This is a genomic window from Nitrospira sp. Vd2 (assembly GCF_979581665.1).
Window position 1 is genome coordinate 1 of sequence record NZ_CEFZSK010000001.1, and the last position, 56,372, is coordinate 56,372.

At 61.8% G+C, this 56,372-nt stretch carries 53 protein-coding genes, 3 tRNA genes and 1 other RNA gene (1 of these 57 running past the window's edge); 26 read left to right on the forward strand and 31 right to left on the reverse strand.

Annotated features, from left to right (window positions below):
* Positions 1–139: 139 nt before the first annotated feature.
* The 5 genes from recR to AC1U7K_RS00025 all read right to left on the reverse strand — a co-directional run bounded on the left by recR (position 140) and on the right by AC1U7K_RS00025 (position 3,451).
* On the reverse strand, positions 140–742 hold the full coding sequence (recR, locus tag AC1U7K_RS00005) for a recombination mediator RecR (protein ID WP_480248761.1): 603 nt from the start codon (positions 740–742) through the stop codon (positions 140–142).
* A 29-nt stretch (positions 743–771) separates the two neighbouring features.
* Positions 772–1,098 (reverse strand): YbaB/EbfC family nucleoid-associated protein, encoded by a 327-nt coding sequence (locus tag AC1U7K_RS00010; RefSeq protein ID WP_480248762.1) that lies wholly within the window; start codon positions 1,096–1,098, stop codon positions 772–774.
* A 15-nt stretch (positions 1,099–1,113) separates the two neighbouring features.
* Complete coding sequence (gene dnaX / locus AC1U7K_RS00015) at positions 1,114–2,916, reverse strand: DNA polymerase III subunit gamma/tau (protein ID WP_480248763.1); 1,803 nt, start codon at positions 2,914–2,916, stop codon at positions 1,114–1,116.
* A gap of 114 nt (positions 2,917–3,030) precedes the next feature.
* Positions 3,031–3,130, reverse strand: an RNA gene (ffs, locus tag AC1U7K_RS00020) — signal recognition particle sRNA small type.
* A gap of 231 nt (positions 3,131–3,361) precedes the next feature.
* Positions 3,362–3,451 (reverse strand) — tRNA-Ser (locus AC1U7K_RS00025).
* Between the two features lie 181 nt (positions 3,452–3,632).
* On the opposite strand from AC1U7K_RS00025, the gene AC1U7K_RS00030 reads away from it, so the two are divergent.
* The 3 genes from AC1U7K_RS00030 to AC1U7K_RS00040 all read left to right on the forward strand — a co-directional run bounded on the left by AC1U7K_RS00030 (position 3,633) and on the right by AC1U7K_RS00040 (position 5,524).
* Positions 3,633–4,313: a response regulator transcription factor gene (locus AC1U7K_RS00030; protein ID WP_480248764.1), complete on the forward strand. Its 681-nt coding sequence runs from the start codon at positions 3,633–3,635 to the stop codon at positions 4,311–4,313.
* A gap of 35 nt (positions 4,314–4,348) precedes the next feature.
* A complete protein-coding gene (locus AC1U7K_RS00035) occupies positions 4,349–4,786 on the forward strand; it encodes a response regulator (RefSeq protein ID WP_480248765.1) in 438 nt (145 codons plus the stop codon).
* Positions 4,787–5,056: 270 nt separating this feature from the next.
* The gene (locus AC1U7K_RS00040) at positions 5,057–5,524 is read left to right on the forward strand and encodes a response regulator (protein ID WP_480248766.1); all 468 of its coding nucleotides are present in this window, start codon (positions 5,057–5,059) and stop codon (positions 5,522–5,524) included.
* Positions 5,525–5,891: 367 nt separating this feature from the next.
* Here AC1U7K_RS00040 and AC1U7K_RS00045 read toward each other — a convergent pair whose 3' ends face one another.
* A complete protein-coding gene (locus tag AC1U7K_RS00045; protein ID WP_480248767.1) occupies positions 5,892–7,133 on the reverse strand; it encodes an ABC transporter substrate-binding protein in 1,242 nt (413 codons plus the stop codon).
* Between the two features lie 135 nt (positions 7,134–7,268).
* The gene (locus AC1U7K_RS00050; protein ID WP_480248768.1) at positions 7,269–8,345 is read right to left on the reverse strand and encodes a HEAT repeat domain-containing protein; all 1,077 of its coding nucleotides are present in this window, start codon (positions 8,343–8,345) and stop codon (positions 7,269–7,271) included.
* Between the two features lie 220 nt (positions 8,346–8,565).
* Here AC1U7K_RS00050 and AC1U7K_RS00055 point away from each other — a divergent pair.
* The 6 genes from AC1U7K_RS00055 (at position 8,566) to AC1U7K_RS00080 (ending at position 13,351) form a co-directional block, all read left to right on the forward strand.
* Positions 8,566–8,648, forward strand: a tRNA-Leu gene (locus AC1U7K_RS00055).
* Positions 8,649–8,739: 91 nt separating this feature from the next.
* Positions 8,740–10,056: a trigger factor gene (gene tig, locus AC1U7K_RS00060; protein WP_480248769.1), complete on the forward strand. Its 1,317-nt coding sequence runs from the start codon at positions 8,740–8,742 to the stop codon at positions 10,054–10,056.
* Between the two features lie 107 nt (positions 10,057–10,163).
* Positions 10,164–10,865 carry an ATP-dependent Clp endopeptidase proteolytic subunit ClpP gene (clpP, locus tag AC1U7K_RS00065; RefSeq protein WP_480248907.1) on the forward strand — a complete coding sequence of 234 codons (702 nt, stop codon included), beginning with the start codon at positions 10,164–10,166 and terminating at the stop codon, positions 10,863–10,865.
* A gap of 5 nt (positions 10,866–10,870) precedes the next feature.
* The gene (clpX, locus tag AC1U7K_RS00070; RefSeq protein ID WP_480248770.1) at positions 10,871–12,121 is read left to right on the forward strand and encodes an ATP-dependent Clp protease ATP-binding subunit ClpX; all 1,251 of its coding nucleotides are present in this window, start codon (positions 10,871–10,873) and stop codon (positions 12,119–12,121) included.
* 112 nt (positions 12,122–12,233) lie between these two features.
* Positions 12,234–12,740, forward strand: a complete 507-nt coding sequence (locus tag AC1U7K_RS00075; protein WP_480248771.1) for a TIGR02266 family protein — start codon at positions 12,234–12,236, stop codon at positions 12,738–12,740.
* 80 nt (positions 12,741–12,820) lie between these two features.
* Positions 12,821–13,351: a PilZ domain-containing protein gene (locus AC1U7K_RS00080; protein WP_480248772.1), complete on the forward strand. Its 531-nt coding sequence runs from the start codon at positions 12,821–12,823 to the stop codon at positions 13,349–13,351.
* Here AC1U7K_RS00080 and AC1U7K_RS00085 read toward each other — a convergent pair.
* The 3 genes from AC1U7K_RS00085 to AC1U7K_RS00095 all read right to left on the reverse strand — a co-directional run bounded on the left by AC1U7K_RS00085 (position 13,314) and on the right by AC1U7K_RS00095 (position 16,241).
* The gene (locus AC1U7K_RS00085; protein WP_480248773.1) at positions 13,314–13,967 is read right to left on the reverse strand and encodes a HEAT repeat domain-containing protein; all 654 of its coding nucleotides are present in this window, start codon (positions 13,965–13,967) and stop codon (positions 13,314–13,316) included. The two genes, AC1U7K_RS00080 and AC1U7K_RS00085, sit on opposite strands and share 38 nt — an antisense overlap.
* 131 nt (positions 13,968–14,098) lie before the next feature.
* The gene (locus AC1U7K_RS00090) at positions 14,099–14,938 is read right to left on the reverse strand and encodes a twin-arginine translocase TatA/TatE family subunit (RefSeq protein ID WP_480248774.1); all 840 of its coding nucleotides are present in this window, start codon (positions 14,936–14,938) and stop codon (positions 14,099–14,101) included.
* Between the two features lie 103 nt (positions 14,939–15,041).
* Positions 15,042–16,241 (reverse strand): M24 family metallopeptidase, encoded by a 1,200-nt coding sequence (locus tag AC1U7K_RS00095; protein WP_480248775.1) that lies wholly within the window; start codon positions 16,239–16,241, stop codon positions 15,042–15,044.
* 106 nt (positions 16,242–16,347) lie between these two features.
* On the opposite strand from AC1U7K_RS00095, the gene AC1U7K_RS00100 reads away from it, so the two are divergent.
* From AC1U7K_RS00100 to AC1U7K_RS00115, 4 genes are all read left to right on the forward strand, one after another.
* Positions 16,348–16,797 carry a hypothetical protein gene (locus AC1U7K_RS00100; protein ID WP_480248776.1) on the forward strand — a complete coding sequence of 150 codons (450 nt, stop codon included), beginning with the start codon at positions 16,348–16,350 and terminating at the stop codon, positions 16,795–16,797.
* Positions 16,798–16,923: 126 nt separating this feature from the next.
* On the forward strand, positions 16,924–17,361 hold the full coding sequence (locus tag AC1U7K_RS00105; protein ID WP_480248777.1) for a hypothetical protein: 438 nt from the start codon (positions 16,924–16,926) through the stop codon (positions 17,359–17,361).
* A gap of 5 nt (positions 17,362–17,366) precedes the next feature.
* Positions 17,367–18,122 (forward strand): gamma-glutamyl-gamma-aminobutyrate hydrolase family protein, encoded by a 756-nt coding sequence (locus AC1U7K_RS00110; protein ID WP_480248778.1) that lies wholly within the window; start codon positions 17,367–17,369, stop codon positions 18,120–18,122.
* A gap of 80 nt (positions 18,123–18,202) precedes the next feature.
* Entirely contained in the window at positions 18,203–19,651 is a 1,449-nt protein-coding gene (locus AC1U7K_RS00115) for an amino acid permease (RefSeq protein ID WP_480248779.1), read from the forward strand.
* Here the strand turns inward: AC1U7K_RS00115 and AC1U7K_RS00120 are convergent.
* From AC1U7K_RS00120 to AC1U7K_RS00160, 9 genes are all read right to left on the reverse strand, one after another.
* A complete protein-coding gene (locus tag AC1U7K_RS00120; RefSeq protein WP_480248780.1) occupies positions 19,648–20,166 on the reverse strand; it encodes a hypothetical protein in 519 nt (172 codons plus the stop codon). The genes AC1U7K_RS00115 and AC1U7K_RS00120 overlap by 4 nt on opposite strands.
* Positions 20,167–20,557: 391 nt before the next feature.
* Positions 20,558–22,018 (reverse strand): SLC13 family permease, encoded by a 1,461-nt coding sequence (locus AC1U7K_RS00125; RefSeq protein WP_480248781.1) that lies wholly within the window; start codon positions 22,016–22,018, stop codon positions 20,558–20,560.
* 214 nt (positions 22,019–22,232) lie between these two features.
* Positions 22,233–22,733 (reverse strand): phosphate-starvation-inducible PsiE family protein, encoded by a 501-nt coding sequence (locus tag AC1U7K_RS00130; RefSeq protein ID WP_480248782.1) that lies wholly within the window; start codon positions 22,731–22,733, stop codon positions 22,233–22,235.
* Positions 22,734–22,737: 4 nt separating this feature from the next.
* Complete coding sequence (locus tag AC1U7K_RS00135; RefSeq protein WP_480248783.1) at positions 22,738–23,127, reverse strand: hypothetical protein; 390 nt, start codon at positions 23,125–23,127, stop codon at positions 22,738–22,740.
* A gap of 28 nt (positions 23,128–23,155) precedes the next feature.
* Entirely contained in the window at positions 23,156–24,457 is a 1,302-nt protein-coding gene (locus AC1U7K_RS00140) for an MFS transporter (RefSeq protein ID WP_480248784.1), read from the reverse strand.
* Positions 24,454–25,563 (reverse strand): beta-N-acetylhexosaminidase, encoded by a 1,110-nt coding sequence (nagZ, locus tag AC1U7K_RS00145; protein ID WP_480248785.1) that lies wholly within the window; start codon positions 25,561–25,563, stop codon positions 24,454–24,456. The genes AC1U7K_RS00140 and nagZ overlap by 4 nt, the downstream gene beginning before the upstream one ends.
* A complete protein-coding gene (locus AC1U7K_RS00150; protein WP_480248786.1) occupies positions 25,560–27,113 on the reverse strand; it encodes a leucyl aminopeptidase in 1,554 nt (517 codons plus the stop codon). The genes nagZ and AC1U7K_RS00150 overlap by 4 nt, the downstream gene beginning before the upstream one ends.
* Positions 27,114–27,397: 284 nt before the next feature.
* Complete coding sequence (gene queE / locus AC1U7K_RS00155) at positions 27,398–28,033, reverse strand: 7-carboxy-7-deazaguanine synthase QueE (RefSeq protein ID WP_480248787.1); 636 nt, start codon at positions 28,031–28,033, stop codon at positions 27,398–27,400.
* A 74-nt stretch (positions 28,034–28,107) separates the two neighbouring features.
* Positions 28,108–28,779 (reverse strand): HAD family hydrolase, encoded by a 672-nt coding sequence (locus tag AC1U7K_RS00160; protein ID WP_480248788.1) that lies wholly within the window; start codon positions 28,777–28,779, stop codon positions 28,108–28,110.
* Between the two features lie 150 nt (positions 28,780–28,929).
* Here AC1U7K_RS00160 and AC1U7K_RS00165 point away from each other — a divergent pair.
* Positions 28,930–29,014 (forward strand) — tRNA-Leu (locus tag AC1U7K_RS00165).
* A 311-nt stretch (positions 29,015–29,325) separates the two neighbouring features.
* Here AC1U7K_RS00165 and AC1U7K_RS00170 read toward each other — a convergent pair.
* Both AC1U7K_RS00170 and AC1U7K_RS00175 read right to left on the reverse strand, forming a co-directional pair.
* Positions 29,326–29,463 (reverse strand): hypothetical protein, encoded by a 138-nt coding sequence (locus AC1U7K_RS00170; protein ID WP_480248789.1) that lies wholly within the window; start codon positions 29,461–29,463, stop codon positions 29,326–29,328.
* A gap of 794 nt (positions 29,464–30,257) precedes the next feature.
* A complete protein-coding gene (locus AC1U7K_RS00175; protein WP_480248790.1) occupies positions 30,258–30,695 on the reverse strand; it encodes a PilZ domain-containing protein in 438 nt (145 codons plus the stop codon).
* Positions 30,696–31,439: 744 nt separating this feature from the next.
* On the opposite strand from AC1U7K_RS00175, the gene AC1U7K_RS00180 reads away from it, so the two are divergent.
* Both AC1U7K_RS00180 and AC1U7K_RS00185 read left to right on the forward strand, forming a co-directional pair.
* The gene (locus AC1U7K_RS00180) at positions 31,440–31,658 is read left to right on the forward strand and encodes a hypothetical protein (protein ID WP_480248791.1); all 219 of its coding nucleotides are present in this window, start codon (positions 31,440–31,442) and stop codon (positions 31,656–31,658) included.
* Positions 31,659–31,949: 291 nt separating this feature from the next.
* A complete protein-coding gene (locus tag AC1U7K_RS00185) occupies positions 31,950–32,132 on the forward strand; it encodes a hypothetical protein (RefSeq protein ID WP_480248792.1) in 183 nt (60 codons plus the stop codon).
* Positions 32,133–32,164: 32 nt separating this feature from the next.
* Here AC1U7K_RS00185 and hpnR read toward each other — a convergent pair whose 3' ends face one another.
* The 3 genes from hpnR to AC1U7K_RS00200 all read right to left on the reverse strand — a co-directional run bounded on the left by hpnR (position 32,165) and on the right by AC1U7K_RS00200 (position 35,210).
* Positions 32,165–33,709, reverse strand: a complete 1,545-nt coding sequence (gene hpnR / locus AC1U7K_RS00190) for a hopanoid C-3 methylase HpnR (protein WP_480248793.1) — start codon at positions 33,707–33,709, stop codon at positions 32,165–32,167.
* Between the two features lie 75 nt (positions 33,710–33,784).
* A complete protein-coding gene (locus AC1U7K_RS00195; RefSeq protein WP_480248794.1) occupies positions 33,785–34,312 on the reverse strand; it encodes a gluconokinase in 528 nt (175 codons plus the stop codon).
* A 64-nt stretch (positions 34,313–34,376) separates the two neighbouring features.
* Positions 34,377–35,210, reverse strand: a complete 834-nt coding sequence (locus tag AC1U7K_RS00200) for a hypothetical protein (RefSeq protein ID WP_480248795.1) — start codon at positions 35,208–35,210, stop codon at positions 34,377–34,379.
* Between the two features lie 160 nt (positions 35,211–35,370).
* Between AC1U7K_RS00200 and AC1U7K_RS00205 the strand changes: the two genes are divergently transcribed.
* The gene (locus AC1U7K_RS00205; protein ID WP_480248796.1) at positions 35,371–36,789 is read left to right on the forward strand and encodes a tetratricopeptide repeat protein; all 1,419 of its coding nucleotides are present in this window, start codon (positions 35,371–35,373) and stop codon (positions 36,787–36,789) included.
* A 116-nt stretch (positions 36,790–36,905) separates the two neighbouring features.
* On the opposite strand, the gene AC1U7K_RS00210 is transcribed toward AC1U7K_RS00205, so the two are convergent.
* The 7 genes from AC1U7K_RS00210 to AC1U7K_RS00240 form a co-directional block, all read right to left on the reverse strand.
* A complete protein-coding gene (locus AC1U7K_RS00210; RefSeq protein WP_480248908.1) occupies positions 36,906–37,187 on the reverse strand; it encodes a PepSY domain-containing protein in 282 nt (93 codons plus the stop codon).
* Between the two features lie 177 nt (positions 37,188–37,364).
* Positions 37,365–38,681, reverse strand: coding sequence for an MFS transporter (locus tag AC1U7K_RS00215; RefSeq protein WP_480248797.1), 1,317 nt, complete (start codon positions 38,679–38,681; stop codon positions 37,365–37,367).
* 27 nt (positions 38,682–38,708) lie between these two features.
* Entirely contained in the window at positions 38,709–39,512 is an 804-nt protein-coding gene (locus tag AC1U7K_RS00220; protein WP_480248798.1) for a BON domain-containing protein, read from the reverse strand.
* A gap of 42 nt (positions 39,513–39,554) precedes the next feature.
* Positions 39,555–40,880, reverse strand: coding sequence for an MFS transporter (locus AC1U7K_RS00225; RefSeq protein WP_480248799.1), 1,326 nt, complete (start codon positions 40,878–40,880; stop codon positions 39,555–39,557).
* Positions 40,881–40,886: 6 nt separating this feature from the next.
* Positions 40,887–41,978 (reverse strand): glycosyltransferase family 4 protein, encoded by a 1,092-nt coding sequence (locus AC1U7K_RS00230; RefSeq protein WP_480248800.1) that lies wholly within the window; start codon positions 41,976–41,978, stop codon positions 40,887–40,889.
* A 517-nt stretch (positions 41,979–42,495) separates the two neighbouring features.
* The gene (locus tag AC1U7K_RS00235; protein ID WP_480248801.1) at positions 42,496–43,851 is read right to left on the reverse strand and encodes a sigma-54-dependent transcriptional regulator; all 1,356 of its coding nucleotides are present in this window, start codon (positions 43,849–43,851) and stop codon (positions 42,496–42,498) included.
* A gap of 3 nt (positions 43,852–43,854) precedes the next feature.
* Positions 43,855–45,579, reverse strand: coding sequence for a sensor histidine kinase (locus tag AC1U7K_RS00240; protein ID WP_480248802.1), 1,725 nt, complete (start codon positions 45,577–45,579; stop codon positions 43,855–43,857).
* Positions 45,580–45,669: 90 nt separating this feature from the next.
* Between AC1U7K_RS00240 and AC1U7K_RS00245 the strand changes: the two genes are divergently transcribed.
* The 9 genes from AC1U7K_RS00245 to AC1U7K_RS00285 all read left to right on the forward strand — a co-directional run.
* Positions 45,670–47,178, forward strand: coding sequence for a glycosyltransferase (locus AC1U7K_RS00245; protein WP_480248803.1), 1,509 nt, complete (start codon positions 45,670–45,672; stop codon positions 47,176–47,178).
* 77 nt (positions 47,179–47,255) lie between these two features.
* Entirely contained in the window at positions 47,256–47,963 is a 708-nt protein-coding gene (locus AC1U7K_RS00250; RefSeq protein ID WP_480248804.1) for a mechanosensitive ion channel family protein, read from the forward strand.
* A 79-nt stretch (positions 47,964–48,042) separates the two neighbouring features.
* Positions 48,043–49,323: an ABC transporter substrate-binding protein gene (locus AC1U7K_RS00255; RefSeq protein ID WP_480248805.1), complete on the forward strand. Its 1,281-nt coding sequence runs from the start codon at positions 48,043–48,045 to the stop codon at positions 49,321–49,323.
* A 19-nt stretch (positions 49,324–49,342) separates the two neighbouring features.
* Positions 49,343–50,239: a carbohydrate ABC transporter permease gene (locus tag AC1U7K_RS00260; protein WP_480248806.1), complete on the forward strand. Its 897-nt coding sequence runs from the start codon at positions 49,343–49,345 to the stop codon at positions 50,237–50,239.
* Complete coding sequence (locus AC1U7K_RS00265) at positions 50,236–51,066, forward strand: carbohydrate ABC transporter permease (RefSeq protein ID WP_480248807.1); 831 nt, start codon at positions 50,236–50,238, stop codon at positions 51,064–51,066. Before AC1U7K_RS00260 ends, AC1U7K_RS00265 begins: the two co-directional genes overlap by 4 nt.
* Positions 51,067–51,155: 89 nt before the next feature.
* Positions 51,156–52,316: an ABC transporter ATP-binding protein gene (locus AC1U7K_RS00270; protein WP_480248808.1), complete on the forward strand. Its 1,161-nt coding sequence runs from the start codon at positions 51,156–51,158 to the stop codon at positions 52,314–52,316.
* Positions 52,313–53,824, forward strand: coding sequence for an alpha,alpha-trehalose-phosphate synthase (UDP-forming) (locus tag AC1U7K_RS00275; RefSeq protein ID WP_480248809.1), 1,512 nt, complete (start codon positions 52,313–52,315; stop codon positions 53,822–53,824). The genes AC1U7K_RS00270 and AC1U7K_RS00275 overlap by 4 nt, the downstream gene beginning before the upstream one ends.
* A complete protein-coding gene (locus AC1U7K_RS00280; protein ID WP_480248810.1) occupies positions 53,821–55,095 on the forward strand; it encodes a TolC family protein in 1,275 nt (424 codons plus the stop codon). Before AC1U7K_RS00275 ends, AC1U7K_RS00280 begins: the two co-directional genes overlap by 4 nt.
* Before the next feature lie 144 nt (positions 55,096–55,239).
* Positions 55,240–56,372: the 5' portion of an efflux RND transporter periplasmic adaptor subunit gene (locus AC1U7K_RS00285; RefSeq protein ID WP_480248811.1), read on the forward strand. Its footprint extends 121 nt past the window's final position; only the first 1,133 of its 1,254 coding nucleotides appear in the window; its start codon is at positions 55,240–55,242; its stop codon lies off the right edge, out of view.

Genomic DNA, 56,372 nt, shown 5'->3' on the forward strand with positions numbered 1-56,372 from the left:
GGTTGGGCGGGCTTCTTCGAGACGCGCTTAGCCTTGGCACTTTTTGCAGGGCTCTTAGCCATAGGGCCACCTTCCAGGGAAAAAAGTGGCCAACTATACACAAGGCCTTGCGCCGGCGTCAATGCTGGCTGTCGGGCCTTTACAGATCGCGCCGGCCCTCGATGGATTTCAACAGGGTCACCTCGTCGGCATATTCGATGTCCATGCCGACGGGAATGCCGTAGGCGATGCGGGAGACTGTGACCCCGAGCGGCTTGATGAGTTTGGTGAGGTAGATTGCGGTCGCTTCTCCTTCGATCGTCGGATTCGTCGCAATGATCACCTCCTGCACGCCGCCCTCCTTGAGTCGATCGATGAGCTCTTGGGCGCGAATGTCGTTCGGGCCCACGCCGTCGAGCGGCGAGAGCGACCCCAGGAGGACGTGGTAGAGGCCGCGATACGCGCCGGCTCGTTCGATCGCGTAGAGCGTGCTCGGCTCCTCGACGACGAGAATCTTCGTCTGATCCCGCTTCGGATCCTGACAAAACTCACACAGCTCTCCCTCGGCAATGTTCCGGCACCGCTGGCAGAACGATAGCCCTTCCTTGACGGCTTTGATCGCGTCGGCGAGACGGAGCGCTTCCTCCTTGTCGGCCTTGAGCAGATGGAATGCCAACCGTTGGGCGCTCTTCTGGCCGACACCGGGAAGCCGGATGAGTTCTCGAACGAGGCGGTTGAGCAACCCCTGATTATCGACTGCCATGCGTCTGGTGGTGATCGAAGAGAAATGTTTTAGAACAGCCCGGGGATTCGGAGCCCGCCGGTGATCGATTTCATTTCATTCGCCATCATCTCTTTCGCCTTGCGTAACGCCTCCCCGGTGGCCGCAACGATGAGATCTTGCAGCATCTCCACGTCGCCCGATTTCATGACCTCGGGATCGATTTTCACCGCGACGATGTCCATGGCGCCGTTGGCCGTCACCATCACCATCCCGCCGCCGGCCGTCCCCTCGACCGTCTTTGCAGCTGCCTGCTCCTGAATTTTGGCGAGCTGCTCCTGCATGGCCTGCGCCTGCTTCATCATGTTGCCGAAATTCCCGAAGGGGTTCTTAGACATCGCGGCACTCCTTCATTATCTCAGAACCGGCCGAATCTCACTGACCTCGCCGCCGAAGATCGCGAGGGCTTGCCTGACCAGAGGGTGGGCCCGCGTCTGATCCAAGAGCGCGCTCTTCTGATCTCGCTCTTTGGCCGCCCGCAGTTCCGACACGCTGGGGGCGGCGGCCTGTACGTCGTCGGTTTGAATGACACGGAGCTGAACTGGAACGCCGGCGACTTCTGAGCAGATCGCAGAAATCATCTGAATCGAGTCATCCTTTTGCACGCGATCCAAGGCGACCGACGCGCTGGGAGGGTAGCCGATCGTGACGGTATTGGCTTCCATCCCAATGAACCTGGCCATAGCGAGAAACGGACCGATGCTGGGGTGCCGATGCTCGACGCGTTCGACCACTCGCTCCCATACGAGGACAGTGGAAGATGTGGGTGGCGTCGGGGCGACGGGCGGTCTTGCAGATGCCCGGCTCACGTGATCCGGCGCGCCCGATTCACGATGCGGGGCAGGGGGCGGTGGAACACGAGCCGGGACCGGCGTCTCCGCGTCTCGGCTTTGCCGAGCCGCAGGAGCGGCTGGCGTTGTCTGACGTCCCGCAGGTATTGCTGTACCGACTGGCGGTGGCTGAGTCCCCTTATTCTGGCGCTCATCCTGCGCTGCTGATCCCGCGCGCGGAGAGACGGGGGGATGTGTGCCGGCTCGAACAGGATCAGTCGTCCCGAGATGGGTCGCGCGCACCGCGGCGATCTCCAGGACAAACCGTGGATGCGCGCTCACGCGCAAGCCATCCTCGGCTTCAGAAAAGATGCGAAAGAGCTCGTTGAGATGTGCGGTCGTGAGGGACTGCGCATCACGGAGTAATTGGCGAAGTTCATCGTCGGAGAGATCGATCAGCTGGCGGAGTCCGGCGAGATCCTGCCCAGCCGGCACGACGGATGCCACAAGAAGATTGCGGACGTGTTCGACGAGATCATTGGTGAACGCGCGAAGATCATGGCCTTGATCCAGCAATCTGGCAATCACGTTCAGCGCCCGAGGACCGTCGTGCCGGACAACGGCCGTCATGAACTCGCGGACGGACTCCTGAGGAACGGAGCCCAACAGCGAGGCAATATCATCGTGCTTGATGGTCTTTCCCCCGAAGGACACCGCTTGATCGAGAAGGCTCAGCGCGTCCCGCATGCTGCCCTCACTGGCCCGTGCGATGGAGGCCAGGCTCCGGTCCTCGACCGTCAGGCCGTCCTGATCGGCGACATATCGGAGGCGATGAACGATTTCGGTCCGCGGGATACGGCGAAAGTTGTAGTGTTGGCAGCGGGAGAGAATCGTCGCGGGGATCTTATGGATCTCGGTCGTGGCAAAGACGAACACGACATGGGCCGGCGGCTCTTCCAGCGTCTTCAACAGCGCATTGAAGGCCGAATTCGACAGCATGTGGACTTCGTCGATGATATAGACGCGGTACTGACCCCGGAACGGCGTAAACTTGATGTTCTCGCGAATCTCCCGGACGTCGTCCACGCTGGTGTTCGAGGCGCCGTCGATTTCGATAACATCTACTGACGTCCCGTTTGCGATCTCCGTACAATTCGCGCACCCGCCGCACGGATGACTCGTCGGCCCCTGTTCGCAGTTGAGGGCCTTGGCAAGAATCCGCGCGATCGTCGTCTTGCCCACTCCGCGGCTTCCCGAGAACAAAAAGGCATGAGCGATGCGGTTGGTTGCGATTGCGTTCGTCAACGTTTGCACGACGTGCGGCTGCCCAATCACGTCGTCGAACACCGCGGGCCGGTATTTTCTCGCCGAAACTTGATATTCCATGATTCGCTTGGTCGTGATCCTGTGAGATCTATGTGAAATCTAGTTGTGCAGTTGCGGATGGTCTTCGATTACGTGTTCCACAATGCCGGGTGGCGATGCTTTGGCTAATGAAAACGGGGCCAGGTGATCCTGCGGCACACAGAGTGACCTACTTACCGTTGCTTCCTTCCGGACCTGGCGGGGTTCGCAAGCTTCTGTTGCACAGGGCCCGGCCCCTACTTTCTTGGCGCGATATCCGCCGGTTTTACCAGTTCAGGCAATGGCGCGCCAGAATTACCGACCGGCAACTCCCACGGACGCCATAACAGGGCGTCGCCGGAGCGACATTTAAAATAGAAGGTCACTAAGCGACGCCGCTTCCGGTGCTTGCTCGCCGCGAGAGGGTGGTACCTGGCGCGTCACTGCCTGATCGTTATCGTCTGTCGGTTCCTATCGCGCCAAAACATGGCGGAGAGGGTGGGATTTGAACCCACGGTGCCGTTTCCAGCACACGTGCTCTCCAGGCACGCCGATTCGGCCGCTCTCGCACCTCTCCGGAAAATTTTTAGCTATACTTGTTCGGAGGAACGGCATCTTAACACGCACCCGATATGGCGGCAAGGCGCGGGCGGGAGCCTAGATGGCGGCCTTCCTTTACCTTGAAGAGATTTTTTCCGACAAAGCTGATACAGTGACGATGGTCAATACGGGTATCACCTTAGCAACATTATCGTCTCATGGTAAGTGACCCCTCCGGAGCGAGTGGCAAGCTGCTTGCTGCCAGTGCTATTGCTGCCCGCCGTGTCCAGTGGATCGAGGCGCTTCACCGTCTCGCAACAATTCACGAAGCCGATCATTGGGAAGCGCTAGAACAGAAGATGTCGGCGGTGAAACCGGCGATTCTGCTCCTGGACCTGGCGCTTCCCGACCTGCGCGGCCGTCAGGGCCTCCAAGAACTACAGCGACTCAGCCCCGCCACGAAAATTATTCTCTTCACCAAAGCCCCAACCGAGACCGAGGGGACGGCCATGCTCGAAGCCGGTGCAAAGGGGTATTGCAGTACCGAGATCGATGCGGTCTTGTTGGTGAAAGCTGTGCGGATGGTGCAAAGAGGTGAGGTGTGGGTTGGGCGAAAGGTGATCTCTCATCTGCTGGACACCCTCGTGTCTCTGACCGAACAACAACGCAATCGGGCTCTGCCGAAGGGCGATCCGGCTCTGGAAGGGCTGACTCCACGCGAGCGCGAAATCGTCGAGCAGATCGGCAACGGTGCGAGTAACAAGGAAATTGCGCATTCATTGCATGTCTCCGAGAAAACGGTCAAGGCCCACCTTACGTCGATCTTTCGCAAGCTCGGCGTCGCAGACCGACTCCATTTGGCCTTGTACGTGAACGGGCATCGGCAGGCTCCTCGGTAAGGACAGAACGGCCGAGGGGCGGCTGTGAAAGGAGGATGGTGGGGTCCATAACGGTAGTGATCGCGGATCGGGAACGACGCCGAAGCGCGACCTGCCTGGAGCTCTTGAAGCGAGCGCGTACCGTTCGTGTGCTTGGCTCCGCAGCGAACGTGCAGGAGGCGGTGGCGTTCGCCGAGCGACGACCCGACATCATCCTGCTGGACCTCAAGCTGACGCAGGCAAGCGACCACGCGGTCGTTGCGTTGATTCGCGCAAAGAGTCCGCGCACCCAGATCATTCTCTTGTCAGGTCGCGCCCGAGACGCCGAAATTCTCGATGCGATCGCTCAGGGCGCGCGTGGGTATTTAGGGACCGTTCTCCTGCGCCGATTTCTGGTGAAGGCCGTGAAAGTCGTGGCCGCCGGAGAGTCGTGGGTTTCGCGGGCGATGGTCTCAAAACTGATCGATCGCCTCGCGCGCATCGGTCATCACTAACCGTACCTGGCGCGCCAGAGGCCGCTCGATGGCGGATCCACCGGGCAGGGGCGCGCCAGAGTTTCCTGTCGGCCATGGCCATGCTCACCGAAAGTGGTGTCGCGCGGCGCGACTCTCTTTCATTGACGTCGCTCAAGGCGAGATGCTTCTTGGCTCAACATAACGGTACGAGCCCTGTCAGTCCGTCGGTTGCTCCCGCCGTTTAGAACCCGTCGTTCCCCGCCTTGTGATCCTCTTGCCTGGACTTAAGTCCAATTGATTGAAAAGACGATGACCCTTTACTGTCGCGCGAGCAGCGAGGGGGATGTGGATTCGATCAGTGTCGTAGTGGCTGACCAGAAGAAAACTCACCGGACGTCTTATATGCGGCGACTCCGGCCGGAGCCCGGGATCTCGGTCGTCGCCGAGGCTGGCACTCCGTATGAAGTCATGAGAGCGCTACGGCTCAAACCCCAAGTGCTCCTTCTGGATTGGAAGATGTCCGTCATGCACGGCTTTTCGGTGCTCCCGCTGGTGCGGCGTCAAAGCCCTGCAACGCGGGTCATTTTGATCGGTGACCGCCTATCACGCGCTCGGATGCTTCGCGACCTGGCGCTCGGGGCGCGCGGCTATATGCGGCGTGCGCGTGCTCGCGTGCATCTCGCCAAGGCGGTGAGAGTCGTTGAGGACGGAGAGGCTTGGGTCCCGCGAACGATCGTCCCTCCGATCGTGGCCGCGGTTGCTCAAGCGAGCGAATAAAGACATCACATGGTCTGCACGCGTTGCCTGCGATCCAATCGCGCGGTCTTCACGCGCATCCTGCCCGGTCGGGCCTATGCCGTGCTGTGCGGCGGATGCTTGAATGAGGTCAACGGCACGATCGCAGACCAATTGCGAGCAGAACAGACGATTGGAGGCTCACCTCAGCGAAGGCTTGCGGGCGCGGCACCTGTCGTCGCATCTTCGATTCGCCTGCCATTTCCGCTCCTGCTGTTTCGGAACCCAGTGCGTCTCCCGACGTAGCGCGGTTGACCTGCAACGAGATCAGCTCAAACGGACACGGATGAGCACTGCGAACCCCACGGCCCATCGTATGGGCCGGGCCGTCGTGGGCGTGGCGTGATGGTCAGAGAACGCAGGTCGTCGTTTGGCGCTCGCCGGCGACGCCGTCTCCCGACACCGTGGCGAGAATTTGGTAATGACCCAGTCCCAATTCTTTTCCGTACGCCTGACCGACAAGGATGTCTTGGACGTGCTGATGATCCCAGGTGCGGAAGTATGAGCGGCCTTCCTTCAGGCCGTCGAAGTCGTGCCCTTCCAGTGCTTTGATGACGGCTGCGGTATCGGTCGTCCCTGCCCGACGCACCGCTTCGAGGATCTGGATCATCGCCGCATAGCCGAGATAACAGCGAGAGGTCGGCGTGTGGTTGTATTTCTCGATGACACCTTGGATGAAGCGTCGCGAGCTCTCGGTGTTGACTTTGGGATCCCAGATTAACCCCCAAATGCCCGCATTGTTCGCATAGCCGAGCGGCCGGCCGATCTGCTCGCCGGCAATCAGGCCGCCCACGCCGATCTTCTCCTTCGCCAGGTCCAGTTTCGTATACGCCTTCAACGCGTTCACCAGATCCCAGCCGTAGAGATTGAGGATCACCGCCTGTGGTCTAGCGGCATGTGCCTCATGCCATGCGGCAGTAAAGTCGGTGGCGCCGAAGGCGGTGATCGTCTCACCAATAACTTCGCCCCCCTGCCCGGTAAGTGCCTCCACCATTGCCTGCTTTGCCGATTTTCCGTCCATGGTGTCGGCGGTGATGAAGTACCATTTACCCCCGTATGCCTTGACGATGTGCGGCGCAACGGCCTTGGCCAGCATCTTTGCGTTGGGCATGAAGACGAACGTGTGTGAGTTGCAACGGGAGCCGGTCAGCTCGGGGATGTGGGCTCCCGTCACCATGAACAACTTGTTTTCCTGCTGCGCAAGCGCAGCGACCGCCAACGCGACGTCGCCATTGAACGTGCCCATGAGAAAATCCACCCGGTCTTCGCGAATGAGTTTCGTCGCGGCTTTGACGGCGGTCTGCGGGTTCGACGCATCGTCCATTTCAATCAACGTGCCTTGTCGTCCTAAGACGCCGCCCCGCTTGTTGTAGAGATCGAGCGCAACCGTTGCGCCGTGTACGTCATGGATGGACGAGGTTTTGTATGGGCTGGACAAAGGATCAATGATGCCGATCTTGATCGAGTCGGTCTTACCCGAATCACCATTCAGTGCGAGTGAGCGATCCAGCATGGCCCAATCGCCGAGAGCCAGCCCGCCTCCTACCACCGCCGACCACTTCAAAAATTCCCGTCGGGACAACGTCGCCATGCGTTCCTCCTCGTAGGACCGCTAAGCGGAAAGACCGCATAAGTATAACACGGATGAGAAGAATTACGGGATGGCTGCGTGAGGAGGTCGACGGGCACGCGCGGGCTTACGCCCGCACGTGCATTGTTGGCATGCTTACGGATTCTCGGAGGACAGCTCCGTATCGGTCATCTTCAAGGACCAAAATGCGGCTTCCTTCAGCTTCTTGATGCCGGGGTCGTCTCCGCGCTTGGCTTGAAGCTCACGATCCAGCTGATGCAGCGGCTCAATGGCCCGTTTGTCCGGCACCTTGCCGATGGCCCAGACGACCTCGGTCCGCACGCCGATGTCGAGATTGGGTCGGAAGAGCATATCTAATAAAGGAGGGATCACGCTCGCGTCCCCGAACGTTCCGCCCACCTGGCCGAGCCCTTTGGCCGCGGCTGCTTGCAACTCCGGATCGTTGGAGTTCTTCAACATATCGACGAGGATCGGGATCGCCTCCCTCCCGGTGTTGCCCAAGGCAACCGCCGCTTGTTTCGCAAGGTCCTTGTCCTTAAGCGCATCCTTGAGTTTCGGGAACGCCTCGTCGGCCTGCATCTCCCCAAGCAGCGAAATGATCTTGAGCTTGCGCATCTGCGAGGTGCCTGGCGCGTCGAGAAGCGTCAGCAGGCGATCCGCCTGACCCCACTCGGCCGTGAGGAGCAGGGGAAAGTCATATTGCTCAAGTCGCTGCGTGAGTTTCTCCATCGCATAGGCACCGGGGTCGGCCGCGCCGGCTTTCTGCGCGGCCTCCACCGCATCCGGGAAGTCGGTGCGGACTTCCTTTTGCCACTTGATTTTGGTCGAGCCGAGGAAATAATTGAGTTGGCATGCCGGCCCCTTCCAAATCCGTGACGGAGAGTCAGGCAAGTCGGCATCTCCGCCTGTCGGCGTCGTCCCTTCCCAGGTCTTGCGCTGCTCGCATTTCACGCGAAGCAGCACGTCATGCGGTTGTGCGGGCGGCACCACCTTGTAGCCGACTTCCTCCAAGCGTCGCGTGACGGTCGCCGCAATGGAATCGGCCGGGACGGTGCCCTTATCGGTAATTGCAATGGCGTCGACTGCGACGGTCTGGGCTTTGGCCAAATGTTCCTTCTGCTCGGGAGTGAAGTATTCACGATAGGCCCAACTCGTGGTACTGACGAGACCGATCGTCAAGGTGAGCAGGGCCGTTAGCGCGAAGTGCGTCATGGCTGCTCCTCTCTGTGAATGATTTAGGATGATGGCGGGATTCGAGCAACCCCACTCGGCGATCTCTTGTCACAGTATACGACGCGCGGAGGGCTACTGCTACAGCGATCAAGGGTGATTTGGCCGTCTTGACACGGGCCCGCTGGTCGGACTACAACGTAGCCGTGGCGACTACAGCCATCTCGTTCGAGAAGTTCCGAAGCTCCTCGATAGTCGGTGCGCGAGAGTGGCGGAACTGGCAGACGCGCGAGACTTAGGATCTCGTGGGCAACCGTGGGGGTTCAAGTCCCCCCTCTCGCACCAACCCGCGGCGTCGTCGACCCGCCCTTCCTTGATCGTTGAATCGCCCGCATCACTCCACATTCCATGACGTCGGTGAAGAGGTGGGAATCACATGAAACTGGAAGTCACTGAACTAGGCCCCAGCAAGCGAGCCCTTCGCATTGAAGTGCCCGAGGACGAAGTCAACCGGCAGTTCGATCAAGCCTACTTGGATTTGAACCGGCAGGTTCGTATTCCGGGGTTCAGGCCCGGCAAGGCGCCGCTCGCCCTGCTTGAAAAGCGCTATGCCAAAGCCGTGGAAGAAGAGCTGGTCCGCAAACTGATCCCTGATTACTATGACCGGGCGGTGCGGCAGGCGGGGATCGTGCCCGTTGTGGTTGATGTCCCACCGCTGGAGCGGGTGAAGATCAAGAAGAATGCGCCGTTCGCCTTTACCGCCACGGTCGAAATCAAGCCAAAAATCGAATTAAGGGACTACAAGGCTCCGAATCCCATTTCGCTCAAACCCGATAAGCGGACGGTCACTGATGAGCAAGTCACGCAGGCCTTGGAGGCACTTCGTGAGCAACAGGCGCAGCTGACCGCCGCTCCTCCCGGCACGGCGCTGGCGGAGGGTGACTACGCGGTGCTGGATGTTGAAGGATTCGTCGATGGCGTCCCGCTGGAAGGCGCGAAGAAGGAAGGGCAGCTCCACAAGGTTGGATCGAAGACGCCGGTCTTAGGGCTTGAGATCGATACGCACATCACCGGGAAGCGGGAAGGCGAGAGCGTCGAGCTCTCGCAACCATATCCCGCCTCGCATCCCGATGCGCGCTTGGCCGGCAAGACCGCCGTCTTTCGCGTTACCGTCAAAGGCGTGAAGCGAAAGCAACTGCCTGCACTGGATGATGAGTTTGCAAAGGACTGCGGTGCGTATACGAGCCTCGAGGAGTTGAAAGGGAAGCTCCGCAGCGAGATGGAAGCGGCATTGAAGCGCTCGATCGAGGAGTCGTACAAAGATCAGGTGCTCACCCGCCTGGTCGAGATGCATCATTTCGACATCCCGGAAACGTTGGTGGAGCGTGAGTTGACCGCCATGGTCCGGCAGCGTCTGGAAGCCCGAGCGCGGCAGGCCAAGCGCGGTGATGAAGCGGCGATCCGGCAAGAGGACGTCGCACGATTGCGCGACGAGTTGAAGCCGGACGCGATGCGGCGCGTCAAGGTTGGTTTGATCCTCGAAGCCATCGCGGAGAAGGAAGGGCTACGCGTCGAGGAGGCCGACGTGGCCGCGGAACTCGAGCGGCTTGCCCGGCGGCTCAAGCTCTCCGCTGAGGACGTGAAGCGGATGGTGGAGGCCGGAGGGCCGGACCTGCGCGATGAATTGCTCGGGCGCGTCCTTGCCGACAAGTCGTTGGACTTCGTCTATCGACACGCCGTCATTCAAGGGTGACGCGGCCCGCGGTCGCGCCCGACCGCCGCGTCGCCGCACGGTCGTTCATCGAAGGAGAAGGAGTGACGCTGTGAAAAGTGTGGTAAGATTAGCGTCGACTTGAGGAGATTCTCGTCGTCAGAAATGGGGCGGGGCGAAAGGAAAGAGAAAAGAGAAAGGACACTCAGCAGATGTTAGTGCCGATTGTCATCGAACAGACCAACCGCGGTGAACGCGCCTATGACATTTACTCGCGCTTGCTCAAAGACCGGATCATTTTCTTGGGTGCCCCGATCGACGATGTGTTCGCCAATCTCGTGATTGCCCAACTGTTGTTCCTCGAGGCCGAAGATCCGGAAAAAGACATCAATCTCTACGTGAACTCGCCGGGCGGGAGCGTGACGGCAGGGCTGGGCATCTATGACACGATGCAGTACATCAAGCCGCCGATCAACACGATCTGTCTCGGACAGGCCGCGAGCATGGGCGCCGTGCTGCTGGCGGCCGGGACGAAAGGCAAGCGATATGCGCTCCCCAACGCGCGGATCATGATTCACCAGCCCATGGGTGGATTTCAGGGGCAAGCGACCGAGATCGACATCCATGCACGCGAAATTTTGAAAATTCGTGAACGGTTGAACGAAATCCTCGCGAAGCACACCGGACAGCCGCTCGACAAGATTGCACAAGACACCGAGCGCGACTATTTTATGTCGGGGGACGAAGCAAAGCGGTACGGACTGATCGATGAGGTGATTACGCGGCCGCCCAAAGCGGCCAAGGAGTTGGTGAAGGACGGCGGGCGGGAGAAGGACGGCAAGGAGAAATAGGACCTATGCCCAAACAGGAAAAAATGGACCGCCATCTTCGATGCTCGTTTTGCGGAAAGAGCCGAGATGAGGTTCGGAAGCTGATCGCGGGCCCTACCGTCTATATCTGCGATGAGTGCGTGAACCTCTGCAACGACATCATCGCGGAGGATTGGGAAGAGACCAAAGAAGAGATCTCGTCGAAGCTCCGAAAACCGTCGGAGATCAAGCATCATCTGGATCAGTATGTGATCGGGCAGGAGCGGGCCAAGAAAATTCTGTCGGTCGCCGTCCACAACCATTATAAGCGGATCTCCGCCAACGAAGTCGACGATGTCGAGTTGCAGAAGGGCAATATTCTCGTCATCGGACCGACCGGAACCGGCAAAACTCTGCTGGCGCAGACCCTCGCCCGCTATCTCGATGTCCCGTTCACGCTCGCGGACGCGACGACCTTGACCGAAGCCGGCTACGTCGGCGAGGACGTGGAAAATATCATCCTCAAGCTGCTGCAAGCCTCCGATTACGACGTCGAGCGCGCCGAGCGTGGCATCGTGTACATCGACGAGATCGACAAGATCAGCCGAAAGAGCGATAGCCCGTCGATTACTCGTGATGTGTCGGGTGAAGGAGTCCAGCAGGCGCTGTTGAAGCTGATCGAGGGGACGGTCGCGAATGTGCCGCCCCAAGGCGGACGAAAGCATCCGCACCAGGAGTTCATCCAAGTCGACACGAGCAATATTCTCTTCATTTGCGGCGGCGCGTTTGTCGGGCTGGAAGCCATCGTCGAGCAGCGGCTCAATAAGAAGTCGATCGGCTTCGGAGCCGATGTCAGGGGCAAGAGTGAGCATCGGCTCGGCGAGTTGCTCGCCCAGGTGCAACCGGAGGACCTGCTGAAATACGGATTGATCCCGGAGTTCGTCGGGCGGCTTCCGGTCATTGCCACGCTCGAAGAGTTGGACGAGAAGGCCCTGATCCGGATCCTCACGGAGCCGCGCAATGCCTTGACCAAGCAGTATGAGAAGCTGATGTCCTTCGAAAAGGTGAAATTGAAATTCACCGACGGCGCGCTTGGCGCAATTGCCCGCAAGGCCTACACGCAGAAAACCGGCGCCCGCGGTTTGCGCGCGATTTTGGAAGAAGTGATGCTCGATGTGATGTATGAAATTCCATCACAGAAGCAGATCAAGGAAGTCATCGTCACGGAAGAAGTGATTCAAGGCAAGAGCCAACCGATCCGCCTCTTCGATCACGACAAGGAAATGAAGAGCGCGTAAGCGTCCTCGCCTTCACCGCCATCAGCCTGGCCGCGACGTGTGGGTCGCGGCCTTCCGTCTTCTCGACATTCCGTAGTCCTTCGCTATACTTGTCAAGTCACGGGTGGAGGCCATGAGACTGCCGGTTATCCTTACGTCCGGTCATAAGGGCAAGGCGCTCGAGCTCGACTGCGAACGGGAACTCATTACCGTGCGCGGCCCCAAAGGGGAGAAGCTCGGGTCAGTGTCCTGGGCGTTCATTATTGAACAAGCGTGGACCGCAAGCGAGCCCGAACGTCCTCAGGACCTCCGCCACCAACCGAGGTTGTCGCTGGTCCTGAAGGTTCGGTACACGACGGCGGGTGGGAAAACGGTCGAAAGCCGAGCCGGTGGGATCGGCGGCGGCGGTTTGTTCATCGAAAGTGATAGCCCCCTGCCCGTGGGGACGGATATCGAGCTGGCCTTCACGTTGCCTGATCAGCCCAATGAATGGCTCCATGCCAAAGGCACGATCGCGTGGGTCTGCCCCAAGGCCGACCACTATACGTTTTCGCCGGGCATGGGCGTGCGATTCAATGACATCGCGGCGGACGCCCGTGTCCGGATCGTCCAGCTCGTCAATTCGCTCAAGCGGTTATGATGCGGTCGGGAGCCGTTGCCGGTCAGGCCAGGATGGCACCTGGCTCCGGCCGGATCCTATAGGGAGAAGAAGGAGAGATCATGAGGTTGACGGTCACGGCGTCGGAGATCCACCAGGGCAAAGTCCTCGAGCTCGACTGCGATCAGGAAATCGTGAGCGTGTTGGATACCAACGGTCAGCTGCTGGGCAGTGTGAGCTGGGATTCGGTGATCGATTGGGTCCGCTCGACGGCTCAACAGGACGGGTGTCGGCATGTCCGCGCCCATCCCCGGGCGCCCTTAGCCGTCAAGGTGCGGTACAGTACGCCGGAAGGTAAGAATTATGACGGGCTCACCGGCGGCATCGGTGGCGGAGGCCTCTTCATCGAGAGCAGCATGCCGCTGCCCGTCGGCTCTGATCTCAGTATTGAATTCGCCTTGCCGGATCGGCCGCTCGAGCAGATCAAGGCGAAAGGGAAGGTCTGCTGGGTGCGGAGTAAGCCGGACCGGTTCACGCTCTATCCCGGGATGGGTATCCAGTTCACCGACATCGAGCCGGCCGCCCGAGACCACGTGATGGATTTGGTCAAGTCGCTCATCGAGGTTCGGCAGGTTTCGTCAGTTCCGCGATAGCCCAGTGTACCCATCGCTGCACGCTCGGATTGGCATCCTGCGTCGCGGCCTGCAGCATCCGCACCGTCGTCTCGTCTCCTAGCTTCCCCAAACGGTAGGCGGCCTCACTGCGTACCCCTGCGTCATCGTCCTCCCGAAGGCGTTCGGCAAGGACCGAAATGGCCCGACGGTCGCCGAGCTCACCAAGCGCGGCCACTGCCGCATGCCTGACCTTTGGATCATGATCCCGCAACGTCTCAACCAGATTCGGAAAAGCCTCTGCTGCTTCCATCTCACCGAACGCGAGGAGGACGGCCTGCTTTTCCTGTGGCGTACCGTGACGAAGGATCTCTCCCAACGTTGCGATGCTGTCGCCATCGGGGCCTAGCCGTCCGAGTGCAATGGCCGCTGCGTGAGCGACTGAGGGCACGGGATCACGAAGCAGCGACGCCAGACGAGGGCGCGCACGACTTGCGACCTGGGGTTCGACATTGCCGAGCCCCCACGCGCTGTATTCGCGCACGAGCGGATCAGCATCCGCAAGCCCTGTGATGAGGCTGTCGACCGCTTCGGGCACGGCGATCTTCGCAAGGGACAGCGCCGTCGTTCGGCGCGCGTCTGGGTCAGGCGCCGACATCAAGGCAACGAGACGCGCGGCGACGACGTCAGGAGACTCGGGAGTGGGACTCCTTGTGCACCCGGGCGACGTTAGCAAGAAGAGAACGGTTGCAAGAAATAATAGAAAGAGCGGGGAGAGAGGAGGCCACCTCACGCTTTTGGCGGCTCGTCCGCGACCGACTGTTGCTTCGCGGCTTCGATCGACTGCTCGATTTCCTTTTGCGCCGCATCCATCTCCGCCCGGATCGTCCGCATCTCGGGGTCGATCGCGTGACGAACGTCAGCCGCCGCCTGGCGAAACGTCCGTAACGTGTCGCCGAGACTTTCGCCGAGATGCTGGAGATCTTGCGACGACAGATCAGAGCCGGACTGCTGTTTCTGACCCGCCGCTCGCATGGCGGCCTGTTGCGCTTGGACGCGAGCGACCGCGTCTTTGTTCACAATTGCCGAAGGCCGCTTCGCAGCGGGCTTCGGTTGAGTGCCAGGGGGAAGCGGTGGATAGACGCCTTGTGGTTGCGGCGGAGGAGAGGCCATTCGATCTTCCATTGTCGGGGGTGCGGCCTGATTAGCGGATGTCGGTTGACTTGTCGATTGAGCCGGTGTCCCTTGAGGAGACGTCGAGGCCGCATTTGACCGCGGTGGCGCCTTCGGCTGAGCCGGTTGTGGGGCGGCGGCCGCCATCAATGCGGCTGTCGTCCCCGGTGTCAACTCCGGCCCCGGCCGATACGGGGCGGTCGGAGCGGGTGAGGCGCTTGGCGCCGACCCGGTGGCTTGAGCCTGGGCCGGTGAAGACGACGTCGATGAAGCTTCAGGGGGTGGGGGCGATGCCGTGTCCGGTTCGACGGGCGGCGCCTCGTGCACCTCTTTTTTGAAGCCCTTGAGCGCCTTGCCGAGGCCTTCACCAAGTTGAGGCAGACGACCCGCCCCAAAGATGATAAAGACGATCGCCAGAATCAGGATGAGTTCAGAAAACCCCAGCGTCCCGAACATCGCCTCTCCTACACTATCCTGACTCTATCCGCTGCTTCTCCGCGAAGTCAAGCGAAGCACGATGGGGACTGAGCCGGGTGAAAGCGAAGTAAGTATTGGTCGGTTAGGCGAGGATCGGCACCACCTCCGTTTGGATCGGTTGGCCGAAGATCTGAACGTCCTTCTCGGTCACGTAGACGTCCAGTTCACTGCGCACGCCGAACTCCTCGGGAAGGTAAATGCCGGGTTCGATCGAGAAGCACGTGCGCGGCAAGAGGCGGCGGCCGTCACGTGTTTCCAGATTGTCGATGTTCGCGCCGTTGCCGTGGACCTCCTCGCCGATGGAGTGTCCGGTGCGGTGAAGAAAATATTCACCATAGCCTGCGTCATGGATCACGCGGCGGCACACGTCATCGACTTCCCAGCCGGCCGGAAAATGCCCGGCCCGTATACGGTCGGCCACGAACGTGACAGCGGTGTCGCGCGCCGAGCGGACGATCGCGAAGAGGTTTTGATGGCGAGCCGGCACGCGTCGTCCGACAAATCCTGTCCAGGTAATGTCGGCGTACACGGCGCCCGGCTGGGTGCGTTTCATCCAGAGATCGATCAAAAGAAAACTGCCCGATTGAATCGGGGCCGATCCTTCCCGGGCGGGTCCGTAGTGCGGGTCCGCGCTATGGCGATCGACGGCGACGATGGGGGGGTGAGAAGTGGTAAAGCCGTCCCGCTGCATGGCCAGCACCATAAATTGCTGCAGGTCGTACTCCGTGATCCGTTTGCCGGCATGCGTCTGCATGGCGACGTGCTGGAAGGTCCGGTCGACCAACCGGCGAAGGGCCTCCGCGGCCTCCCGATGAGACGCAAGTTGGTTCTCGCTCCACACGGCCTCAAAACGTTGCACCAAGTCGGCGGACGACTCCACGGCCACACCGAAGCTCCGGATCAGTTCGATCGTGCCGGCATCCACCCGCGCCAGATACGGAATCGCGTTCATTGGCGAATACTGCATCGCCACGCGGCGTGCGTCTTTCAACATGGCCGCGAGCTGCGTCTGCTGTTCGGTCCACCCGACATAGAACTGTGTCGCACCGGGCAGTGAGTGGAGGATGTGCGGCTCGATCCGGTGGACAACCTTCGTCGGTTCCCCGCGGGCGGGGATCCAATAGAACCAGCGCCGGGTCACGTGGACATGGGGATCGAGGAGCAGCACTCGGTAGGCCAAGGGGTCGCTGCCTCGAAAATCGTAGAACAGCCAGCCGTCCAGGCCGGCTTCGATCAACGCCGCCTGGATCTCGTCAACGCGCTGCTGCGTGTCATGAACCATGGCGGATAATAGCGATCGCGGGGGCGGACGGTCAATTTCGAATCCCAGCCGGTGAGTCATGGCGGGGGAGGCCGCCATGCCGTGCTAGAATGCACAAGGAGGTTTCGTGACGACACTCCCCACGCCGTCGCATCCGCAATATCGCATCAGTCTCTTCTATGGTCCGGAGCCGGTTGACGGCGCCGAAGGCCGCGTGAGTTGCGTCTTCAACGTCAAGAAACGAAGCTGGAAGGCGGGGGTTCAAATCGGCGTCGAGGTCCTTGCCTCTCAGGTCGCGCGACTGCGCGCCGCGCTCGGGTTCGACGCGTGGCTCCACATGGTGACCGCATCGGTGGCCGAGGCGGAGCGGGAATCGTATCGACTGCGTGGCGATGAAGTGTTCGTTCAGGAAGTCTGTACGATCAAACTTGTCGCGGCGCTCGCGCATGATGTGGGGCAGGAAAACACTAGCGTGCCGGCCCACCTGTACATCGATGACGTCGATCGCGCCGTCATGGACGCCGCGGCGCGTATCAAGGCCAAGATCCTCGCCGAACTCGACCTTACCGCTGCGTAGCGCACTTCCGGTTGCATCGAGCACCGATTTGTTGTAATGACATGCGCGCCCACTCGGCCGTCGTCAGGTTGGCAGCGTCGATGGTCGCTACGACGGTGGATCAAGAGGCAGAAGGGGAGGACAGGCATGAAGTCCCACGGACGGGGATTTAAAATTGTCACCGCGCTCGTCATCGTCGCGTTCATTCATCTCATGAATGTCTCAACGGGCTGGACGCAGCCGGCGGGGGCTGGCTCGAACGAACAAACGGAAAGCACAGGGATTCAGTACGGGTACGGCACGGCGAGTGTGTTCGCGAGTCTGCCCTATGGGCTGGGGAAGTTCCTGTTTGCGACGCTCGGCGGGATTATCGGCGGCTTCACGTGGGCGTTCAGCGGGGGCAATACCAAAGCGGCGAAATCCGTCTGGGACACCAGTATGCGCGGCACGTATGTCATTACGCCCGAGCATCTGAAGGGTGAGAAAAGCGTGCGCTTCCTCGGTGTGCCATCGGAGGCCGAGCCCGGATCGGAGTCGACGACCGAACCGAGTCCGGAGCCTGCTCCGAGCGAACCCGCCAAATAGAGGGCATGAAGCCGATTATCGGGGTGACGCCGGATTTCAATGCCGGCGATCGCGAAGACATGGGTGGGCGTGAGCCCACCTATTTTCTCCGTGCCCGATATATTCGAGCCATCGAAGACCTCGGCGGCGTGCCGCTCATTCTCCCGCTCAGTGCCGGTAAACCGACTCGTCGCGCGCTGTTGAGCCGGGTGCATGGCGTGATGCTCACCGGTAGCGGCCCCGATCTTCCACCACGGCTCTATGCGGAGCGCCAGCAATATCCATTTCGTGTGGTGAGCCGCGAGCGGTATGACTATGAGCTGGACCTGGCACGGGCGGCGGTGGAACGCAACATTCCCATATTGGGAATTTGCGGTGGAATGCAGGCGCTGAACGTCGCGCTCGGCGGTAGCCTGGTCCAAGACATCCCCTCTCAACTCGCAAACCCGCTCCCCCACCGGTCGCCGTTTCCGGCCACCCGCCTCTCGCACAGCGTCCAGGTCAAAGAGCGGACGCTGCTCCACCGTATCGTCAAACAAGTCACCATACGGGTGAATAGCTCTCATCACCAGTCGGTGAAACGTGTCGCGCCCGGGCTGATCGCCAGTGCCATCGCGTCGGATGGCGTGATCGAAGCGATCGAGGCACCTGCCCATCCATTTTTTCTCGGCGTCCAATGGCACCCCGAGTTTCTCTATGACCGCCATGAACTTCACCGTCGTCTGTTTCAGGCATTCGTGCGCGCGGCTGCCCGTCGCCCACGCGAGTCGCTGACGGCATGAGCCAGCTCCCGCGCTCGGCAGCGATGACCCGCAAGCCTGCTATACTTTTGTCCATGCTGTCTTCACCAAAAGGAGCGTGAGTGCTGCCCTCTCGCCGTTCGTTCTTCCGGCTGAAATCCATCTCGCAGATCCTGGCCGACTCGGACCATCCCGAACACCGACTCAAAAAGACGCTCACGGTCTGGGACCTTACCGCGCTCGGGATCGGCGCGATCATCGGGACCGGGATCTTTGTGCTGATCGGCACGGCCGTCGTGGGGGATGCACACCGTCCGGGAGCCGGCCCGGGCATCGTCCTCTCGTTCATCTTGTCCGGAGCGACGTGCGCGCTCGCGGCGCTGTGCTATGCCGAATTCTCCGCGATGATCCCGGTCGCGGGCAGCGCCTATACTTACTCGTATGCGACGCTCGGAGAGTTTTTGGCCTGGATTACCGGGTGGAATTTAATTCTCGAGTATGGAGTTGCGTGCGTGGCCGTCGCGATCGGCTGGTCCGGCTATTTCAACAACATCCTGAAGACCGTCGGCATCGAGCTGCCGGTCTGGGCGACCCATGCGCCGTTGGACGGCGGGATCGCCAATATTCCCGCGGCCGTCATCGTGCTGCTGGTCACGGCGGTATTGATCCGTGGGGTCAAAGAAAGTGCGCGGGCGACGGGCGTGATCGTCTTGGTGAAGATCGTCGTGATCCTCTTTTTCATCGCCGTGGGGAGTTTCTCCGTGGAACCCGCCAACTGGGCGCCGTTCATGCCGTTCGGCTTCCAGGGCGTGGGCGCGGCGGCCGCCATCATCTTTTTCGCCTATATCGGATTCGACGCAGTGTCGACGACCGCGGAGGAAGCCAGGAATCCACAACGCGACATTCCCGTCGGGATCATCGCCTCGCTCGCGGTCTGCACGATCCTGTACGTCATTGTGGCGGCCGTGCTTACCGGTATCATTCCCTACTCGCAGATCGATGTCCATGCGCCGGTGGCCGAGGCGTTACGCGTCGCCGGCTTTCACTGGGGAGCGGCCCTGGTCGCAACCGGGGCCGTGGCCGGAATTACGAGCGTACTCTTCGTCATGATGATCGGTCAGATCCGCATTTTCTTCGCGATGTCGCGGGATGGCCTGCTGGGACCATGGCTGTCGCGCGTGCATCCGCGCTTTCGGACGCCGCACCACGCAACGCTGTTAACGGGGGGCGGTGTCGCCTTGCTCGCGGCATTCGTGCCGATCGGTGAAGCGGCCGACATGACGAACATCGGCACGCTCTTCGCCTTCGTGCTCGTCTGCGCCGGTGTCATCATTCTCAGAAAGACCAACCCCGATCACCCGCGCCCGTTTCGCATCCCGCTCATGCCGTGGATTCCATTGCTCGGCATTGCGGCCTGCCTCGGCCTCATGGCCTTTCTGCCAGTCATGACATGGATTCGCTTTTTCGTGTGGACAGTGATTGGGATCGCGACCTACGTCACCTACAGCGCGAAGCACAGCCGGTTGTGTGAACGGGAATCGATTCCGACGCCTGCAATCGCCGAGCGCTAACGAGTTTCGGAGGAGGGCGCCGCGGAGGCCGGCTGATCATCCTGCGCGGCGGCCGGGGCGGTGGACGGAGTGGCCTGATTGGTGGATGGCGCGATAGTGCCGGTTTGAGAAGGCGTCGCGGACTGCGGGGCCGCCGTCGTCGGTTTCGAGTCTCCAGTCGGCGAGGCTCCTGCGCCAGCCGCCGTCGGTGTACCTGGGGGGGTGGCGGGCTTGGGGGCTGCGGCCGGTTTCGGCGGCGCTGGTTTCTCCGGTTTGATGCCGCCTTCCCACGCGGGCCCCGTGTACATGTCCGGCGAGAGCCCGCTGGCCTTCCATTTTTCCTCAAAATCGGCGGCCGCGCGATTGGCCGTTTCACCCTTCCCCACGATGTCTCTCCAGGGATAAACGCGCGGCGCGATCTCACAGCCGTTCGGCCCCTTGTTCAAATACAACGCGATCGGATTGCCGCGATAGGGGCCGAGAAAAATGTGGATACTTCCGACATACTCGAGCAGCGAGGCCATAAGGGTTCGCATGATGCCACATTGACAACCTCTATCTCAAGACGGACGATACACCGGATCGACCGGTTGTCCTACATCTAGATGTAGGATCACTTCCGAGCACAACATGGCATGCAGAATTCCGCAGGATGTTCAAAAAGGCTGCTCTTCTTCACCGCCCTTCCCGGCGCGCCAAGACGCGCCCCTTTCCGTTCAAGGCCGCAGTGAGGCGCACGGCGTCACGGATACGTGACGCCACGTTTGTGCGCGCCGGCGAGATGGTGAGCCGGCCGTGTCTTGAGGCGAGGCATACTCATTTATGCCCGCCCAACCCGAGCCCGCCAAGACAGGCTCTTGTCCGGGGCGGTACGTTGCGTCTCCGAGCGAACGAGAACGCAGCTGGCAGCCTATTTCAACATCCTGCCTAGACAAGGCCGACGAGGGGGCAGAGCAGGCGCAGCATGAGCCAGATCACGAAGCTGCCGATGAGGTCGAAGAGGAGGCCGGTACGGATCATCGCGCTCATGGGTACGAGTGACGTGCCGTAGACAATCGCATTGGGCGGGGTAGAGACGGGGAGCGCAAACCCCAGGCTGGCACCCAGACAGGCTCCGAGCGCGGGTGGCAGCGGGGAGACGCCGTCGACCCGGGCGATGCCGATCACGACGGGGATGACCAAGCTGGCCGCGGCCGTGTTCGAGCCCAACTCGCTCACGAGGACAGCAGCGACAATGGCCATGGCTGTTAAGCCCCATACGGTCGTCATCCCGAAGAGTCGCACGAATGCTTCTCCCATTGCAGCGGACAGTCCCGTCTTATTCATGAGATCGCCGAAGGCAAGTCCTCCGCCGAACAATAAGACGACGCCCCAGTTGATATTCTTGGCCTGATGCCAAGTCAGTACGGGCGTCCCTCGTCTTCGGTCGCCGGGTAGGACGAACAGTAAGCCGGCGGCCAGCAGGGCGACTATCTCATTGGGAACGTGCGTGTGGAGCCACTCGGCAACTTCGCCGCCACTGACTGCAGTCACAATCCCAGGCCCGATCCACAGTACGACCGCTGTGCCGAACGCCATGCAGACGTTCATCTGCCCGGTCGTCCACCTGACCTTCTGCATCGTGGGTCGATGCGGTACCGTAAAGGACGAATGCGGCCGATAGAGAGACCGAAGAAGCAGCCAGGACATCAGAAGCAGGACGGCAGCCGTGGGCAGTCCGAACGCCAACCAGGTCACGAAGGAGATCGTGGTGCCGGTCTCTTCGGCGATCAACCCGACGCCGATCAGGTTCGGCGGCGTGCCGACGAGCGTTCCCATGCCGCCTGCGGTGGCGGCATACGAGAGCATGAGCATCAGTGCCGTGCGGTAGCTGGCGCTGACCTCGCCTGCCTCCTCGACGGCATTCAACACTCCCAGGGCAATGGGAAGCATCATCGCCGTCGCGGCCGTATTGCTGATCCACATCGAGACGGCGGCGGTCGCGACACCCAGCGCGAACAGCAGCCGAACGGGGCTCGTGCCGACCCATGGCAATCCCAGCATCCATTCCGCGAGTGTTCGGTCGACGTGATGAATCGCCATCGCTTCCGCGAGCAAAAAGCTTCCGATAAAGAGAAAGATCACCGGGTGGCCGTAGGCGGCAAAAATCGTTTTGACGGAGCCGAGCCCCAGCAGGACAGCCGCCTCGCTGCCCAGGAGGGCCGTGATCGGCAAGGGAATCGGTTCGGCGATCCAGTAGACCACGACACAGGCCAGCAGCGCGGCCAGAAGGTGGGCTGGCCGTTCGAGATTCAGCGGCAGAAGAAGGACGAGCACGCTGGCGATCGGACCGGCGACCAAGGCCGGCCATCGTCGAACGGCGGGGGCAAGATCGCCAGTGGCCGTCACGAAGCGCTAGCCCGCATTATTCATGACGGTTCGTCGCGAAATCGCGGAGCCGCGCGAGACGGGCAAGCGCAGCTGCGAGGGAAGGAGGCATACTCACTGCAGTATGTCGACTGACCGAGTGGCGAGCACGCCAGTCGCAGCAGCGGATCGGTGATTGCAGCAGAACTGCTCATGAATAATATAGGCTAGAACCCGTGCCGGGCCACGGATGGCATCATGCGGAGGGCCGCGCTTCGACCGGCCGCGTTACCGGCTGGCTTTCGGGTCGCTGACGGACGAGAAAGACGGCCACGATCAAGACAAGGATCACGCCCACGTTGACGCCGACGTCCATCAAGTAGTGATAGAACTGCGAGTCGCTCACTTCGGGCAGGTGCGCTAATTCGGCGCTCGCGGTCAGTACGCGTCGCGTGCAGGCGATGATCCCGACGGCCAGGTACGGCTCCAACGCGAGAATTTCGGTTTGGAGAAACCGCACAACCGTCCGGAACAATTCGAGCAGGATGATGACGAGCAGGAGATCATTGAGCAGTTTCAGGCCAGCGGCGAGCAGCGTGCCCTTAGCCAGCGTCGACATGGCGAAGACGTACCAGCTGTGCGCGAAGATCAGCATGCCGAGGACAAGCAGGCTGAAGCCCGCAGTAATGTATCCCCACCGGTCGAGCCATTCCATCCAGGTCAGCCACTGCTTCATCGATTCGCTGTGCTCGCGCATTCCTTCACGCATTCCCATGCGGGCCGGGTTCGGGGTCTGTCGGTGTGCGGCGCATTTGATCGAACCGCAATTCCCGCATCGAACTCGCCGTGAGCGAGTGGCCGCAACAGACGATCTCACGGAAGCCGGCCCCGCCGTCGACGATCATCACGCGAAGGCCGCAGGAGTCGGGATACAGCTTGCGTTCATCCAAGATCATCCCGACCGGTAACGTACCGCGTTTCCGGCCTTTCGTCGATCCGACCTGCTCGACGACGTCCGCTTCCGTGAGATCGTGATCGCAGCAGACGACCTTTTGAAAGCCGTCGCCGCCGGCCATGACCTTGATCACCAGACCGCAGCTCTCGGGAAACCGTTTGTGTTCGTCGATCACATCGCCTTTCTTCAACGCCATGCCATCCTCAACCGCCTCGGTGCGTGGTTCATCGGCCGTCAGGTGTGCCGCTGTGCGCGGCCGCCATCCCGCCACGTTCGTTCACAAGCTGAAAGACGAGGAGCCCGACTGCAAAGAACACCGCCATGGACAGCACCGCCCACCGTTGGCTGCCGGCCCACGCGGTGACCTCGCCATAGACGATGGGCCCGATGATCGCGGCGAATTTCCCCGTCACGGAAAAAAATCCGAAGAACTCTGCCTGGTGTCCCGAGGGCGTGAACGTCGCCAGCAACATCCGACTCGACGACTGATTTGCGCCCAGTGCCGCCCCGGCGACGAGGCCGATCGCGTAAAACTGCGCCTTCGTTTGGACGACCGTCGCTGCAAAGGCCACAGCGATCCAGGTCACGAGCGTGATCGTGATGGTCCGTTTCGCGCCGATTCGATCGGCCAGCACGCCGAAGCCGACCGCGCCCACACCCGCCGTCACTTGCGTAATGAGAAAATACATAATCAGATCAGCCGGGGAAAAGTCCAGGACTTTGTTGGCAAAAATCGCGGACGCGACGATCACCGTGTTGATCGCATCCGTATAGATGAGATAGGCCGCGAAATAGACGACGAGATCTCGGTACCGACCCACATGCCACGCCGTCGCGCGGAGTCGACTGAAGGCCTCGAGCCACACCGACCGCGATGTGCCGGATGATTCTGGCGTCGCCCGCTCTGTGAGCCAAAGGAACGTCGGGAGGGCGGCGACCAAAAAGAAGCCCGCGGTGACCGCGAAGCTTGCGCGATAGGAGGCCAAGTTGGTCACGACAAACCCGCCTTTGATGAAGGGATAGGCAATCGCAAGCGAGAGCAGGCCTCCGGCGTAGCCAAGGCCCCAGCCGTATCCGGAGATGCGGCCCATGTTCTGAGGCGTCGCAATCTCGACCAGGAACGCGCTGCAGAACATGAATCCGAGGTCGAATGCGATATTGGCGATGCCAAAGAGGATCAGGCCAGCCGCCACGTCGCCTTCCTTCACACAGGCAAGACTTGCTGTGGCGAGAACGCAGACGAGCGTGGAGCCGATCAAGAACGGCCGTTTGATCGCTCGCGCGTCGGCAATGGCACCCAGCGGGGGCGACAGGAGCGCGACGAACAGCATCGAGGCCGCGTAGCCCCAAAACCAGAGGCGCTCCGGTGTCCCTTCGTGCCCAGGGGTGGCATAGGGACGTGCCACGACTTGGACGAAATAGACGCTATAGGCCACCGTAACGATGAGTGTGGTGAAAGACGAGTTGGCAAAGTCGTAGAGGCACCACGACCACAACTCTTTGGTCGTGACGGGCCGGGGTGTCACACCGTTGCTTGTGCCCGCTGCTCGCCGGTTCGGCGGAGGGTATCCAGAACGGCTTGGTGAGCAGCCGAGCCGACGACCTGTTTCACGCGCCGCGGGTCGGCTGGCGTGTAGGGAAGGAGGTAGCGCTCTTTCAGGTGCACGATGCGGCGTACCGAGTCATCAAGTCGGCTCTCCGCGATTTTCCCGTCTTTGACCGCCCGGTAGACCGCTTCCATTGCGGCCACTTCGCGGTCGCGATCCTTACAGATCAGCAGGATGTCCGCTCCAGCCTGCAATGCGAGGATGGCTGCCTCTTCAATTCCATAATGGTCGATGATCGCGCGCATCTCCAGATCGTCGGTGATGATCACGCCCTTAAAGCGGAGTTGCGTGCGGAGGAGGTCGCTGAGCACGATATAGGACAGCGTGGCCGGGAATTGCGCGTCGAGCTGCGTGTAGGAGACGTGCGCGGTCATGATCGTCGTCAAGCCGTTCTCGACCGCATGGCGGAATGGCCGCACTTCGTTCTCGAGTAGGCGCTCCAACGGTGTGGACACGACGGGGAGCTCGAGATGAGAGTCGGCCACCGTGTCCCCGTGCCCGGGAAAGTGCTTCCCACAGGCGACGACCTTGTTGTCCTGGAGGCCCGCAATCGTCGCGAGCCCGAGTTCACAGACCTCGGCCGCTTTCCCGCTGAAGGCGCGATCGCCGATGATCGGATTGTCGGGGTTCGTATTCAAGTCCAGAACCGGCGCCATGTTCATGTTGATCCCGACCGCCTTCAATTCCGCCGCTGTGGTGGCCGCCACCTCGTACGCCAACGCGGTGGAGCCGCATGACCCGAGCCGTGCGCACGGAGGAAAGATCGTAAAGCCGTCGGGGAGCCGCGAGACCCGGCCGCCTTCCTGATCCACCGCAATCAAGAACGGATACCGCTTCGCCTGCTCCTGGAGCGCGTTGGTCAGCGAGACGATTTGGTCCGCAGAGACGAGGTTGCGGCGAAAGACGATCAGGCCGCCCGGCTGATAGTGGGTGAGGAGGTCGGCGAGCTCGGGCGAGGCGGCCGTGCCGTCAAAGCCCAACATGAAGAGCTGCCCGACTTTCTCCCGAAGGGTCAGGCCGCTCATGCGCGCCCCGCGGCGAGGCCGTGACCGCGGCTTTCGCTCTCGTCGATCAAGTACTGCAGCAGGAGGCGGGTACCGATGCCCGTCGGACCCTTCGAAATATACGCGCGCTCGCGCTCACTCCAGTCGGTGCTGGCAATATCCAGGTGGACCCACGGGTAGTCGCCCACGAACTTGCTCAAGAACAGAGCCGCCGTGATCATGCCGCCCCCCCGGCCCCCGATATTGCGCATATCGGCAACATCGCTCCTGAGCTGCTCGAAATATTCGTCCCACAGCGGCATCTCCCAGACCCGCTCGCCTGATTTGAGGCCCGCCTGTTGGATCCGGTGTTTGAGCCCTTCGTTGTTGCTGAACATGCCCACGGCAAATTGTCCCAATGCGACCATGCACGCGCCCGTCAATGTCGCGATATCGATGATCGCGGCGGGCTCGAAGCGGGTGGCGTAATTCAAGCCGTCGGCGAGGATCAGGCGGCCTTCTGCATCGGTATTTTGCACCTCCACCGTCCTGCCCGATAAGGTGCGGAGCACATCTCCCGGCTTGATCGCGCGGCCGCCCGGCATGTTTTCAGTTGCCGGCAGGATGCCGATCACGTGCAGCGGGAGACGCAACCGTGACGCGGCTCGGATCGTGGCCAGAACCTCGGCCCCGCCGGTCATGTCCGCTTTCATCTGCTCCATGTTCTCCGCCGGCTTCAGCGAAATGCCGCCGGTATCGAACGTGATCGTCTTGCCGACCAAGACGATCGGTTTGCGGGCCCGGCCGTTGCGCTTGCCGATCGCATCGCCGGTGTATTCGAGCACAATAAACTTCGGCGGCTCATGGCTTCCGCGCGCCACCCCGAGGAAGGCTCCCATCCCGAGTTTTTCAGCGTCGCGCTGCTCGAGAATCTTCACTCGGACGTTCCGCTCCTTGGCGACCTTCTTGGCCTCGGCCGCAATGCGGGACGGCGTCATGACGTTCGCGGGATGATTGCAGAGATCGCGCACGAACATGGCGGCCTCGGCCGTTGCCATGCCTCGCCGCACACCCTCCTTGATGTCCGCTTGTGCCTCATTCTCCGGATCGACGATCGTCATCCGTTGCACCGGCTTCGATTCGTCGCCGTTGCTCGTCCGATACTCGGTGAATTGATAGGTGCCGAGCAGGGCGCCTTCGGTCATCGCCTGGGCCAGCTCGATGTCCGAGGCGGTGAGGACGCTGCGCCCGTGGAGCGTTGTGGCCCAGGAGGTTGCCGCCGATTGACGGACCCGTTTGACGGCCGTCGCCATCGCTTGTCGGACAATATCGAGCTTCGCGTCCTTTTGCTTGCCAAATCCGACGAGCAACACGCGCTTGGCAGGAAGCTGTCCGTGCGTGTGGACGAGAACCGTCTGGTTCAACTTGCCCTGAAATTCACCGCTCTTGAGCAGGTCGCGCAAGAACCCGCGCAGCACCCGATCGACGTCGGCGGCCTCGCTCTGGAACGTGGATTCACCTTCCCAATGCGTGAGGACGAGCACCTCGGCCGATTCCTGCTCCGCACGCCCTTGCTTGACTTTCACGTCCATTCAATTCTCCTCTACGGGATGTTGAAAAAGGCCGCCAACTTCCACTGGGCGCCCACCATCTCGCGCCCGTGCGCAAACGTGAGGCGAGTTATTCCTCGCCTCGCGCACCTCGCATCACTCGGAGCTCAACGTACCGCCCGGGACAAGAGCGCGTCTTGGCGCGCCTTGAGCGGGCGAGTGAAAAGGGCAGCCTTTTTGAACATCCTGCGGCGTTATCTCACTTCATCCTGTCGCACTTGCTGTGGCCTGCTCACCCGCTTTCTTGAAAACGGTCCGCTCGATTGCTACACGCCGCGCATCGACGGATCCCAGATCACCTTATGCAACTGCAGTTGGAGTCGAACCGGCAGTCGATCGGCGAGGATCCACTCGGCGAGTTGCCGCGGCTCCAACTCACCGAACACCGGGCTAAACAGCACTGGACATCGTGTCGTCAGACCGCGCTCCCGCACGACGTTCAAAGCCCATTCATAGTCCGTGCGATGCTTGATTACGAACTTGACTTCATCCTTCCCGGCCAGTTTATCGAGGTTGGGCCAGTACATTCGATCGGTCATCTCGCTCCCCGGACATTTCACGTCGAGGATGAGATGAACCCGAGGGTCAACCGCCGACACGTCGAGGGCGCCGCTTGTCTCTAACAGCACGGTGTACCCGCGATCGCACAGCGCCGCCAGTAACGGAACGACTGCGGGCTGCTGGAGCGGCTCACCGCCGGTGATCTCGACAAGGGTGCAATCCCGGCGGCGGACGTCTTCAAGGATGGCGTCGATCGTCATGTCCGTCCCGCCATCGAACGCGTACTCGGTATCGCACCAGGAGCAACGCAGCGGGCAGCCGGTTAACCGAATGAAGATGCACGGAAGGCCGGCAAAGGAGGATTCGCCTTGGACGCTATAGAAAATTTCCGTGACGCGCATCGTCTAGGGCAACGACCGACTCGGCAAATTTTGTACGAACATGGCCGCGTTGTCAAAAGACCGGCCGCACGGTATCACAACCACTGGATGATCGGCCAGCCGTGACGCCGCGCGATGCGTGCCATGCCGCGAATGGGATTGACGACGTGCGGGTGACCTACGGACTGGAGGACTGCGACGTCGCCCGGGCTGTCACCGTAGGCAAAGCAATGCCGCAGCTCGAGCCCCTGCTCGGACGCAAACGCCTGGACCAGGCGACGTTTGCCTTCGCCATACGGAAATGGCGGTAAGAGGTGGCCGGTGTAGCCGGTGGCCGCGCGTTCGGGACGCGCCGCGAGAATGGTCGACACGTTGAGCGCGGCGGCCAGTGGCATGATCAAAAAATCCAAGGAGCCGGTGATAAAGACAAGATGGTGTCCGGCTCGGCGATGGGCTTCCAGCGCGTCCAAACCGTCACGCGAGACGCGGCGACAGATCTCCGCCTCGACGAACGGTGCGGCGAGCGGCTCAATGGCGGCCGGCTGTTTCCCGGCCAAATACAGTTTTCGTTCGCGCAGGGGATGAAGTGAGAATGGCGGCATATGCCGCAACAAGTGCCAGAGACTGATCGCCACTTCTCGTCCGCCGACGAATCCGCGCTGGAACAGATGATGGAAGAAACGGACTTCGATGGCCACCCCAGGGATGAGCGTATTGTCGACATCGAAGAAGGCGGCGCGACGTGGAGCTGAGTCGGACAGCGGCATCCCCCCCTTCAAAGTTGGAATGCTGACAATCATCGGCGCTGGAGACGGGATTCGAGAATCGGGAAATCGCAGACCGGACGAGCACCGTATTGTAACGGACGCGTCGTTTCATTGACAAGGATTTTGGGCCACTTCTATAATGATGCCCACGCCGAAGTGGTGGAATTGGTAGACACGTACGTTTGAGGGGCGTATGGGGTAACCCGTGGGGGTTCGAGTCCCCCCTTCGGCACCATCCGCATCTAACTCTTCATCGTCCCAGTCAAATTCAATCTGCCGGGATCGCAGGGCTGGCATCGGTCGTATCAGCCGCGGCAACTGTGTAGTGCAACCGGCCTATGGCAGCCGCGTGCGTAGCCAGTGAGCACGACCTCAATCTGCAGACCGCGCGCTTTTTCTCCGGCCCCGCTGTTAAAGATGGAACCCCCGGGTCTTCAACGGGCGCTCAGAATGAGCCGCACCCCGGTTGATCTTCTGCCAACAGAATCGTGTGTGACCTGTCCCCTTGCCGGCGCTCCTTCAACGCGCCGCCTCAGCGCGATGCCTTTACTCGCTCGCAAGGAGGACAGCGAGTGGTGGCAGGGCCTGCGTGGACACCGCAGGCGGGATCGGCCGAGGCGCCCGAGACACCCGGTACGCCCGGTACGCCAGAATCTGCACATCGACGACGTCCCCGCAGTTCATACAGCGCCACATCTTTGTGCTTACCGGACCATCTGACGAATGATATCGGTCGCCTACCATGAACCCTTGGCAGCGTGTACAGCTCATGTGTCCCTCCGTTATGCCGCTGTGTAGATCAAAGCGTGGGCCACAGAGCCGATGACGTCCAATCATAGGCTTGAACATTCTTCTTCGTCTCTGGGAGTGCGTCGTTGGCGTCTCGTCGTCTCATCCGCGAACATCTGAGACAGACGCGATGTTGTGCCGCACTTAACAGCGTGGGTCTGCAACGTCGCGCTGAAAGCGCATTAATTAGTTTCGCGGCGCTCTCTTCGCCCAGGCTCACGACGAGAAGCGACCGCGACGATTTCGTCACCTGCTCTGTCTCTTCAGTATCGCCATCTTCTGTAAAGGGCCCGTCGCTGCATGCCATACGAGCATGCGGCGTGACATGGAGAGTAATGGAGAGCAGCTACACCGTTCGATGTCAGGGGATGATGCGAGTCACGGTGGAACGAACGGTCGAGTCGGCCATTACAGACAGTCGCGGGACGTGGATAATGTTCGGTCATGGATGGTCCGGCTTGAATCTCTCGGACGGCACGCGCCTCCGGTTTGCCAGAGTTGAAATGCGGTCCGGTGAGAAGGCCGACCGGTGCAGCGCGGTACGATGGCACACCAGGCCCAGGGCAGATCACTGGGGCAGGGAGTTGGCTGAGGGGTCAAAATCAAAGACCTCCTGTGGCGCCAATCCGTTATGGTGCCGATGCACCTCCAGCCATGCGTTGTCGCATGAGAGAGAATTTCCAGCGCGGCTAGGATAGGTAATTGACGAGACGGCGCAGGCGATTCTTCTGGTTGGGGGCGAGTTCGGCAAATTGCACGCCGAACCCGCCCCCACCGGTCCAACGCACGAGCGCAGTTTGAACCATGATGGGGTCACTTTCTACGGTCGGATAGACCTCGAGTTGAAGCTGCGCGCCAGGCATCAGTTCGGTGGTGCTTCTAAGTTTGCATCCACGCAGTGACAGGTTTTCTACGAGCCCTTCCCCTTTCACTGCGTTGGATTGGAAAACCCCGCGCATAAGGACCGGGATGCGACGACGAGTGCGATTGTCAATGACGAGGCTGGCCGCAAAGCCGGCCAGCGTGAAGGCTCCGATCAGCACTTCCCCCTCGGACGGCAGATCATCCTGATAGGACACGATCGTGCCGAGGACAATAAACGCAACAAACACGCCAAGACGTTTCATCACACTGCCATCAGCCGCCGTTGGGGCACGCTGCTTTGGCGAGCACCGGACCTCCTGAATCTGTTCCGGGAAGACTGTATCACTAGGTTCAGAACCGTCAATGTGCGAAAGTGCATCAGCACGGCTTCCGGTCCTCTGTATCTGCATTCCGGAATGCTGTCTGAAGTTGCAGATGCAATCCCGAATTGCCCCGCATCAGGACGATCCCATACTCTTGGGCGATCACATCGATGACAGGATATTTATGGCGACCGTGATGCTGAGACAAAGTCTGCGCCATATGTTCACGCTGGAACGGCAAGTTGTGCACGTCTAGCTAGGTCGGATCGCGCTGTCCAAGTTCCTGGGAAGTGGTCACCGCCGGAACGAGTGGAACCGCCTATCCACGGAATCAGTTCGTACGGTGCGGAAGTCAGGCTTTCCTCGCCCGTCCTTCTTCGGATCAGGCGTCTTCCCGCCCCTGTTTTTTCGATCCATAGTCCTTCCGTTCTCGTCTCACAAATGGCGAGGTCGCCGCGCTGCTCGGTTGGACAACTTGTCGTGCTCCTCGGCCATGATGCCCCGGAAGCGAGCCAGTCGACTATCGAAGTTCTCTCAAAATCGATATCTGCGACTCATGTTCGTCCGGTCTCGGATTTGCTTAGTTATGGCGCTATGGTTCGTAGCATCTGCCTCCTGCTCATCGCGGCCGCTGGTGCAGCGTGTACCGCACCGGCTCTTACCCTGCACGGCACGACGGAGCCGATGCGTAGGCTACCGTCGCGTGATCTTGTCTTAATGGCGGATCAGCACCAAATGTTGAACTATCGCGAGTTGGCCCAGGAATACGTCCACAGTGCATCACGCCTGGCTCAAGGAGGTGATGAGGCGGGAGCAACGGACGTTCTCCAGGAGGCGGTGGAATATCACCGCATCGCTGATGAGGCCGAAGCGCGAAGCCACACTTCGCCTCCGCTCCACTAGTCATCCGTCATCAGGCATACCATTCGACGCGTCCGACACGGTCTTGAGACCAGCCGTGTAAAAAGTCATCGGTGGACTAGGCGACTGAGCAGATTTGTCAGAAGGTCAAACAACTCAACGACCGCCTTTGTCACATTCTGGACGATCAGTAACAGCGCACTCCGTGCGCGTTCCAGTCCGCGTTGGGCTGCCACTTGTGCCACCAGCGTAATCCGAGCTCTAGGCAGTTTACCTACCTTGACGGAATATGTAAGGGGGATAGAATGGCGGAATAGGACGGAGGCTTACACAATGGCACTCGTCATCACGGATCCAATCCACGAGACGCTGCCCCTCACCGCACCGGAGCTTGCAACCGATGAGGAGAGCGAAACGCTCGCCGCTGCATCGGGGATCATCAACGCGTTGCTGATCGGCATCGCGCTCTGGGGGATGCTCCTGGTCCCCGTCGCGTTCTATTACCTGCTCTCCTAGCCGGTTGTCGTCGATCGCCGTGGGCACCGCGGCTAAGCGCTACTGCCCGTTCTCGTCGCTTCCACGAACTGCTCTGTCGACTCATCCAAGTTCCGCCCTTGCCGTCCCCTGGCCTGATGGATGTAGATCAAGCCGGTGTCGAGTTTGCTCTCTGGCGCCGGCGGCAGCGACATCGCATAGGTGACGGGTTGTCGGTGATCGGCGAGCTGGAGGTTCGGATTGTAGACGGAATTGAACTTCCACAACATCTTGACGAAGTTCGTTTGGCCCCGCAGTAAGTGTCCGGCTGCAATCCCCATGGTGGATTTGAGGGCCCGCCAGCCCAGATGTTTATGGTTGAGCACCTGCTGCGTCTTGACGAGTTCTTCGTAAAATTCCGGCAGCGGCAGCCTCGTGGGAAGCACCGCGTGTTGGATATCGAAGAGGCGATAGTCCCGGGTTTGAATCGTTCGCGATTCCGTGCGCCACGTTTCGGTCCCGGGATACGGGGTGTTGACACTGATGTTCACGATCTCCGGGATCTCCAGACACCATTGGCGCACGACCTCGAAGCGATCGCGGTCCCAGTCGGGATCGGCGATAATATTGATCGCGACGGTGATCCCGAGCGATCGCGCGAACTCCAGCGCTTCAAAGTTCTTCCCGAGTGAAATGCGCTTCCGGTGCTTGCGCAGGCCTTCTTCATCGATCGCCTCCACACCGATGAACATGTATTGCAGGCCGAGTTGCTTCCAAAACGTGAACACCTCTTTGTTACGCAGCAGCACGTCGCCGCGCGTCTCCAGATAATATTGCTTCTTGATGCCCTTTCGGGCCACCGCTTCTCCGATGGCCAGGCCATGCTTGCCTTGAATGAAGGCCACGTCGTCGACGATGAATATGCCCGGTTCATTGATGCGAGCGAGATCGTCGACGGCCTTGTCCGGGCTCACGATTCGATAGCTGCGACCGTAAAATGTCCACGCGCTGCAGAACGAGCAATCCCACGGACAGCCGCGGGCGAATTCGATCGACGCACAGGGATCCAGGACGCCGATGAAATACTTGTGCCGATGACGGACGAGGTCGCGCGCCGGCGCGATGGCATCGAGATGCTCGACGAAGCGGGGTGCCGGTCCGTTGCCCCACAAGGATACGGCCCCCGGAACGCGACAGATCGCCCCACGATCGTGCTGCACCGCCTCGAGCAACTCGCAAATCGCCGCCTCACCTTCGCCTTTCAGGACGCAGTCGATCGCGCCGGCTCCGTGAGTGAGAAAATCGTCGGCAATAAACGAAGCGCTGTGGCCTCCGACAAGAAAGAAGCTGCGCGGCAAGAGTTGCTTCGTGAGTTTCGCCAGGTCGATGATCTCTGGGACGTTCGCGAGATAGTTGCACGAGAAGGCCACGACGTGCGGCGACCATTCATGCAACAGCCGCCTGTAATCGGCATGCCGCTCGACCTGGAGGTCAAGTAACCGCACGTCATGCCCGGCACGCCGGGCGGCTTCGGCGACCAGTTCGAGGCCCAACGGCTCCAGCCGCAGATAAATTTTTGTGTACATCAGAGGGCTGGGATGGACGACCAACACCTTCATGCGGACTCCCCTTCGACCGTGCAGTGCTACAGGGAGAATAGACATCTCGCCATCCTAACGCTAGAGGTATTCGCCCTACGGTTCGGTAGCGGGCCGGCGGGCGTGGGAACGGGGATGCGTGAGACGCAGCTTTGTGACGACTTCCCGGACGATGTGATCCGGCGGTAAGGCGGCGTCCACTGCCACGGCATCGGACGGTTCCTCGAGAAGGGCGAACTGGCTGGGAAGCAGCGAAGCCGGCATGAAGTGATGCGGGCGGCGAGCGACGCGAGGTTGGATCACGTCGTAGGACGCTCGTAGGTAAACGACGCGGATGGCGTCCGATGGAGGGATGAGCGCTCTCCGATGAGCGGCCGTCAGAGCCGAGCACGCGAGCACCACGTTCTTCCCGGTGCGCAGCCACCGGTCGATCGCGGCCCGGAGGGCCTCAAGCCAAGGCCGGCGGTCGTCATCGGACAGCGGCAGGCCGGATCGCATCTTCTCGACGTTCTCCGGCGGATGGAAGGAATCACCGTCGACAAATTGCCAATGCAAGGTATCGGCGAGCAGTCGGCCGATCGTCGTTTTCCCTGCTCCGGCTACTCCCATCAGAACGACGATCATCCGCGATTGCAAGCAGAGCCGAGAAAGGATGGTCAAGCTGAGTGACGCTCCCGAGGGCTTCGAATCAGCGGATCGGATCTAGTTTCAACCGATCATTCGGCTTCTCCGAGAATGTGCGACCGGTTGGCATTGAGGGATTGCCATTGAGGTCCGTACCTTTGACGGCGTCACGCTGTTTTTGTAACTCCAGCAGCAACTGATCGCGCTCTTGACGCGCCCGCGCCGCTTCTTCGCTGCGAGCCGTCAATTCATCCGTCAACGTGGCGACGCGCTGTTTCGTCCGCTCCAGCTTGTCGGTCAGCGCGGCGACCTTGTTGGCGAGCGTCTCACGGTCGGCCGCCGCCTTGCGCAGCCGTTCAATCTCCTGATCGCGCTCCGCCAGTCGCTTGGCGAGGTTGTCGGCGCGCGCGGCCTCGGTTTCCAATTCACTGGCCCGCTTTTGTAATTTGGCGATCTCTTCTTTGGCCGTGGTCGCGCCGCTCATCAAACGCTGTTTGTCCTCCCGCAGCGTCGCACTCTTCACCTGCTCGGCCGCAAGCTTGGCGGCGAGGTCCTTCGCTTGATCGCGCGCCTCTGTGAGCGCGCCGGCCGCCTGATTTTTTTCCTTCTCCAGGACGGCAAGGCGGCCATTCACGTCCGCCAATGCTTTCTTGCCGCTGGCCAATTCCTGCTGCGCGTCCTCCAGTTGACGTTGGAGGTCTTCGGCTTTCGCCTGCAGCCGATCGTATTCGGCGCGCAATTCGTTCCACTTTTGCAAGGCCTGCTCGGCATCGGCAGGCGGTTTTTGGATATCGTTCTCCGCCGCCTTGGGCGGGACGTCGGCTTGCGCGATGATCAGCGCTCGATCCGCCGGGACACCGATTCCCACGGCGACAGCAAGGATGAGCCCGGCGACCATGTGAAACCCTCCGCCCCGGACACTTTATCCGGAAGCCTGCCTGATGATAGAAGAATCGTTAATTCTGTATGCAGGCCAGCGGACCCAACTCGGTGTCAGTGTTGCCCCTACGATCTTAGCCGTTGCCATTTGCGGGGAGTCGGGGTAGAATCCGCCCTCAATGGTGCGTTGGGTTCTCGCCGTAGTTCTGGCCTGCAGCCTAATCCCACAGGCGCACGCAAGTCCGCGTTCCGACCTGTACCGCTCTGCCAAATCCGCGACCGCGCTCGTTGTCGCGCTGAACGATTCCACGCACAGCGTCTCTATGGGCAGCGGATTTTTTCTCACCGACGACGGCTTGCTCATCACCAATGCTCATGTCGTGGAAGGGGGCACGCGGTTTTTGGTGTATATCCGAGATCAGTACATCGCCACGTCCCCGTCCGTCCTACATGTGGACTCCGATGCGGATCTTGCCGCACTACGCGTGCCAGGGGCGTCCGTCACGACGCTGTCGTTAGCAACGGAATTCCCGGAGGATGGGACCGAGGTGATGTCGGTCGGCTATCCGAGGATTACCGACATTCTGCAGATGGGATTTGCGCTGCATCCAACGGTAGGGCCAGGGACAGTCAGCGGCATGGCACAAGGCCGATCCCGCACCACGGGACGGGTGACGCCCTTCGTCCAGACGACGGGTATCTTGAATTTCGGCAACAGCGGAGGCCCGCTCGTCGACATGGTGACCGGTGAGGTCGTAGGGATGGTCGTGACAACGGTTCCCTACCTGGAGCGGGCCAAGGATCGGACCGGCGCGGCGATCGGGAGCGTCTCGATGAAGTCCGGCATCGGATATTCGATCCCCGCGTCTGTCATCCACCGGTGGTTAGAGGCCCAGAATCTCACGGTCCCGCATTTGGCGAAACAGCAAACGCCCCCGCTCGTGCCATCCGGGCCAGAACCCGACGCGGGGCGGTCCTTTGCCACCGGCCATCTGTTGCACGCGATCGCCCAAATCCTTCACTACGACGCCGATCTCCTTCACTTGGCGATCTACCACTATGAGACGGCCGTGAAGCTTCGTCCCCAAGCAGCATGGATTGCGCGAAATCTGGGTCTCGCCCATGCGCAAAGCGGCGAATGGTCGCGCGCACTGCACGCGTATCTGGATGGGTTACAGTACAACCCGAACGACCCTGGACTTCTCACCGAGGTCGGACTCGCGTGGGAGCACACCGGGGAGACGGAGCGGGCGGTGGAAGCCTATCGCGCAGCCGTGCGTCTCGACCCTGGTTCCGGGAAGGCGCACAACCAACTCGGCCATCTCTTGTCGAAGACCGGACAGACCGATGAGGCAATCAAGGAATTTCGCGCGGCTTTGGAGGCCGATCCATCGCTCGCGGCAGCCTCATACAATCTCGGGGTGGCGCTGGAAACCAAGGGATTGCACACGGAAGCGGTGCGGATCTGGGAGTCATTTCTCCAAACGGCGCCTGCGTCCCCGAAATCCGATGAGTGGACGACGAAGATTCGCGAAGGATTGACCCGCCTGAAGACGACCTTGTCCTTCCCGCTCGCGGCGACGGCCGCGTCAAATTGAGAGAGGCCGGCCTGCGGAGCCGGCCTCATCGATCAGTGCCCACCTGACCGGATCCTTATCTGCTCTGAGCCTTTCATCTGGTGGTGCGCCTGCTGGACTCATCGGCGATCAAGCGCTTATTTCTCGACTTTGATCACCTGGCCGGTCTGCGCGTCGATGTAGACCGTTCGTTCTTTCTTGCTCGAGTCGATGATATCGATTTCATACACCGTCTTTCCGTCTTCCTTCCCGAGTTGCGCCTCGACGGCCTTCCCCGGCACCTCGCTGGTCGCCGTTCGAATGGCCTGTTCCATCGGGATCTTCGCCGATTCCGCCAACTGCTTGTTCGTCTCGAACAAGGCCCACGCCGGTGTCGAGACGAACGCCGCCGCCATTGCGAGAGACAGTACCATACGCATCACACCACCTCCTTGGTGAACCGAGCATGCTCCTCGTGCTCGTCCTGACTGTCATGAGACAAAGCAAACGACGCGCCCCCGAACAGGGTAGAGCGCGAAGACGCGAACTCTGCGAAGCGGTCGAAAAATTGAGTATGTGCCAGGATCGCCTGATGGCAGGCGGCGCACCTTGTCTGATCACGGACAGGACATCCGCGTGTGAGGGCCGGGCATCCATCGCATCGATCGAAAGACGAGGAGTGCCGTGAGGACCAACACGAGACCAATCCCCATGACACTCGCTCGTTCTCCAAATTCCTGCGTAATCCAACCGAATGCCGTCATGCCGAGGATCGCCGCGGTCATGGCCCCGGTACCGTAGATGGCCAACACACGACCAACGAGACGATGCGGAGAGATCTCCTGCAACACTCCCCACGCGATCGGTGTGAACGCGCCGATGCCGCCGCCGATGACGATCATGAAGACGGCGGCTGCGATGCTGCCTGGCGCACCGGCGAGGCCGAGGAGCGCGGCGCCGCTGATACCGCTCGACGCGGCGATCATCCACAATCGGCGCGCAAGCTGCCATCGCGTGAGGCGCACGAGCACCAACGACATCAGGAATAATCCGATGCCGAGCGCCGACCAGAGATAGCCCACCTCCACCGGCCCCAGATCCAGCATCTTCCTCCCGAAGACGGGGAACAAGGTCGAGAAGGCCGCGGTGCCGAAGGAATGCAGCGCCGCAATCGCGATCAAGAGCAGGATCAGTCGCTGTTTGATGAACCGGAGCCCTTCGACCAGATCGCGGAGCGGGGAGGCGAGGAGCCCGGAGTGCGCAGATGAGGACGTCTGTGCGGCGGGGAGGTGCACGAGCAGCAGGAATGCGGCCGAGACGACATAGGTGACCGCGTTGATGCAGAGCACGGACTGCGAGTCGAGCGCGGCGATGCCGATGCCGCTCAAGGCGGGACCCAAGATGACGCCGAAGCTCGTCGTCGTCTGGAGCCAGGCGTTGGCGGCGGTGAACTGATCCGGTTTGACCAACTGCGGGACGGCTGCGGTCAAGGTCGGTCCGAAGACCGCCGTGGCGAGCGCGTGAAGAAAGACCAGCACGTAGAGCCGCTCCACGGTGAACGCACTCGGCGGGACGACACAAGGAATGAGCCCGATGAGCACGGCACGGAGCACGTCCGTGATGATCAAGACGGGTTTCTTCGGCAGACGATCGATGTAGACGCCGATGAGCGGCCCGAACACGATCGGTGGGATCGTCTGCAACATCCCGATCACGGTCGTTTTGAGCGGGGAGCCGGTAATCGAGTAGACGAACCAGAGGAGCGCGAGTTTCGTGACGCCGTCACCGACTTGCGAGATCAGCTGTCCCCACCAGACGAGACTGAAGTTGCGCCCGAGCAGCAAGGCGCCGTCGTTCACCGCTCGCGTGCATTCGCCCGGCCCGGTACGTACATCGGCGGGGCCGGAAGCAGGAGCGCGCGGGTCACGGGCCATGGTGCTCCTGCAGTCTCCGCGGCGGTCTCACTCCGGGGCCTCGAGACGAATCCCGTCCGATTTGACGGCCTTGACGCCCGGGACCTGGCGTGCGGCTTCGGCGGCCTCCAACGCGATGACGAGAAACTTGGTCTTGCCGGTCAGGGAGACGACCCCGTCTTCCGTTTTCACGTCGAAATGAGCCGACTCCAGCGTCTTGCTCCGCCCGAATCGGTCCTTGACGTACTGCGTGATTAAGTCGTCCTTTCGTCGCGACACGAGCTGTGCAAGATCTTTCGACACCTCGATGTCGTTCGTGACCGATTTCACGCCCTCGACGCTTTGTGCCACTTCGGCCGCGGCGGTTTTCTCCGCCTCCGAGGCGACCTTGCCGGAGAGCTGGGCCGTTTCCCCGTGCATGTCGACGTTGATGTCGTAAGGAAACAGCCGGGGATCGCCCATCAACGCCAGTTTGATCGCGACGATCGGCGGGCCTGCGGCCTTCGCCTCCGAGGCTTTTTCGCTTTTCGGCGTGGGCGGCGGTGCAGTGACCTTTGTCTCCCCTTTCGGCTCGCCGGGCTTCGCGGGTTCCGGCGGCTTGGCTTCAGACGGCTTGGCCGGCTCTTGCGGCTTCGTCTCCGCTTTGGACGGCGCTGCCGTCGGGCTCTTGGCCTCGGGCGCTTTGGGCTCGGGCTTCGTGTCCGGCGGTTTGGTGGGCTCCGGGGGTTTGGTGCTTGGCGGTTTCGGTTCGGACGGTTTGGCTTCCGGCGTGTCACCGGCAGCCAGCAGAAGCGAGGCGCTCAGGAGAAAGACAGCGGCCACGCCCGCTATCGCCGCGACGAGTCTGACCATAGCGACTCCTTGGTGGAGTGAAAGCTCAGAATGGGCCGCGCCTTACGCGGCCGGAAGAGGGTCCGCAACGGCCACCTCTGCCGCGTTGCATTGACGGCTGAAGCGAACCGCGAGCACGGCGGTGACGAGCAGGATGAGCCCGATCCCGATCAAACACGCGGCCGGGCCGACCGTATCGGCGGCCCAACCAAAGACGATCATGCCCAGCATCGCGGCGAACATGCCGCCCGTGCTGAACGTGGTCAAGACGCGGGCGAGCAAGTGCCCGGGTGTCATTTCTTGAAGGATCGCCCACACGACGGGCGTAAACAGTGCGGTGCTCGCGCCGATGATGATCATCAAGAGCGCCGCCGCGAGCGCATCCTTCAGCAGGACAAGGCTGCACATCGCGACACCGCCGACGGCGAGCGCGAACCCGATGCGGCGAAACCGCTCGGCCACGTCGCCTTGCTCCGACCAAGCCAGCCAGGCGGAGGCGATCAGCATCCCGATGCCGAGGGCGGACCAGAGCCAACCGAGTTGCACGGGACCGAGATGAAAGAGCTGCTTGGAAAACACCGGCAACATGTAGACGAAGGCGCTCGCCGCCAACGCGTAGAGCGTCGCCGTCAACATGAGCGACAGCACCATGCGTCGTTGGACGAACACGAACCGGAACCCTTCGAGCATTTCGTGGAAGACATGAGCGGAAAGACCGGCCTCCCGCTTCGGAACGACCAGACGCCGGACGCGGATCGGAATCAAGCAGAGCGCCGAGACGAAAAACGTGCCGGCGTTGACGTAGAGGACGTTCTGCGCGCCGATCAGGGCGATTCCGAGGCCGCTGATCGCCGGTCCGATCAACACGCCGATATTCGTCGTGCTCTGCAGGAGCGCATTCGCGGCCGTCAGCCGGCTCCGCGATACGATCAACGGCACGGATGAGGCCAGCGCCGGCCCGAACACGGTGGAGAAGATCGCGGTGAGGAAGACCAGGACGTAGAGGCGCTCCAACGTCAACGCGTCGAAGGTATAGAGCACCGGAATCAGCAGCACCATCGCCGTCCGGAGCAGGTCGATCCAAATCATCACCGACTTCTTCGGCAACCGGTCCAGATAGACGCCGATGAGCGGCCCGAGCACGAGCGGAGGGATGGTCTGCAGCATCCCGATCAAGGTCATCTTGAGGGCGGACCCCGTCAGTTCATAGACGAACCACAGGAGGGCGACCTTGTTGAGACCGTCGCCTACCTGTGAGACGGCCTGGCCCGTCCACAAGAGACCAAAATCGCGGGTGAGCAGGAGATGCCACCCCCCGGAAGCGTCAACCGCGCGCTCCCTCGGCTCCTGCTCGGCCCGTTGCTGCCCGTGCCCTCGTTCCACCTCCATTGCGTCCTACCAGCGGTCCAAGATGATTTGCGAGCTGGCGAACCCGCTTTCCCGCGCCACGTCGTCGCGCTGGTCTTTCGCAAGCTGGCGATACAGGGTTACGTAGTCCTGCGCCATGCGCTCGGCGGTAAAGCGGGCGTCGAAGGCCTGCCGGCAGTCGGACCGATTGAGCTTGGCCACCTGCTCGACAGCCGTGGTCATCTCGTTGATGTTGTCACAGACGAACCCCGTCACCCCGTTGTCAATGATCTCGGGAATGGAACCCCGCCGATAGGCAAGGACCGGAGTGCCGCACGCCAACGCTTCGATCAACACGAGCCCGAACGGCTCGGGCCAATCGTAAGGCGCGAGCATCGCGTAGGCGTCTCCCAGGAAGTCGTCTTTTTCGGCGTCGCTGATCTCGCCCACGTACTCGACCAGCGGATGCGACATCAGCGGCTCGATCTCGGCTTCGAAATAGTTGCGATCGGCCGGATCGACCTTCGCGGCGACACGGATCGGCATGCCGACGCGTTTAGCAATTTCAATGGCATGGTCGGGCCGCTTCTCCGGCGAGATCCGCCCGAGAAAGGCGAGATATTTCCCTGGATGGGGATGAAAGGTGTACAGGTCGGTGGGAAGGCCGTGATACACCGTCCCCTGCCAGTTGGCCCAGGGAACCGGCTTGCGTTGAGCGTTCGAAATGGAGACCAACGGCATCTCGGAAAAGTCCTTGAAGATCGGAACGAGTTCGGGAAGATCCAGTCGGCCGTGCATGGTCGTGATCGTCGGGGTCGCGCAGCGCCGGGACAGAGGAAAACTAATGAAGTCCAAGTGCGAGTGGATGATGTCGAAGTCCGCGGCCGTGGCGCCGAACGCCATTTCGAGCAACGTCACCAAGGGCGCATCACGGTTGAAGATACCGGTGCAGAGACGGAGCGCTTCGGGACATGCGGCACGCAACTTGGCCGTTGTCGTCGAGTCGCCGCTGGCGAAGAGCGTCACCTCGTGTCCCTGACGGACCAGCTCCTCCGTCAAGTAGGACACAATCCGTTCGGTTCCGCCATACAGCTTGGGCGGGACGCTTTCCCACAGCGGTGACACTTGCGCGATCTTCATGTGTGAATCTCCTTTCAGTTGGGACTCGCGGGACGACGGCGGACAAGGGCGTCAGGCGGCGCCGTCGGACGTGTTCCTGCAAGCTACGGGCCGTTGACGCAGCGACATGAACGCCACGATGGCATTGGATTCTCAATACGATGGGCCGCGCGAATCTGAGCACCGGTCATACACGCGGGGCGAGTTGTCGGCTGTCTGAGCAAGCCGACCAGTCATCGACGCTCCTGACCGAAGGATCACCGCGGGGGACAAGGTGTCCGAAATCAAGACACTCCGTCCTGGTTCTTGGCGCGAGAGAAACCGCGGGTTGATCGACAGGCGGGCCGTGGCGCGCCAGAGTTTCCGACCGGCATCGCCCACGGACACCGTCATTGGTGTCGCCCAGAGGCGACTTTAATCTAAAGAGAGTCGCGCGGCGCGCGACACCGCTTCCGGTGTTCGTCGCCATGGCCGGTTGGAAACTATGGCGCGCCATTGCCCGTATGTTGATCGACCGATGGTCCTGTCGCGCCAAGAATCAAGACATACCATAGCGGCGCAGCTTCCGGAGCAAGGTCTTGCGATGGATGCCGAGAATCTCCGCCGCGCGCCCGATATCGCGTTGGTGCGCATCGAGCACCCGAAGAATGTAGTCCTTTTCCAGGGCATCGATGGTCATCCAGCCGCTGTGAACCGGCGTCTGCGTGGCCGCGGTTCTGATCGATTCCGGCAGATCGTGGGGCAAGATCGTGGTGTGGGGACTCAGCACAATCGCCCGTTCAATGACGTGCTCGAGCTCACGCACGTTGCCGGGCCAACTGTATTTGACAAGGAGATCCATCGCCTCGTCCGAGATCCCCGTCACCGGTTTTTCCTTTTGTGCGCCGTACCGTTGAACGAAAAACTGGGCGAGCAGCGGGATGTCTTCGACCCGTTCACGCAACGGTGGGATCGTAATCGTGACGACGTTGAGGCGATAATAGAGGTCCTCACGGAAGCTGCCCGATTCCACCAGCGGCTTCAAATCCTTGTTGGTCGCCGCAATCATCCGCACGTCGACGGTCATCGTGCCGCTCCCGCCCACGCGCCTCACTTCCCGCTCTTGCAGCACGCGTAGGAGCTTGCTCTGGAGCGTCGGCGAGATGTTCGCCATTTCGTCGAAAAAGCACGTCCCCATATGCGCTTTTTCAAGCAGCCCCTTCTTGGTGGCGATGGCTCCGGTGAACGCGCCCCGCTCATGACCGAAGAGTTCGGATTCGAGCAGGCTCTCGGTCAGCGCGCCGCTGTCGACCGTGACAAACGGCCCCGTGCGCCGTGGACTGTTCGCATGGATCGCGCGGGCCACGAGCTCCTTGCCCGTGCCGCTTTCGCCCTGGAGCAGGACGGTGCTGTCGGTTTGCGCGACGCGCGCGATCATCTTGTAGACGGAGACCATGCCCGGGCTGCTGCCGACCAGGTTGTCGAAGCGGTAGCGATCCTGGAGCTGCTCGCGCAGCGATTGGTTCTCCGACAACACGCGCTTGTGCTCCAAGGCGCGGCGGACAACCAGGCGAATTTCGTCGACGATGAACGGCTTGCTCAGGTAATCGAAGGCGCCCGCCTTGATCGCATCGACGGTGGTCTTGAGCGAGCCATAGGCGGTCAAGAGAATCACGAGCGTGTCGGGCACCCGGGTCTTCAGCTCGTTCAACAGCGCCAGACCGTCCATTCCCGGCATGTGAATGTCGGTGATCACGACGTCAGGCCGCTCATGCTCGATCTTCCCGAGCGCCGCCTGGCCGTTTTCGGCCGTCTCCACGCGGTAGCCTTCCTTCGCGACGATCTCGCGCAGGAGGTCCAGCGTCTCGGCATCATCGTCCACGATCAGGACGCGCGAATCTTCCGCTGACACCATACGCTACCCCTCCGCCGGCAACAGGACCGTGAATCGCGAGCCCTTGCCGGGCTCGCTGTCCACCAGGATCATGCCGCCATGGGCCCGAATCGTCTCGATCGCGATCGCGAGGCCCAATCCGGTTCCCCGCCCGGCCCGCTTCGTCGTGAAGAACGGCTGAAAGATCTGCTCCCGCATCTCGGGCGGGATGCCATGGCCGGTATCGAGGATCTCGACGGCATGGCGAGGTAGGCCGTCTGCCGGGTCGGCCGGACGATAGGTCCGTATGGTCAGCGTCCCGCCGTCCGGCATGGCATCGAGGGCATTGTCGATCAGATTGCAAAACACTTCCTGAAGCTGCTGCTGATCGCCGCAAATCTTCATCGAGCCGGGCGCAAATTCGGTCATCAAGGTCACATGCCGCCGCATGATCTCGGGCCGGAGCAGCGAGACGCAATCATCCAAGCAGGCCGTGAGCTCGAGCGGCGCGAAGACGGGTTCCGGTTTTCTTGCGTAGATCAGAAGATCTTGAATGATCCGGCTCGTCTGTTCGATCTGCGCTTCCACGGTGTTGAGTCGTCGGCGCGCTTCCGCCGTCAGGTTCGGGTCCTCCTGGAGCAGTTGGACGTGGCCGGACAGCGCCGTCAGAGGCGTGCCGATCTTATGGGCGACCGTGGCGGCGAGTTGGCCGATGGCGGAGAGCCGCTGCGCGCGCGCCGCCTCGCGTTGCGCGTTGGAGAGCAGCTCGTTGGTGCGCGCGAGCTGCCGGTTTTTCTGCAAAATCTCGGCGGTCGCATCTTCCACTTTCTGCTGCAGTCCTTGATGCGCCTGCTGCAGCGCTTGAAACAGTCGCGCATTCTCTTCCGTCGTCGTCCGGATGCGGTCCACCATGACGTTGAATCGACTGGCGAGCGTCCCCAGCTCATCCTCGCTGCGGACCGGAACCGCGGTCGTCATGGTTCCCTCGGTCACGGCCTTCACCGCCCGGAGCAGCGTTCCGACGGGTCGATGCAGGTACCAGTACAGGAAGAGGTTCAGCGCGAGCACAATGACGGCGCCGGTGATCAGCCGGCGGATCAACGACAGCCGGTGCTGATAGTCCAAGACATCGTCGAATTGCGAGGTGGAGAATTCGGCAAAGGCGGCGCCGACCAGCCGTCCTCCGACGGAGATCGGTGAGGCGATCTTCAGCCGGTGTTCCGATTCAGCCGCCGCATCGCTGACCGCGGTCCCTTGCGTGAGCGCCTTCAGCACGATCGCCGGCGGTTTCTCCAAAGCCGGGAGGGTGGTGTTGCCAGAGCTGACCAGCAGTTGCGGGCTGCCGCCGTCGCTCGGGAGCGCATAGAGGGCCACATCGATCACGTCCGGACGGTTGGCGCGAAGCCGATTGAGATCCATTTCGCGGGCCCGGACGTCCAAGAATTCGGTGGAACCGGTGATCGCGGCGTCGAGCTGTCGGACGACGGCGGTCAGCTCTTCCTGAAAATTCGCACGCGCCAGATCGGCGACGTACCGGCGATCAAGGTATTCATCGGAAACCGCCGAGAGCCCGACGATCAGGAGGATGACGAGTGAGATTTTGGCCTGCAGACTGGTACGGTTCCACGGACTCACGCGGGCACTCACCTTAGGGTGACCGGCCGCGACCGCGCCGACCCCGGTTCCCTGTGTCACCGTCGGTGCTTCCAACCGAGACAAACCATTCCCTCCCGGACAAAACGTCCGCTGACCGTATGCGTGAGTCTCCATGGCGCCGGGCAGAGAATTTACCGTACGTCAGGCGTTTCGGTTCGCCACCGTCCGCTTCATCAAAGCTGGACTGGGCCAAGCGAGGACGGAATGCGCAAGAAGTACGCCATCCGACTGTCATCGACCGCCATGGGCACATCATTGTGCCCCAACGCACCTTTGAAATCTGTCCTGCTCTCCCCTACAGATGCCCGCTTCGCCACCGACAGCCCGGATCAGTGTCGATGCGTATACTCGCTTCACTTCGTGGAGGGTTGCGCGCAGGACCAGGAGGTCGGCCAGGAAGTCGGATGGGCGACGGCCAGCCGGCGGGCTTCTTCACCGTCAATGACTCCGGCGGCGACACTACTGACGGCAGAGACCGAGGCCCGGCTCAGCGAAATTGGCGAAGCGGAAATCCTCGTCGGCATCCCAAGCTTCAACAATGCCAGGACGATCGGGCACGTGGTCCGCGCGGTCACCGCGGGCCTGGCCAAGTACTTTTCAGGGCGGCGCGCCGTGCTCGTGAACTCCGACGGCGGCTCGGCCGATGGCACGCCGGAAGCCGTGGCTCAGGCCGTCATCGATTATGGGGCGATGCTGATCAGCGATCGGCAAAGCCTGTTGGAAAAGGTCATCACCTCCTACCGCGGGATTCCGGGGAAAGGAAGCGCGTTTCGGACCATCTTTGAAATTGCGCGACGGGTCAAGGCGAAGGCGTGCGCCGTCGTGGATTCCGACCTGCGCAGCATCACGCCGGAATGGATCGAATTGCTCCTCGCGCCCGTGCTGGACGAGGGGTACGACTACGTCGCCCCGTATTACCTCCGCCACAAATATGACGGTACGATCACCAACAGCATCGTCTACCCGATGACCCGGGCCTTGTACGGTCAGCGTATCCGCCAGCCGATTGGTGGTGACTTCGGCTTTTCCGGGTCGCTTGCCGAGCATTACGCCGCCAAACACGTGTGGGAATCGGATGTGGCCCGCTTCGGGATCGACATTTGGATGACGACGGAGGCGATCGCGAGCGGCGCGCGCGTCTGCCAGAGCTTCCTCGGCGCAAAGATTCATGATCCGAAAGACCCGGCCGCCGATTTGTCCGCCATGCTGGTGCAGGTCGTGGGCGCCGTCTTCGCCTTGATGGAGGAGCATCAAAGCGTCTGGCTGGATCTCGAGGGCTCCAATCAAGTCGCACTCTTTGGCTTTCAGTACGGCGTGGGAGTCGAGCCGGTCCATGTGAATGTCGATCGCATGGTGGCGAATTTCCGGCACGGGCTGCTCGATCTCGAGCCGATCTGGCGGCAGATGCTCACCGAGGAGACGATGGACGGCTTGTTGCCGCTGAAGGACTGCGAGCTTCAGGCGTTCCGGATCTCGGATGAACTGTGGGCCCGAGTGGTGTACGACGCCGCCGTCTCCCATCGGCGGCGTGTGCTGCCTGTCGACCATCTGTTGAAAGCCATGACGGCGCTGTATCTCGGACGGACGGCGTCGTTTGTGCTGGAGACCCAAGCCCTCACCTCGGTGGAAGCGGAAGATCGCATTGAGGTACTGTGCGCGACGTTCGAACGATTGAAGCCGTACCTGGTGAAACGGTGGCGGGAGTCGGCGTGACGTAGCAGAGACCAGCGAACGCACCCATGACAAGAGGCTGACGGGTGCCGCGAGCTACGCTCGGCGGAGGAGACGCCATGACGGAGTTCTGGGAGACAGCATTGCTGGCCCCCCTGATCGGGATCGGGGTGCGGATTCTCGCGCTGCTCCCGAACGTCCTCGCGATGGTCATCATCCTTTCGATCGGCTGGGTGGTGGCTTGGGGCGCGGCGCTCGTCACCGAACACCTCCTCCGTGCCATTGGCCTCGACCGGCTCAGTGAGCGGCTCGGGGCGACGGCGGCCTTGCTCCGGGGTGGGGTGAAATCGGATCCCTCGCATCTGTTGGGCCGTGCCCTCTATTGGCTCGTGCTCGCGTTTGCGGTCATCGGCGCATTGGCGGCCCTCAACGTCGAGCCCATCAACCGATTCGCGCAATCGTCCCTGGCGTACATCCCTCATCTGCTGACTGCCGCCGTCATTCTCGTTGCCGGATATCTCCTGTCCAACTTCGTCGGTCAAGCGGTCTTGATCACCGCCGTGAACGCGGGATTTCCGCCGGCCCGCGCGGTGGCCGCGTTTTCACGCTGGGGCCTCCAGCTGTTGGCCGCGGCGATGGCGCTCGAGCAGCTTGGCATCGCGCAAAACATCGTCGTCGTCGGCTTCGGAATCACGTTCGGCGGCGTGGTGCTGGCCGCTGCGATCGCGTTCGGCCTGGGGGCCAAAGATCTCGCGAAGGCGTTCCTGGAGCGTCGACTGTCGGGAAGCGGATGGGATCAGACGCCGGATGATTTGCGGCATCTCTGAGCGGGGGTAAGGGGGTAGGGTGGTAGGGCGGGAGAGCCGGAGCAGTAAGGCGGGAAGGTGGTCGTTAGCACGGTACCCCTTGATCACCCTGCCCCTTTACCTCGTCCTCTTGACCGCCGCCTGCGCCAATGACGGACCGGCGAGTAGCGATGTCCTCGTCTTCAATCATGGCAAGCTTGCGGGCGATCCTCAGATGATGCGGTCGATGCTCGACGCGTTTGAGCGCGACCATCCCGACGTCCATGTGCGGGAGGAGGTGCTGCCGGCTTCAACCGATCAGCAGCATCAGTACTATGCCATCAACCTCGAAAGCCAGGATGTCCCGTTCGACCTCTTTGCGATCGATGTGATCTGGGTGCAAGAGTTTGCGCGGGCCGGATGGATCGTGGACGTGGACGAGGTGATCCCAGGCGGCGAGCGCGCGGCGTACTTCCCTTCGACTATCGAGGCGGCCACGTACGAGGGACGCCTTTATGCCGTCCCCTGGTATGTCGATGTGGGGCTGCTGTTCTATCGAAAGGATCTACTCGACCGCTACGGCTTGGTCCCGCCGACCACCTGGTCGGAGCTGACCACGATCGCGCGCACGATTGCGCACGGCGAGCGCGATCCACGGCTCTACGGGTTCGTCTGGACCGGCAAGCAGTACGAGGGCCTCGTCTGTGTCGCGCTCGAATTCGTGTGGGGCCATGGTGGGTCGCTGATACAGCCGACCGAGGCCACTGAGGCGGCCTTGGGTGCCATGCGGGAGCTGATCGATCAGGGTGTCTCGCCGCCCTCGGTTGCCGCCGCCGACGAAGAATCGGTGCGGCTGCTCTTCGCCGACGGCCGCGCGATTTTCATGCGCAACTGGCCGTATGCCTGGGCGCTGCTCGATCAATCAGGCTCTCCCCTCCGCGGCAAGGTCGGTATGGCGCCCCTTCCGGCGTTCGAAGGGCACCAGAGCGCCTCGGTCCTCGGTGGCTGGATGCTCGCCGTTCCCCGGCATGCAAGGCATCGTGAGGCCGCCATGCAGCTGCTTCGGTATCTCGCGAGCCGGGAGGTTCAGCGTGCAATGGCCCAGCTGGCCGGCTATCACCTCGCCCGGCGCGACCTCTACAGGGACTCGGTGCTGCTGTCCGCGCAGCCCTGGCTCAAGGAGCTCTATCCCGTCTTCGAAGGCGCACGACCACGGCCGCCATCGCCGTATTACTTGATGCTCTCTCAAGTGTGGCAGCCGGAGCTCAGCGCCGCGGTCGTCGGGCGCAAAGCTCCATCCGAGGCGCTGGCCGCTGCCCGGCGCGAGATAGACCGCATCGCGGCGCTCGATGCACCGCGTGCAGCTCAGGACGCGGGTAATGCCGTTGTGGCGGCGAGGTAAGGGAACGTGGACTTCCCGTGTGAGCGGACTGTCAGAACATTCCTGGGCGATCGTGTGTGTCACCCCGGCCCTTTCGCTGCTTGCGGTCTTTGCCGCGATCCCGATCCTCCAGGCCGTCTGGCTCAGTCTGCATGCGCGGCTGCCGATGTTTGGCATCGATCGCTTCATCGGGTTGGCGAACTATCAGGCGCTCCTGCAGGATGCCCGGGTTTGGGCCGCTTTCGGAACGACGGCCTATTTTACGGCGGTCTCGGTCGCGCTCGAGGTCGGATTGGGCCTCGGCATGGCGCTGCTTGCGTATGGCGGAGCGGATTTCCGGCGAGGGCCGCAAACATCGGCGCTTCGCGTGATCATGCTCGTGCCGTGGGCGGTTCCGAGCGTCGTGTCGGCGCGAATTTGGGAGTGGCTCTACCATCCCGATTATGGAGTCGTGAACTACCTGTTGTCCGCGGCCGGTGTGATCGAACATCCGATCTATTGGCTTGGCACGCCCGCCTGGTCGATCCACGCGGCGATCCTGATGGACGTGTGGAAGACGACGCCGTTTGCGGCGCTGATTCTCTTAGCCGGCCTGCACACGATTCCCGAGGAGCTGTACCAAGCGGCGCGGGTGGATGGGGCATCTGGCTGGCAAACCTTTCGACGGATCACGCTCCCGCTCCTGTGGCCGGCGCTGCTCATTGTGTTGACCTTCCGCACGATGGATGCGTTTCGAGTCTTCGACGCCGTCTACGTGCTGACCGGCGGTGGTCCGGGGAACAGCACCGAGACGTTGTCCATCTATGCGTACAAGACGCTGTTTCATACGTTGCAGTTCGGGTATGGATCGGCGGTGACCACGGTGATGTTTCTGATCGTGTCCTGTGTGACGGCGGTGTATCTGCTGGCATTGCGGCGTCAGCTGGAGCTCGCATGACGATTCGATTGCCCCGACAGCCGCTCCGAGCCGCCGGCGTCGGCCTCGTCATCACCGTTTGCCTGGCACCCGTCGTCTGGCATGTCGTGACGTCGCTGAAGTCCTCGGCTCAGTTGATCCGCCTGCCGCCGCTGCTGCCGATCCCCCCGACCCTGGCGCATTATGAGCGGGTCCTGTTCGAGTCGTCCGCCTTGCGGCCGGCCCTCGTCAACAGCCTCCTCGTCGCGGGAGGGACCACGGTGGTCGCCGTGTTGATCGGAAGCCTGTGTGCGTTTGCCGTGGCGCGGCTGCCACTTGGCGGCAAGCCCGTGATCCTGGGCTTTATTCTCGCCCTCTCGATGTTTCCGCCAATTGCGACGATCAGCCCGCTGTACTTGTTGGCGCGGACGGCGGGTCTCCGCGACACCGTGGTCGCCGTGTTGTTGATCCACACGACGTACGCGTTGCCGCTGGTGATTTGGGTGCTCACGAACGCGTTTCGGCAGATTCCTGTCGAACTGTATTGGGCGGCGCGGGTCGATGGGTGTACGCCGTGGCGCGCCTTGTGGTCCGTCGTCCTGCCTCCGGCGCTGCCCAATGTCGCGGCCGCCGGGCTCTTGGTCTTCATCTTTTCCTGGAACGAATTTCTCTTTGCGCTCACATTGACGGCGACCGATCGGGCGCGGACCGCGCCGGTGGCGATCGCGTTGTTTCCCGGCTTGCATGACGTGCCGTGGGGCGACATGGCGGCCGCTAGCATCATCATCACGCTCCCGGTCGTCGTGCTCACGATTCTGTTTCAACGACGCCTGGTGTCCGGACTGACGGGAGGCAGCTTGAAAGGATAATGAAGCGTTCGAGGTTCGACGTTCGAGGTTCCCAGTTCAATCTTCGGAAACAACCTCGAACCTCGAACCTCGAACTTGGAACTTAACCAATGGCGGAGGTCAGACTCGAAGGCGTCCAGAAGCGGATCGGGCCGGTTGAGATCATCGGCGATCTGACCTTGGACGTCCGTGACGGCGAATTCTTCACGCTCCTTGGCCCGTCGGGGTCCGGCAAATCCACGCTGCTGCACTTGATCGCGGGCCTCGACCGGCCCACAGCGGGCCGGATTCTCTTTGATGGAGCAGACGTGGCGGAGTTGGCGCCTCGCGAGCGCGACGTCGCCGTCGTGTTTCAGTCATACGCCCTCTATCCGCACATGACGGTCGCGGAGAACCTTGCGTTTCCGTTGCGCGTAGGCCGGCGGCGCCGCGGATTGGACGAACGCATGATCGAGCGAGAAGTCCGGCGCATCGCGGCGCTCCTGGGCCTGGAGGCCTTGCTCGACCGTCGGCCGAGGCAGCTTTCCGGCGGGCAGCGGCAGCGGGTCGCGCTGGGGCGTGCGCTCATCCGTCATCCGCGGGTGTTCTTGCTCGATGAGCCGCTGTCGAATCTGGATGTGCAGCTGCGCGCCGAGATGCGGGCCGAGTTGCGGCGGCTCCATGACGAACTCGGGATCACGATGATCTACGTGACGCACGATCAGGTGGAGGCGATGACGCTGGCCGACCGGGTGGCGGTATTGGACCGCGGTCGGCTGCAGCAAGTCGATGCGCCGCGGGCCCTCTACGACAGCCCGCGCAACGTCTTCGTCGCGGGCTTCGTCGGCCATCCGGCGATGAACACCTGGGAGGCCGAGGTGCACCGACAGGAAGCGGTCGCCGGCCCTCTTCGCGTGCGCCTCCGGCCTGATGTCGGGCCTTGGTATGACCGGCGGCGGGTCCGCATCGGTCTTCGGCCCGAGGATGTGCACATCGTGTCCGAACCGGGCGAGCCCGCCGACACGCTCGCCGCGGTCCGGCTGATCGAGCCGACCGGCGGGCAGACCTGGGTGACCTGTGATGTGCCGATGGAGTGGACACCAGGGCCGACCGTTCCATGCAAGGACCGATCGCTCACGCTCGTCGGTCTCGCATCGCGCGGCTTTGACGCTAGACCGGGCCAACTCGTTGGTGTGCGCCTGGCCCAGGGCGCCGCCCACCTTTTCGATCCGGACACGGGTCTGCGCGTGACCGGACCATCACCCTCTACTGTCATTGAGGAAGCATCATGAAAACAATCGAGCGGGTCCATGACGAGCCTCACGTCGAGGACAATACCGAGTCCCGGCTGATCGTGGTCTCCAACCGTGAGCCGTACGAGCACGTGGTCCGGCACGGGCATCGGGTCTGTGAGCGCACGGACGGCGGACTGGCGTCCGCACTCGACCCTGTGTTGCGTCGTACCGGCGGAGTATGGGTGGCGTGGGGCAGCGGGGCTGGGGATCGCGATGCCACCGGAGCCGATGATACCGTTGCTGTTCCGCCGGAGGCGCCCGCCTATTATCTCCGCCGCGTGTGGCTCACGCCCGAGGAGATCCAGGGCGGCTATATGGGATATGCGAATGAGGTGTTGTGGCCGCTCTGTCACATTACGCTCGACCGAGTCGCCTATCGCCGGCGGTTTTGGGACGCCTACATCGCGCTCAATCGCCGTTTCGCCGGCGCGGTGTTGGAAGAGTTACGCCGCCGGCCGGGGCCCGTCTGGGTCCACGACTTCCACTTGGCGCTCGTGCCCAAGCTCATCAAGGAACTCCTGCCGAATACTCTCGTCGCGGTTTTCTGGCACATTCCCTGGCCCGGTCTCGACGTGTTCCGGATCCTGCCGGAGCGGCGGGAAGTGCTGACAGCCCTGCTGGAGGCCGACAGCCTGGTCTTTCAGACCCGCTCGTACAGCCGGGCGTTCATCGAGTGCGCGCGGCACCTGCTCGACGCGCAGGTCGATGAAGGGCAATCCGTGATCACGTACAAAGGCCATCAGACGCGCGTGTCCGCTCGGGGCATCAGCGTCGATTTTCAGGCGTTCTCCGATCATGCCGTGAGCCGCGTCGTCGATCAGGCGACGGCAGGGGTCCGGCGTCGCCTCGGCCTTCGCGCCGATGTCCGAGTGGGGCTTGGCGTCGACCGACTCGATTACACCAAGGGACTGCTGAAACGGTTTTGGGCGTTGGATCACTTTTTCTCCCGTTATCCGGAATACCAAGGCCGGTTCACGTTCATTCAACTCGCCGTCCCGACGCGGCGGGAAATCGACACCTACCGGCGGTACCGGAAAATCATTTGGCAAACCGTGCTCGACATCAACGATCGGTACGCCGCCCCCGAGTCGTCCGACAACGGGAAGCGCTGGCAGCCGATCCTCTACTTCGAAGATCGGTTCAGCTTCGACACGCTCGTCGCCTACTACCGCTTGGCGGATCTGGCGCTGGTCAGCTCGGTGAACGATGGGATGAACCTGGTCGCCAAGGAGTATGTGGCGTCGCAAGTCGAGGAACGGGGCGTGCTGCTCGTGAGTCAGATGGCGGGAGCGGCCGAAGAGTTGACCGAAGCATTGATCATCAATCCCTACGACTCCGAGGGCTTGGCCGACAGCATCAAACAGGCCCTGGAGATGCCGGCGGCGGAGCGCCAGCGGCGCATGCAGGTGATGCGTGAGTATCTCCGAGTGCACGATCTTGCGGCGTGGGTCCAGGGATGTCTGCAAGACGCAGGAGCTGCGGATCGGAAGGAAGGAGCGCCATGAATCGATATGGAATTTCCATCTTTGCGTCGATGCTCGTCTGTGGGCTGTCGGCGGAATCGCCCGTATGCGCGGCCGACCGTCAGCCGACCTACACGTTGAACCAGATCATTCAGTTGGCCCTGGACCGTAATCCCGTCATGGCGGGCGCGCAAGCCGTGGTCGACCAGAACAGCGGGGAACGGGTGGCGGCTGGCGCGTATCCCAACCCCACCTTCAACGGTAACGGCGGACGCGGCTATCTCCGCGATGCCGGTCCATTGACCAGTGAGATTCCCACGTCGACGACCGAGTACATTTTTAATATCGGCCAGCCGTTCGAGTGGCCGCAGAAGCGGGCCGCACGACAACGCGCGGCGGAGGCCGGGCTTGCCGGCGCGTCGGTCGGATTGGTCGAGACGCGGGTGAACCTGACGTCCGAGGTCAAGATCGCGTTTTACGATCTGCTCCTCGCGCAGCGGAACGCCGAGATCGCCAAACAGAATCTCCAGATCGTGGAGGACGTGCGCAGGATCGTCGGCGTTCGGGTCCGGTTGGGGGAGGCGCCGCAATTCGAGGCGGTCAAAGCCGATGTCGAGGTGTTGAAGGCGAATCAGGTCGTCACACGCGCCGACAATACCGTCCGGGTCAACCGCGTCGTGCTCGATACGCTCACGGCCGGGGCGCTCGGGTCGACGTACACAATCGAAGGCGAGTTCGAACCGTTTCGCAAGGATCTCCCCGTGGGAACGTTGGTGACGCGCGCGTTGACCGAGCATCCGACGCTCAAACGTCTGACAAACCTCGTGGACCAGGCGGATCGCACGATCGAGTTTCAGCGCCACTCTCGCGTGCCCAACGTGACGGTGAATAGCACGTATGTCCGCGAATATGGTCGTGAGGCGTTCGATGTGGGAGTGAGTGTGCCGGCGCCCCTCTGGTATCAACGCCAAGGCGAAATCGCCTCGGCGCTCGGCAACAAGCGGCGCGAGGAGGCCGAATTGTTGCGCACGCGCAATCTGCTGCTGAAAGAAATCAATCAATACTACCAGGATGCGCTGACCACCGCGGACCTGATCGAGGTGTTCGAAAAGGGCCTGTTGCGTCAGGCCCAGGAGGCGCTGCGGATCGCCCAGTTCAGCTTCAAGCAAGGCGCCTCGAGCCTGCTGGAGGTCTTGGATGCGCAACGCGTGCTCCGCGGCATCCTGTCGGACTACGTGCAGGCCCGGTTCGAACTGTCCGTCGCGGTCAGTCGTCTTGAGCGTGCTGTGGGTGGGCCGCTCTCGACCTTCTAGCTGTTTGCGCACGACGGGAGGAGGCCGTGCTGCCAACGATGCGGGACGTGTCCGTGCCGGCGGGCCACCGGTGTGGTTCATCGCGTGGCTCGTCTCCTTCGGCTCCTCGCGCATCCGACGGGGCGAACAGGCTACAATGGAACCATGAAGAATGCGATTCGCTTACCAAGGCTGCATTCGTCGCCGGCTCGTGCTCATGACGATCGTGCCCGCAGTTCACGGCTGTTCGGCGTCTTCCTGATCATCGGGTGTCTGACCCTCGCCGCCTGTGACAGCGCCCCTGACGCCCCGACTGAAGCCAAAACAACGACAGAGCGGCCGCCGACCAACGGCGGCCAGCCACGCGTCGTTCGTCTCACCGAGGAGGAGGTACACCGGGCGGGGCTGAAGATTCAACCGGCCGTGCGCGGAGAATTTCGCAGCTATCGTGATTTTCCGGGGACGGTGGAGCCGAATCAGCACGCCTTGGCGGAGATCTCCGCACTCGTTCGCGGGCGCGTCGTCGACGTCTATGCGGACCTCGGGCAGGAAGTGAAAGCTGGTCAATTGCTCGCGATCCTCTATAGCAGCGACCTGGGGATGGCGCAGTCGGCGTACCTGAAGGCCAATGCGAAGCTCTACGTCGCGGAGAAAGCGTACGAGCGCGCCAAGTCGTTGCTGGAAGAGAAAGTCATCGGGCTTGCGGAGGCGCAACGGCGCCAAGGCGAGATGATCAGCGCGCGGGCCGAGAAACGCGAGGCTCGGGATCGGCTGCAGTTGCTCGGGATGACGGATGAGCAGATCGACCGGCTCGATCACGAGCAAACGATTCACTCCCACGTCCCGATCGCGGCGCCGTTCGACGGCCGGATCATCGACCGAAATTTGACCAAAGGCGAGGTCGTCGAGACGACGGAGAAATTGTTCGTCGTCGCCGACCTCTCGGAAGTCTGGGTGACGGCCAAGATTCCCGAAAAGGACATTCCGTTCATTTATTACGAGCATCCGGATCGGCAGATGGTCGAGGTGCGGGTCTCGGCCTATCAGCATGAGGTGTTTCACGGCAAGATCACGTATGTGGGTGACGTGCTCGATCCCGCCACGCGGACCATGCGGCTCCGGTTGGAGATCCCCAACCCCCAACGGCGCCTGAAGCCGGAGATGTTCGCGACCATTCGCATCTATTCACAGCCCGAGCCCAATGTCCTGATGATCCCCGAGGCGGCGGTACAACGTCAGCGCGAGCAGCCGTTCGTCTTCGTTCAGCGCGAGCCCTTGGTCTTCGAGGCCCGAGAGGT

Excerpts from the sequence above, each read along its gene's own strand:
- recR (WP_480248761.1), bottom strand. The coding sequence starts at position 742 with ATGGCAGTCGATAATCAGGGGTTGCTCAACCGCCTCGTTCGAGAACTC.
- AC1U7K_RS00010 (WP_480248762.1), bottom strand. The coding sequence starts at position 1,098 with ATGTCTAAGAACCCCTTCGGGAATTTCGGCAACATGATGAAGCAGGCG.
- dnaX (WP_480248763.1), bottom strand. The coding sequence starts at position 2,916 with ATGGAATATCAAGTTTCGGCGAGAAAATACCGGCCCGCGGTGTTCGAC.
- AC1U7K_RS00030 (WP_480248764.1), top strand. The coding sequence starts at position 3,633 with ATGGTAAGTGACCCCTCCGGAGCGAGTGGCAAGCTGCTTGCTGCCAGT.
- AC1U7K_RS00035 (WP_480248765.1), top strand. The coding sequence starts at position 4,349 with ATGGTGGGGTCCATAACGGTAGTGATCGCGGATCGGGAACGACGCCGA.
- AC1U7K_RS00040 (WP_480248766.1), top strand. The coding sequence starts at position 5,057 with ATGACCCTTTACTGTCGCGCGAGCAGCGAGGGGGATGTGGATTCGATC.
- AC1U7K_RS00045 (WP_480248767.1), bottom strand. The coding sequence starts at position 7,133 with ATGGCGACGTTGTCCCGACGGGAATTTTTGAAGTGGTCGGCGGTGGTA.
- AC1U7K_RS00050 (WP_480248768.1), bottom strand. The coding sequence starts at position 8,345 with ATGACGCACTTCGCGCTAACGGCCCTGCTCACCTTGACGATCGGTCTC.
- tig (WP_480248769.1), top strand. The coding sequence starts at position 8,740 with ATGAAACTGGAAGTCACTGAACTAGGCCCCAGCAAGCGAGCCCTTCGC.
- clpX (WP_480248770.1), top strand. The coding sequence starts at position 10,871 with ATGCCCAAACAGGAAAAAATGGACCGCCATCTTCGATGCTCGTTTTGC.
- AC1U7K_RS00075 (WP_480248771.1), top strand. The coding sequence starts at position 12,234 with ATGAGACTGCCGGTTATCCTTACGTCCGGTCATAAGGGCAAGGCGCTC.
- AC1U7K_RS00080 (WP_480248772.1), top strand. The coding sequence starts at position 12,821 with ATGAGGTTGACGGTCACGGCGTCGGAGATCCACCAGGGCAAAGTCCTC.
- AC1U7K_RS00085 (WP_480248773.1), bottom strand. The coding sequence starts at position 13,967 with ATGTCGGCGCCTGACCCAGACGCGCGCCGAACGACGGCGCTGTCCCTT.
- AC1U7K_RS00090 (WP_480248774.1), bottom strand. The coding sequence starts at position 14,938 with ATGTTCGGGACGCTGGGGTTTTCTGAACTCATCCTGATTCTGGCGATC.
- AC1U7K_RS00095 (WP_480248775.1), bottom strand. The coding sequence starts at position 16,241 with ATGGTTCATGACACGCAGCAGCGCGTTGACGAGATCCAGGCGGCGTTG.
- AC1U7K_RS00105 (WP_480248777.1), top strand. The coding sequence starts at position 16,924 with ATGAAGTCCCACGGACGGGGATTTAAAATTGTCACCGCGCTCGTCATC.
- AC1U7K_RS00110 (WP_480248778.1), top strand. The coding sequence starts at position 17,367 with ATGAAGCCGATTATCGGGGTGACGCCGGATTTCAATGCCGGCGATCGC.
- AC1U7K_RS00120 (WP_480248780.1), bottom strand. The coding sequence starts at position 20,166 with ATGCGAACCCTTATGGCCTCGCTGCTCGAGTATGTCGGAAGTATCCAC.
- AC1U7K_RS00130 (WP_480248782.1), bottom strand. The coding sequence starts at position 22,733 with ATGCGCGAGCACAGCGAATCGATGAAGCAGTGGCTGACCTGGATGGAA.
- AC1U7K_RS00135 (WP_480248783.1), bottom strand. The coding sequence starts at position 23,127 with ATGGCGTTGAAGAAAGGCGATGTGATCGACGAACACAAACGGTTTCCC.
- nagZ (WP_480248785.1), bottom strand. The coding sequence starts at position 25,563 with ATGAGCGGCCTGACCCTTCGGGAGAAAGTCGGGCAGCTCTTCATGTTG.
- AC1U7K_RS00150 (WP_480248786.1), bottom strand. The coding sequence starts at position 27,113 with ATGGACGTGAAAGTCAAGCAAGGGCGTGCGGAGCAGGAATCGGCCGAG.
- queE (WP_480248787.1), bottom strand. The coding sequence starts at position 28,033 with ATGCGCGTCACGGAAATTTTCTATAGCGTCCAAGGCGAATCCTCCTTT.
- AC1U7K_RS00160 (WP_480248788.1), bottom strand. The coding sequence starts at position 28,779 with ATGCCGCTGTCCGACTCAGCTCCACGTCGCGCCGCCTTCTTCGATGTC.
- AC1U7K_RS00170 (WP_480248789.1), bottom strand. The coding sequence starts at position 29,463 with ATGAACTGCGGGGACGTCGTCGATGTGCAGATTCTGGCGTACCGGGCG.
- AC1U7K_RS00175 (WP_480248790.1), bottom strand. The coding sequence starts at position 30,695 with ATGAAACGTCTTGGCGTGTTTGTTGCGTTTATTGTCCTCGGCACGATC.
- AC1U7K_RS00180 (WP_480248791.1), top strand. The coding sequence starts at position 31,440 with ATGCGTAGGCTACCGTCGCGTGATCTTGTCTTAATGGCGGATCAGCAC.
- AC1U7K_RS00185 (WP_480248792.1), top strand. The coding sequence starts at position 31,950 with ATGGCACTCGTCATCACGGATCCAATCCACGAGACGCTGCCCCTCACC.
- hpnR (WP_480248793.1), bottom strand. The coding sequence starts at position 33,709 with ATGAAGGTGTTGGTCGTCCATCCCAGCCCTCTGATGTACACAAAAATT.
- AC1U7K_RS00195 (WP_480248794.1), bottom strand. The coding sequence starts at position 34,312 with ATGATCGTCGTTCTGATGGGAGTAGCCGGAGCAGGGAAAACGACGATC.
- AC1U7K_RS00200 (WP_480248795.1), bottom strand. The coding sequence starts at position 35,210 with ATGGTCGCCGGGCTCATCCTTGCTGTCGCCGTGGGAATCGGTGTCCCG.
- AC1U7K_RS00205 (WP_480248796.1), top strand. The coding sequence starts at position 35,371 with ATGGTGCGTTGGGTTCTCGCCGTAGTTCTGGCCTGCAGCCTAATCCCA.
- AC1U7K_RS00210 (WP_480248908.1), bottom strand. The coding sequence starts at position 37,187 with ATGCGTATGGTACTGTCTCTCGCAATGGCGGCGGCGTTCGTCTCGACA.
- AC1U7K_RS00215 (WP_480248797.1), bottom strand. The coding sequence starts at position 38,681 with ATGGCCCGTGACCCGCGCGCTCCTGCTTCCGGCCCCGCCGATGTACGT.
- AC1U7K_RS00220 (WP_480248798.1), bottom strand. The coding sequence starts at position 39,512 with ATGGTCAGACTCGTCGCGGCGATAGCGGGCGTGGCCGCTGTCTTTCTC.
- AC1U7K_RS00225 (WP_480248799.1), bottom strand. The coding sequence starts at position 40,880 with ATGGAGGTGGAACGAGGGCACGGGCAGCAACGGGCCGAGCAGGAGCCG.
- AC1U7K_RS00230 (WP_480248800.1), bottom strand. The coding sequence starts at position 41,978 with ATGAAGATCGCGCAAGTGTCACCGCTGTGGGAAAGCGTCCCGCCCAAG.
- AC1U7K_RS00235 (WP_480248801.1), bottom strand. The coding sequence starts at position 43,851 with ATGGTGTCAGCGGAAGATTCGCGCGTCCTGATCGTGGACGATGATGCC.
- AC1U7K_RS00240 (WP_480248802.1), bottom strand. The coding sequence starts at position 45,579 with ATGGAGACTCACGCATACGGTCAGCGGACGTTTTGTCCGGGAGGGAAT.
- AC1U7K_RS00245 (WP_480248803.1), top strand. The coding sequence starts at position 45,670 with ATGCGCAAGAAGTACGCCATCCGACTGTCATCGACCGCCATGGGCACA.
- AC1U7K_RS00250 (WP_480248804.1), top strand. The coding sequence starts at position 47,256 with ATGACGGAGTTCTGGGAGACAGCATTGCTGGCCCCCCTGATCGGGATC.
- AC1U7K_RS00265 (WP_480248807.1), top strand. The coding sequence starts at position 50,236 with ATGACGATTCGATTGCCCCGACAGCCGCTCCGAGCCGCCGGCGTCGGC.
- AC1U7K_RS00270 (WP_480248808.1), top strand. The coding sequence starts at position 51,156 with ATGGCGGAGGTCAGACTCGAAGGCGTCCAGAAGCGGATCGGGCCGGTT.
- AC1U7K_RS00275 (WP_480248809.1), top strand. The coding sequence starts at position 52,313 with ATGAAAACAATCGAGCGGGTCCATGACGAGCCTCACGTCGAGGACAAT.
- AC1U7K_RS00280 (WP_480248810.1), top strand. The coding sequence starts at position 53,821 with ATGAATCGATATGGAATTTCCATCTTTGCGTCGATGCTCGTCTGTGGG.